At 72.2% G+C, this 55,113-nt stretch carries 58 protein-coding genes and 1 riboswitch; of the genes, 46 read left to right on the top strand and 12 right to left on the bottom strand.

All coding sequences use genetic code 11. From position 1 onward, the window contains the following. Nucleotides 1–31 precede the first annotated feature (31 nt). From pyrF to ACFYL6_RS29910, 12 genes are all read left to right on the top strand, one after another. Complete coding sequence (gene pyrF, locus ACFYL6_RS29965; RefSeq protein ID WP_387176403.1) at nt 32–868, top strand: orotidine-5'-phosphate decarboxylase; 837 nt, start codon at nt 32–34, stop codon at nt 866–868. A 178-nt stretch (nt 869–1,046) separates the two neighbouring features. After that, nucleotides 1,047–1,364 (top strand): integration host factor, actinobacterial type, encoded by a 318-nt coding sequence (gene mihF / locus ACFYL6_RS29960; protein ID WP_030335662.1) that lies wholly within the window; start codon nt 1,047–1,049, stop codon nt 1,362–1,364. 25 nt (nt 1,365–1,389) lie between these two features. Then, nucleotides 1,390–1,923: a guanylate kinase gene (locus tag ACFYL6_RS29955; RefSeq protein ID WP_387176401.1), complete on the top strand. Its 534-nt coding sequence runs from the start codon at nt 1,390–1,392 to the stop codon at nt 1,921–1,923. A gap of 64 nt (nt 1,924–1,987) precedes the next feature. Next, nucleotides 1,988–2,251: a DNA-directed RNA polymerase subunit omega gene (gene rpoZ, locus ACFYL6_RS29950; protein WP_030335666.1), complete on the top strand. Its 264-nt coding sequence runs from the start codon at nt 1,988–1,990 to the stop codon at nt 2,249–2,251. Between the two features lie 14 nt (nt 2,252–2,265). Further along, a complete protein-coding gene (gene coaBC / locus ACFYL6_RS29945) occupies nt 2,266–3,474 on the top strand; it encodes a bifunctional phosphopantothenoylcysteine decarboxylase/phosphopantothenate--cysteine ligase CoaBC (protein WP_387176399.1) in 1,209 nt (402 codons plus the stop codon). A gap of 87 nt (nt 3,475–3,561) precedes the next feature. Beyond that, the gene (gene metK / locus ACFYL6_RS29940; RefSeq protein WP_387176397.1) at nt 3,562–4,755 is read left to right on the top strand and encodes a methionine adenosyltransferase; all 1,194 of its coding nucleotides are present in this window, start codon (nt 3,562–3,564) and stop codon (nt 4,753–4,755) included. Between the two features lie 59 nt (nt 4,756–4,814). Next, entirely contained in the window at nt 4,815–6,725 is a 1,911-nt protein-coding gene (locus ACFYL6_RS29935; RefSeq protein ID WP_387176395.1) for a primosomal protein N', read from the top strand. A gap of 257 nt (nt 6,726–6,982) precedes the next feature. Next, on the top strand, nt 6,983–7,966 hold the full coding sequence (locus ACFYL6_RS29930) for an AAA family ATPase (protein WP_238661187.1): 984 nt from the start codon (nt 6,983–6,985) through the stop codon (nt 7,964–7,966). A 78-nt stretch (nt 7,967–8,044) separates the two neighbouring features. Next, nucleotides 8,045–9,313 (top strand): cytochrome P450, encoded by a 1,269-nt coding sequence (locus tag ACFYL6_RS29925; protein WP_387176393.1) that lies wholly within the window; start codon nt 8,045–8,047, stop codon nt 9,311–9,313. A 45-nt stretch (nt 9,314–9,358) separates the two neighbouring features. Next, nucleotides 9,359–9,916: a peptide deformylase gene (def, locus tag ACFYL6_RS29920; RefSeq protein WP_387176391.1), complete on the top strand. Its 558-nt coding sequence runs from the start codon at nt 9,359–9,361 to the stop codon at nt 9,914–9,916. 5 nt (nt 9,917–9,921) lie between these two features. Beyond that, the gene (fmt, locus tag ACFYL6_RS29915; RefSeq protein ID WP_387176389.1) at nt 9,922–10,848 is read left to right on the top strand and encodes a methionyl-tRNA formyltransferase; all 927 of its coding nucleotides are present in this window, start codon (nt 9,922–9,924) and stop codon (nt 10,846–10,848) included. Next, the gene (locus ACFYL6_RS29910) at nt 10,839–12,281 is read left to right on the top strand and encodes an RsmB/NOP family class I SAM-dependent RNA methyltransferase (RefSeq protein ID WP_387176490.1); all 1,443 of its coding nucleotides are present in this window, start codon (nt 10,839–10,841) and stop codon (nt 12,279–12,281) included. The genes fmt and ACFYL6_RS29910 overlap by 10 nt, the downstream gene beginning before the upstream one ends. Before the next feature lie 50 nt (nt 12,282–12,331). On the opposite strand, the gene ACFYL6_RS29905 is transcribed toward ACFYL6_RS29910, so the two are convergent. Beyond that, nucleotides 12,332–13,222, bottom strand: a complete 891-nt coding sequence (locus ACFYL6_RS29905) for a septum formation family protein (protein ID WP_387176387.1) — start codon at nt 13,220–13,222, stop codon at nt 12,332–12,334. An 82-nt stretch (nt 13,223–13,304) separates the two neighbouring features. Beyond that, complete coding sequence (locus ACFYL6_RS29900; RefSeq protein ID WP_387176385.1) at nt 13,305–14,198, bottom strand: septum formation family protein; 894 nt, start codon at nt 14,196–14,198, stop codon at nt 13,305–13,307. Between the two features lie 254 nt (nt 14,199–14,452). On the opposite strand from ACFYL6_RS29900, the gene rpe reads away from it, so the two are divergent. From rpe to ribH, 7 genes are all read left to right on the top strand, one after another. Beyond that, a complete protein-coding gene (gene rpe, locus ACFYL6_RS29895) occupies nt 14,453–15,133 on the top strand; it encodes a ribulose-phosphate 3-epimerase (RefSeq protein ID WP_030335689.1) in 681 nt (226 codons plus the stop codon). Then, nucleotides 15,018–16,091: a response regulator gene (locus ACFYL6_RS29890; RefSeq protein WP_387176488.1), complete on the top strand. Its 1,074-nt coding sequence runs from the start codon at nt 15,018–15,020 to the stop codon at nt 16,089–16,091. The genes rpe and ACFYL6_RS29890 overlap by 116 nt, the downstream gene beginning before the upstream one ends. A gap of 76 nt (nt 16,092–16,167) precedes the next feature. Beyond that, nucleotides 16,168–16,338: riboswitch (FMN riboswitch) on the top strand. A gap of 166 nt (nt 16,339–16,504) precedes the next feature. Beyond that, nucleotides 16,505–17,566 carry a bifunctional diaminohydroxyphosphoribosylaminopyrimidine deaminase/5-amino-6-(5-phosphoribosylamino)uracil reductase RibD gene (gene ribD, locus ACFYL6_RS29885; RefSeq protein WP_387176383.1) on the top strand — a complete coding sequence of 354 codons (1,062 nt, stop codon included), beginning with the start codon at nt 16,505–16,507 and terminating at the stop codon, nt 17,564–17,566. Nucleotide 17,567: 1 nt separating this feature from the next. Continuing rightward, the gene (locus tag ACFYL6_RS29880) at nt 17,568–18,212 is read left to right on the top strand and encodes a riboflavin synthase (protein ID WP_387176381.1); all 645 of its coding nucleotides are present in this window, start codon (nt 17,568–17,570) and stop codon (nt 18,210–18,212) included. Further along, nucleotides 18,212–18,901 (top strand): nicotinamide riboside transporter PnuC, encoded by a 690-nt coding sequence (gene pnuC / locus ACFYL6_RS29875; protein ID WP_387176379.1) that lies wholly within the window; start codon nt 18,212–18,214, stop codon nt 18,899–18,901. The genes ACFYL6_RS29880 and pnuC overlap by 1 nt, the downstream gene beginning before the upstream one ends. After that, a complete protein-coding gene (locus tag ACFYL6_RS29870) occupies nt 18,898–20,163 on the top strand; it encodes a bifunctional 3,4-dihydroxy-2-butanone-4-phosphate synthase/GTP cyclohydrolase II (protein WP_387176377.1) in 1,266 nt (421 codons plus the stop codon). Before pnuC ends, ACFYL6_RS29870 begins: the two co-directional genes overlap by 4 nt. 2 nt (nt 20,164–20,165) lie before the next feature. After that, complete coding sequence (gene ribH, locus ACFYL6_RS29865) at nt 20,166–20,666, top strand: 6,7-dimethyl-8-ribityllumazine synthase (protein WP_030335701.1); 501 nt, start codon at nt 20,166–20,168, stop codon at nt 20,664–20,666. Between the two features lie 65 nt (nt 20,667–20,731). Here ribH and ACFYL6_RS29860 read toward each other — a convergent pair whose 3' ends face one another. Genes ACFYL6_RS29860 through ACFYL6_RS29850 form a run of 3 tightly spaced genes read right to left on the bottom strand, consistent with a single transcriptional unit; the run spans nt 20,732 to nt 23,184 of the window. Beyond that, the gene (locus ACFYL6_RS29860) at nt 20,732–21,475 is read right to left on the bottom strand and encodes an amino acid ABC transporter ATP-binding protein (protein ID WP_308193710.1); all 744 of its coding nucleotides are present in this window, start codon (nt 21,473–21,475) and stop codon (nt 20,732–20,734) included. A 3-nt stretch (nt 21,476–21,478) separates the two neighbouring features. Continuing rightward, the gene (locus ACFYL6_RS29855; protein ID WP_387176374.1) at nt 21,479–22,324 is read right to left on the bottom strand and encodes an amino acid ABC transporter permease; all 846 of its coding nucleotides are present in this window, start codon (nt 22,322–22,324) and stop codon (nt 21,479–21,481) included. Then, on the bottom strand, nt 22,321–23,184 hold the full coding sequence (locus tag ACFYL6_RS29850) for an ABC transporter substrate-binding protein (protein ID WP_387176372.1): 864 nt from the start codon (nt 23,182–23,184) through the stop codon (nt 22,321–22,323). The genes ACFYL6_RS29855 and ACFYL6_RS29850 overlap by 4 nt, the downstream gene beginning before the upstream one ends. Before the next feature lie 133 nt (nt 23,185–23,317). Between ACFYL6_RS29850 and ACFYL6_RS29845 the strand changes: the two genes are divergently transcribed. From ACFYL6_RS29845 to pheT, 9 genes are all read left to right on the top strand, one after another. Beyond that, a complete protein-coding gene (locus ACFYL6_RS29845) occupies nt 23,318–23,581 on the top strand; it encodes a phosphoribosyl-ATP diphosphatase (protein WP_030335709.1) in 264 nt (87 codons plus the stop codon). 49 nt (nt 23,582–23,630) lie between these two features. Further along, a complete protein-coding gene (gene hisG / locus ACFYL6_RS29840; RefSeq protein ID WP_030488425.1) occupies nt 23,631–24,476 on the top strand; it encodes an ATP phosphoribosyltransferase in 846 nt (281 codons plus the stop codon). A 380-nt stretch (nt 24,477–24,856) separates the two neighbouring features. Beyond that, nucleotides 24,857–25,330 carry a PH domain-containing protein gene (locus tag ACFYL6_RS29835; protein ID WP_387176370.1) on the top strand — a complete coding sequence of 158 codons (474 nt, stop codon included), beginning with the start codon at nt 24,857–24,859 and terminating at the stop codon, nt 25,328–25,330. Nucleotides 25,331–26,037: 707 nt separating this feature from the next. Beyond that, nucleotides 26,038–26,688 carry a translation initiation factor IF-3 gene (gene infC, locus ACFYL6_RS29830; RefSeq protein ID WP_030488427.1) on the top strand — a complete coding sequence of 217 codons (651 nt, stop codon included), beginning with the start codon at nt 26,038–26,040 and terminating at the stop codon, nt 26,686–26,688. A 20-nt stretch (nt 26,689–26,708) separates the two neighbouring features. After that, nucleotides 26,709–26,903: a 50S ribosomal protein L35 gene (gene rpmI, locus ACFYL6_RS29825; protein WP_007458415.1), complete on the top strand. Its 195-nt coding sequence runs from the start codon at nt 26,709–26,711 to the stop codon at nt 26,901–26,903. A gap of 32 nt (nt 26,904–26,935) precedes the next feature. Then, on the top strand, nt 26,936–27,328 hold the full coding sequence (rplT, locus tag ACFYL6_RS29820) for a 50S ribosomal protein L20 (RefSeq protein ID WP_091087503.1): 393 nt from the start codon (nt 26,936–26,938) through the stop codon (nt 27,326–27,328). An 83-nt stretch (nt 27,329–27,411) separates the two neighbouring features. Next, entirely contained in the window at nt 27,412–28,209 is a 798-nt protein-coding gene (locus ACFYL6_RS29815) for a TrmH family RNA methyltransferase (RefSeq protein WP_387176367.1), read from the top strand. Nucleotides 28,210–28,427: 218 nt separating this feature from the next. Further along, nucleotides 28,428–29,495: a phenylalanine--tRNA ligase subunit alpha gene (gene pheS / locus ACFYL6_RS29810; protein WP_387176365.1), complete on the top strand. Its 1,068-nt coding sequence runs from the start codon at nt 28,428–28,430 to the stop codon at nt 29,493–29,495. Between the two features lie 40 nt (nt 29,496–29,535). Further along, the gene (gene pheT / locus ACFYL6_RS29805) at nt 29,536–32,082 is read left to right on the top strand and encodes a phenylalanine--tRNA ligase subunit beta (RefSeq protein WP_387176364.1); all 2,547 of its coding nucleotides are present in this window, start codon (nt 29,536–29,538) and stop codon (nt 32,080–32,082) included. A gap of 271 nt (nt 32,083–32,353) precedes the next feature. Here pheT and ACFYL6_RS29800 read toward each other — a convergent pair whose 3' ends face one another. Together ACFYL6_RS29800 and ACFYL6_RS29795 are read right to left on the bottom strand one after the other, a co-directional pair. Then, nucleotides 32,354–33,064, bottom strand: a complete 711-nt coding sequence (locus ACFYL6_RS29800) for a 5-formyltetrahydrofolate cyclo-ligase (RefSeq protein WP_387176362.1) — start codon at nt 33,062–33,064, stop codon at nt 32,354–32,356. Nucleotides 33,065–33,074: 10 nt separating this feature from the next. Then, on the bottom strand, nt 33,075–34,241 hold the full coding sequence (locus ACFYL6_RS29795; RefSeq protein WP_387176360.1) for a helix-turn-helix transcriptional regulator: 1,167 nt from the start codon (nt 34,239–34,241) through the stop codon (nt 33,075–33,077). A gap of 239 nt (nt 34,242–34,480) precedes the next feature. On the opposite strand from ACFYL6_RS29795, the gene ACFYL6_RS29790 reads away from it, so the two are divergent. The 9 genes from ACFYL6_RS29790 (at nt 34,481) to argH (ending at nt 43,441) form a co-directional block, all read left to right on the top strand. Continuing rightward, the gene (locus ACFYL6_RS29790; RefSeq protein ID WP_238660130.1) at nt 34,481–34,804 is read left to right on the top strand and encodes a hypothetical protein; all 324 of its coding nucleotides are present in this window, start codon (nt 34,481–34,483) and stop codon (nt 34,802–34,804) included. A gap of 113 nt (nt 34,805–34,917) precedes the next feature. Beyond that, a complete protein-coding gene (gene argC, locus ACFYL6_RS29785) occupies nt 34,918–35,919 on the top strand; it encodes an N-acetyl-gamma-glutamyl-phosphate reductase (protein ID WP_387176358.1) in 1,002 nt (333 codons plus the stop codon). Beyond that, nucleotides 35,916–37,088, top strand: a complete 1,173-nt coding sequence (argJ, locus tag ACFYL6_RS29780; RefSeq protein ID WP_387176356.1) for a bifunctional glutamate N-acetyltransferase/amino-acid acetyltransferase ArgJ — start codon at nt 35,916–35,918, stop codon at nt 37,086–37,088. Before argC ends, argJ begins: the two co-directional genes overlap by 4 nt. Beyond that, nucleotides 37,085–37,990, top strand: coding sequence for an acetylglutamate kinase (argB, locus tag ACFYL6_RS29775; RefSeq protein ID WP_387176354.1), 906 nt, complete (start codon nt 37,085–37,087; stop codon nt 37,988–37,990). The genes argJ and argB overlap by 4 nt, the downstream gene beginning before the upstream one ends. Then, nucleotides 37,987–39,216 (top strand): acetylornithine transaminase, encoded by a 1,230-nt coding sequence (locus ACFYL6_RS29770; protein WP_387176352.1) that lies wholly within the window; start codon nt 37,987–37,989, stop codon nt 39,214–39,216. The genes argB and ACFYL6_RS29770 overlap by 4 nt, the downstream gene beginning before the upstream one ends. Beyond that, a complete protein-coding gene (gene argF / locus ACFYL6_RS29765; protein WP_387176350.1) occupies nt 39,213–40,181 on the top strand; it encodes an ornithine carbamoyltransferase in 969 nt (322 codons plus the stop codon). The genes ACFYL6_RS29770 and argF overlap by 4 nt, the downstream gene beginning before the upstream one ends. Next, nucleotides 40,178–40,693: an arginine repressor gene (locus tag ACFYL6_RS29760; protein ID WP_387176348.1), complete on the top strand. Its 516-nt coding sequence runs from the start codon at nt 40,178–40,180 to the stop codon at nt 40,691–40,693. The genes argF and ACFYL6_RS29760 overlap by 4 nt, the downstream gene beginning before the upstream one ends. Next, complete coding sequence (locus ACFYL6_RS29755; RefSeq protein WP_387176346.1) at nt 40,690–41,901, top strand: argininosuccinate synthase; 1,212 nt, start codon at nt 40,690–40,692, stop codon at nt 41,899–41,901. The genes ACFYL6_RS29760 and ACFYL6_RS29755 overlap by 4 nt, the downstream gene beginning before the upstream one ends. Nucleotides 41,902–41,977: 76 nt before the next feature. Next, nucleotides 41,978–43,441: an argininosuccinate lyase gene (gene argH, locus ACFYL6_RS29750; protein ID WP_387176344.1), complete on the top strand. Its 1,464-nt coding sequence runs from the start codon at nt 41,978–41,980 to the stop codon at nt 43,439–43,441. 44 nt (nt 43,442–43,485) lie between these two features. On the opposite strand, the gene ACFYL6_RS29745 is transcribed toward argH, so the two are convergent. From ACFYL6_RS29745 to ACFYL6_RS29735, 3 genes are all read right to left on the bottom strand, one after another. Further along, nucleotides 43,486–43,839, bottom strand: a complete 354-nt coding sequence (locus ACFYL6_RS29745) for an MmcQ/YjbR family DNA-binding protein (RefSeq protein ID WP_387176342.1) — start codon at nt 43,837–43,839, stop codon at nt 43,486–43,488. 92 nt (nt 43,840–43,931) lie between these two features. Continuing rightward, nucleotides 43,932–44,357 (bottom strand): DNA-binding protein, encoded by a 426-nt coding sequence (locus ACFYL6_RS29740; protein WP_387176340.1) that lies wholly within the window; start codon nt 44,355–44,357, stop codon nt 43,932–43,934. A gap of 87 nt (nt 44,358–44,444) precedes the next feature. Continuing rightward, nucleotides 44,445–44,900 carry a hypothetical protein gene (locus ACFYL6_RS29735; RefSeq protein ID WP_387176338.1) on the bottom strand — a complete coding sequence of 152 codons (456 nt, stop codon included), beginning with the start codon at nt 44,898–44,900 and terminating at the stop codon, nt 44,445–44,447. 197 nt (nt 44,901–45,097) lie between these two features. Between ACFYL6_RS29735 and ACFYL6_RS29730 the strand changes: the two genes are divergently transcribed. From ACFYL6_RS29730 to ACFYL6_RS29710, 5 genes are all read left to right on the top strand, one after another. After that, nucleotides 45,098–45,739 (top strand): DNA-3-methyladenine glycosylase, encoded by a 642-nt coding sequence (locus ACFYL6_RS29730; RefSeq protein ID WP_387176336.1) that lies wholly within the window; start codon nt 45,098–45,100, stop codon nt 45,737–45,739. Nucleotides 45,740–45,826: 87 nt separating this feature from the next. Further along, entirely contained in the window at nt 45,827–46,912 is a 1,086-nt protein-coding gene (locus tag ACFYL6_RS29725) for a WD40/YVTN/BNR-like repeat-containing protein (protein WP_387176334.1), read from the top strand. A gap of 2 nt (nt 46,913–46,914) precedes the next feature. After that, on the top strand, nt 46,915–47,190 hold the full coding sequence (locus tag ACFYL6_RS29720) for a ubiquitin-like small modifier protein 1 (protein ID WP_387176332.1): 276 nt from the start codon (nt 46,915–46,917) through the stop codon (nt 47,188–47,190). 161 nt (nt 47,191–47,351) lie between these two features. Continuing rightward, a complete protein-coding gene (locus tag ACFYL6_RS29715; RefSeq protein WP_387176330.1) occupies nt 47,352–48,494 on the top strand; it encodes an LLM class flavin-dependent oxidoreductase in 1,143 nt (380 codons plus the stop codon). Further along, nucleotides 48,491–49,126: an FMN reductase gene (locus tag ACFYL6_RS29710; RefSeq protein WP_387176328.1), complete on the top strand. Its 636-nt coding sequence runs from the start codon at nt 48,491–48,493 to the stop codon at nt 49,124–49,126. Before ACFYL6_RS29715 ends, ACFYL6_RS29710 begins: the two co-directional genes overlap by 4 nt. A 22-nt stretch (nt 49,127–49,148) precedes the next feature. Here ACFYL6_RS29710 and ACFYL6_RS29705 read toward each other — a convergent pair whose 3' ends face one another. After that, nucleotides 49,149–50,021, bottom strand: a complete 873-nt coding sequence (locus ACFYL6_RS29705; RefSeq protein ID WP_387176326.1) for a universal stress protein — start codon at nt 50,019–50,021, stop codon at nt 49,149–49,151. A gap of 132 nt (nt 50,022–50,153) precedes the next feature. On the opposite strand from ACFYL6_RS29705, the gene ACFYL6_RS29700 reads away from it, so the two are divergent. The 3 genes from ACFYL6_RS29700 (at nt 50,154) to ACFYL6_RS29690 (ending at nt 52,769) form a co-directional block, all read left to right on the top strand. Then, nucleotides 50,154–50,654 carry a GNAT family N-acetyltransferase gene (locus ACFYL6_RS29700; RefSeq protein WP_387176324.1) on the top strand — a complete coding sequence of 167 codons (501 nt, stop codon included), beginning with the start codon at nt 50,154–50,156 and terminating at the stop codon, nt 50,652–50,654. A 9-nt stretch (nt 50,655–50,663) separates the two neighbouring features. After that, nucleotides 50,664–51,305 carry a hypothetical protein gene (locus ACFYL6_RS29695; protein ID WP_387176322.1) on the top strand — a complete coding sequence of 214 codons (642 nt, stop codon included), beginning with the start codon at nt 50,664–50,666 and terminating at the stop codon, nt 51,303–51,305. Nucleotides 51,306–51,431: 126 nt separating this feature from the next. Beyond that, nucleotides 51,432–52,769: a hemolysin family protein gene (locus ACFYL6_RS29690; protein WP_387176320.1), complete on the top strand. Its 1,338-nt coding sequence runs from the start codon at nt 51,432–51,434 to the stop codon at nt 52,767–52,769. A gap of 22 nt (nt 52,770–52,791) precedes the next feature. Here ACFYL6_RS29690 and ACFYL6_RS29685 read toward each other — a convergent pair whose 3' ends face one another. Beyond that, on the bottom strand, nt 52,792–53,181 hold the full coding sequence (locus ACFYL6_RS29685) for a PaaI family thioesterase (RefSeq protein ID WP_387176318.1): 390 nt from the start codon (nt 53,179–53,181) through the stop codon (nt 52,792–52,794). A gap of 100 nt (nt 53,182–53,281) precedes the next feature. Here ACFYL6_RS29685 and tyrS point away from each other — a divergent pair, with 100 nt between their 5' ends. Then, nucleotides 53,282–54,574 (top strand): tyrosine--tRNA ligase, encoded by a 1,293-nt coding sequence (gene tyrS, locus ACFYL6_RS29680; protein ID WP_387176486.1) that lies wholly within the window; start codon nt 53,282–53,284, stop codon nt 54,572–54,574. The last annotated feature ends 539 nt before the right edge of the window (nt 54,575–55,113 follow it).

Here is a 55,113-nt window from a genome sequence, read left to right as displayed (position 1 = left end):
GCCGCCCGGACGAGAAGAGGGGAACCTTCCGATGGAGAGCTTCGGTACCCGGCTGCACCGGGCGATCACCGAGCGGGGCCCACTCTGTGTGGGCATCGACCCGCATCCCGGTCTGCTGGCCCAGTGGGGCCTCCCGGACGACGTTCACGGGCTCGACCGGTTCAGCCGGACCGTCGTGGAAGCGCTCGGTGACCGGGTTGCGGTAGTCAAGCCTCAGTCGGCCTTTTTCGAGCGGTTCGGGTCCCGAGGTGTGGCGATTCTTGAGTCAACTATCCGACAGTTACGGGATGCCGGCTCGCTCGTTCTGCTCGACGTCAAGCGTGGCGACATCGGCTCGACGGTGAGCGCGTACGCCTCCGCGTACCTTGATCCATCCAGCCCCGTGTATGTCGACGCGGTCACCGCGAGCCCCTACCTCGGGGTCGGTTCACTGGCGCCGATGTTCGAACTGGCCGCCGAGCACGGTGGCGGGGTGTTCGTGCTGGCCCTCACCTCCAACCCCGAGGGCGCGGCCGTGCAGCGGGCCGTCACGGCCGACGGCCGCACCGTGGCGCAGACCGTGATCGACGAGATTTCCCAGCTCAACAGGGGTGCGACCCCGCTGGGGAGCTTCGGTCTGGTGGTCGGGGCGACCATCGGTGACACCGGTCACGACCTCTCCGGTGTGGGGGGCCCACTGCTCGCTCCGGGGCTCGGCGCACAGGGTGCCGGCGCGGCCGATCTGCGTACCGTCTTCGGTTCGAGCCTCGCCTCGGTGCTCCCGTCGTACTCCCGGGAAGTGCTCTCGGCCGGCCCCGATGTGGCCGCGTTGCGGGCCGCTGCGGACCGCGTGTTGGTCGACTGCCGGGCCGTCCTGCCTGCCCGGTGACTGACTGACGGGTCGGTCACTCTACGGTGATCATGCGGCCCCCACGTTGCCGAAAGCTCCGTTGGCCGCTAGTTTTCCCCGCGCTGGGAACCATGGACCCCTTGGTTCACAGCGACACCACGTTTCACAGATGCGGCGGTGCGCCCCGCCCGCCGCGATAGGGACCTGAGGAGAACTGGTGCCGCTCCCGTCACTGACCCCCGAACAACGCGCTGCCGCGCTCGAGAAGGCCGCGGAGATCCGCAAGGCCCGTGCTCAGCTGAAGGAGCAGCTCAAGCAGGGCAAGACCACCCTCGGTGCCGTCCTCGAGCGGGCCGAGAGCGACGACGTCGTTGGCAAGCTCAAGGTGTCGGCCGTCCTGCAGGCCATGCCGGGCATCGGCAAGATCCGGGCTACCCAGATCATGGAGAAGCTCAAGATCGCCGACAGCCGTCGCCTGCGTGGCCTCGGCGAGCAGCAGCGCAAGGCACTGCTTGGAGAGTTCGCCGCCAACTGAACCTGGCAGCGTGTAGAAACAAGCAGTGAGCACGGATGACGAGGCGCGCCCGGCGGCTCGGCTCACTGTCCTGGCTGGACCTTCGGGTTCCGGCAGGGAGAGTGTCGTCGAGCTCGTCCGGGCGCGTTCTCCGTCCGTGTGGATCCCGGTTGCGGCAACCACCAGGCCGCGCCGGGAGTCGGAGGTCGACGGGGTGGACCGCGTCTTCCTCGCCCCCGCCGAGTTCGATCGCTGGATCGTCGACGGCGAGCTGCTGGAGTGGTCCCGGATCGGTTCACACCGCCGGGGCACCCCGTACCCGCCGCTGCGCGCCCGGCTCGACGCCGGGCAGCCGGTACTGCTCCCGCTCGACCTGCGCGGCGTCCCACTGGTCCGCGCGCGCCTGCCCGATGCCCGGCTGGTGCTGCTGAGCCCACCCGGGTACGCCCCGGCCGCCACGGTGGCCGCCACCGTCGAGCACGCGCTGACCCACGACCACACCGAACGGGTGGTCGACGAGCTGGTAGGCTTACTCGGTTCTTCTTATCCGGATCCGGCCTGGTCGCGCGTGCGTGGCTGACGGTCGGCCGCCGTTGAGACTCAGCACCGCGTCCGCGCGGCTCGAAAGACGCAGAGGTTAATTCGTGGGATCCATTGCCAACCCCGAAGGCATCACCAACCCGCCGATCGACGAGCTCCTCGAGAAGACGACGTCGAAGTACGCGCTGGTCATCTTCGCCGCCAAGCGCGCGCGCCAGGTGAACGCCTACTACAGCCAGCTCGGTGAGGGTCTGCTGGAGTACGTCGGCCCGCTCGTCGAGACCACCCCGCAGGAGAAGCCCCTCTCGATCGCCATGCGCGAGATCAACTCGGGCCTGCTCACCGCCGAGCCGACCGACCAGCCGTAAGCCTCCGCTGGCCGATGTCCGCCTCGATCGTCCTCGGGGTCGGTGGCGGCATCGCCGCCTACAAGGCGTGCGAGCTGCTGCGACTCTTCACCGAATCGGGTCACCGGGTTCGGGTCGTGCCGACCGCGTCGGCGCTCCGCTTCGTGGGAGCGCCGACCTGGGCCGCGCTCTCCGGTCAACCGGTCGCCGACGACGTCTGGACCGACGTCCACGAGGTGCCGCACGTCCGGCTCGGTAAGCAGGCGGACCTGGTGGTGGTCGCGCCGACCACCACGGACCTGCTCGCCAAGGCCGCGCACGGCCTCGCCGACGACCTGCTGACCAACACCCTGCTGACCGCCCGCTGCCCGGTCCTGCTGGCCCCGGCCATGCACACCGAGATGTGGGAGCACCCCGCCACCGTGGCCAACGTCGCCACGCTGCGTTCCCGGGGTGTGCGGGTCATCGAGCCCGCCGTCGGCCGGCTCACCGGCGCCGACACCGGCAAGGGCCGGTTGCCCGACCCGGCGGAGATCTTCGCCGTCGCCGGTCGGCTCCTGGCCCGCGGTGACTCCGCGCCCGCCGACCTGGCCGGCCGCCGGGTGGTCGTCACCGCCGGTGGCACCCGCGAGCCGCTGGACCCGGTCCGCTTCCTGGGCAACCGTTCGTCGGGCAAGCAGGGGTACGCGTTCGCCCGCGCGGCGGTCGCCCGGGGTGCCCGGGTCACCCTGATCGCGGCAAACGTCGGCCTCGCCGACCCGGCCGGCGTCGACCTGGTCCGGGTGGGCACCACCGCCGAGCTGCGCGAGGCGACCGTCAAGGCCGCCGTCGAGGCCGATGCCGTGGTGATGGCGGCGGCTCCGGCCGATTTCCGGCCCGCGACGTACGCGCCTGGCAAAATCAAGAAGTCGGACGACGGTGTCGCGCCCACCATCGAGCTCGTCACGAATCCGGACATCGCGGCGGAGCTCGGCCAGCGCAAACGACCGGAGCAGGTGCTGGTGGTGTTCGCCGCCGAGACCGGCGATGCCGAGGCCAACGGCCGGGCGAAACTCGCCCGGAAGCGGGCCGACCTGATCGTGGTCAACGAGGTCGGCCCGGACCTGGTCTTCGGCGCCGACACCAACACGGTGACGGTCATCGGCGCGGACGGTTCGGTCAGCCGGTTGCCCGAGCAGGCCAAGGAAGCTGTGGCCGACGCCGTCTGGGATCTCGTCGTGGCGCGGCTTCCCGGCCGCTCCTGACGGGTGGAACAGGGCGCGACCGATCCCGACACCGGCCGCAGTGGTGATTAGACTGCCGCGGAACGACCTCACACGCTTAGGAGTGCCGTGACACGCCGTCTCTTCACGTCCGAATCGGTCACGGAAGGCCACCCGGACAAGATCGCTGACCAGATCAGCGATGGCATCCTCGACGCGCTGCTGGCCGAGGACCCCCACAGCCGCGTGGCGGTGGAGACCATGATCACCACCGGTCAGGTGCACATCGCCGGTGAGGTGACCACCAAGGCGTACGCCGACATCCCGACGATCGTCCGCCGGACCATCCTCGACATCGGCTACGACTCGTCGAAGAAGGGCTTCGACGGGGCCTCCTGCGGGGTCAGCGTCTCCATCGGCGCGCAGTCGGAGGACATCGCGCAGGGTGTGGACAACGCCTTCGAGCTGCGCACCGGGGCATCGGAGAGCGCGCTGGACGCGCAGGGCGCCGGCGACCAGGGCATGATGTTCGGCTTCGCCTGCTCGGAGACGCCCGAGCTGATGCCGCTGCCGATCGCGCTCGCCCACCGGCTGGCCCGCCGCCTCTCGGCGGTGCGCAAGGACGGCACGATCCCGTACCTGCGGCCGGACGGCAAGACCCAGGTCACCATCGAGTACGAGGGGCTGCGCCCGGTCCGGCTGAACACCGTTGTCGTGTCCAGCCAGCACGCCGCCGACATCTCGCTGGACTCGCTGCTCACCCCGGACGTGCGCGACCACGTGATCGCCCCGGAGCTGGAGAGCCTCGGTCTGGACACCGAGGGCTACCGGCTGCTGGTCAACCCGACCGGCCGGTTCGAGATCGGTGGCCCGATGGGCGACGCCGGGCTGACCGGCCGCAAGATCATCGTCGACACCTACGGCGGGTACGCCCGCCACGGTGGCGGCGCGTTCTCCGGCAAGGACCCGTCCAAGGTGGACCGCTCGGCCGCGTACGCGATGCGCTGGGTGGCCAAGAACGTGGTCGCCGCCGGTCTCGCCGAGCGGTGCGAGGCGCAGGTCGCCTACGCCATCGGCAAGGCGCACCCGGTGAGCCTGTTCATCGAGACGTTCGGCACCGAGACGGTGCCCGTCTCCTCGATCGAGAAGGCCGTCACCGAGGTCTTCGACCTGCGTCCGGCCGCGATCATCCGGGACCTCAACCTGCTCCGCCCGATCTACCAGCAGACCGCCGCGTACGGCCACTTCGGCCGGGAGCTGCCGGACCTGACCTGGGAGAGCACCGACCGGGCCGCCGACCTCAAGTCGGCCGCGGGAGCCTGACCGCCACCAAGCGCAGCGACCGGCGACCCGCGGACGGGTCGCCGGTCGCGCGCGTCTGCGTGGATGTCCCGTTGGCACACCTGGACCGGCCGTTCGACTACCTGGTGCCGGCCGAGCTGGACGAGGTGGCGGTGCCCGGCACCCGGGTGAAGGTGCGCTTCGCCGGGCAGCTGGTCGACGGGTGGTTGCTGTCGCGCGCCGACGACTCCGGGCACACCGGCCGCCTCGCGTACCTGGAGAAGGTGGTCTCGCCGGAGCCGGTGCTGGCCCCCGAGATCGCCCGGCTGGCCCGGGCGGTCGCCGACCGGTACGCGGGCAGCCTCGCCGACGTGCTCCGGCTCGCCGTGCCACCACGGCACGCGAAGGTGGAGAAGGAACCCCGCGACGACCAGCCCGCCCCGGCGACCCGCACCGAGGCGGTCGACCCGCGCGGCTGGCGCGACTATCCGACCGGCCCGGCCCTGCTGCGGGCGCTCACCGACGGCCGGGCGCCCCGCGCGGTCTGGTCGGCGCTGCCCGGTGAGGACTGGGCGGCCCGCTACGCCGACGCGGTGGCGGCCACCGTCGCCGGTGGGCGCGGCGCGGTGGTCGTGGTGCCCGACGCGCGTGACCTCGACCGCCTCGACGCCGCGCTCACCGACGTGCTCGGGCCGGGGCGACACGTCAGCCTCTCCGCCGCGCTCGGTCCGGCCCGGCGGTACCGGGCCTTCCTCGCCGCCCGTCGTGGACAGGTGCCGGTGGTGATCGGCACCCGGGCGGCGATGTTCGCCCCGGTGCCTCGGCTCGGCCTCGTGGCCGTCTGGGACGACGGTGACGACCTGCACTCCGAGCCCCGGGCGCCCTACCCGCACGCCCGCGACGTGCTGCTCACCCGCGCCCACCTCGCCGAGGCCGGCGCGCTGGTCGGCGGGTACGCCCGCACGGCCGAGGCGCAGCTGCTGGTGGAGACCGGCTGGGCCCCGGAGGTGGTCGCCGACCGGGCCACCGTGCGGGCGCGGATCCCGGCCATCACGCCGACCGGAGACGACCCCCAACTGGCCCGTGATCCCGGGGCCGCCACCGCCCGGCTGCCCAGCCTGGCCTGGACGGCAGCTCGCGACGCGCTCCGGCAGGACCTGCCGGTGCTGGTGCAGGTGCCCCGCCGCGGCTACCTGCCGTCGATCTCCTGCGCCGAGTGCCGCACCCCGGCCCGCTGCGCGCACTGCGCCGGCCCGCTCGCGCTGCCCTCGGCCGGGGGCATACCGGCCTGCCGGTGGTGCGCCCGGGTGGCGGCCGCGTACGCCTGCCCGGAGTGCGGTGGACGGCGGCTGCGGGCGGCGGTCACCGGTGCCCGGCGGACCGCCGAGGAGCTGGGCCGGGCGTTCCCCGGTGTCTCGGTGCGCACCTCGGGGCGCGAGGAGGTGCTGACCGACGTGCCCGGCGGCGCGGCCCTGGTGGTGGCCACCCCGGGCGCCGAGCCGGTCGCCGAGGGCGGCTACGGCGCGGTGCTGCTGCTCGACTCCTGGGCCCTGCTGACCCGGGCCGACCTGCGCGCCGGCGAGGAGGCGCTGCGTCGCTGGCTGGCGGCGGCGGCCCTGGCCCGCCCGGCGCCGGCCGGTCGGGTGGTGGTGGTCGCCGACGGCGCGCTCGCCCCCGTGCAGGCGCTGCTGCGCTGGGACGCCGGCTGGTTCGCCGGACGGGAGCTGGCCGAGCGCCGCGAGCTGGGTTTCCCACCGGCCGTGCGAATGGCGAGCGTCACCGGAGCGGCCGAGGCGGTGGCCGACCTGCTGGCCGCGGCCCGCCTGCCGGACGACGCCGAGGTGCTCGGGCCGGTGCCGGCCGAGGAGGGTCGGGAGCGGATGTTGGTCCGGGTGCCCCGGGCCCGGGCTGCCGCGCTCGCCGAGGCGTTGCACTCGGCCGCCGGCGTTCGGGCCGCCCGCAAGGCCGCCGATCCGGTTCGTCTCCAGGTCGATCCGCTGAGCCTGTTCTGAGGCGTTTCGGCCGGTGCCGGCGGTCGTGGACCCTGCCCGCTGCCGGGGGCCCTCGCACACCGCGTCCGGCAAAGCGGTGGCGGCCGAGTGGTAGCATCGCCCGTCATGCCGAGGCGTACGACGGGCTCCAGGTCGCGAGGGGGCGTCAGCCGCGCCGAGCTGGAGCCGTCGCGGGATGGCGCGACGATGGCGGGAACGCGTCGGTCGGGCGCGAGGTCGATGATGTCAATGAGCCGGTGATCAGGGGTGGACCAGTCGTGACCGTTGGACAATCGATCGTCTTCAACGGCGACCTCGGCAGCGGCAAGAGCACCGTGTCGGTCGAGATCGCCAAGCGGCTCGGCATGCGCCGGGTCAGCGTGGGGGACCTCTACCGGGAGATGGCGCAGCAGCGGCAGATGACCGCGCTGCAGCTCAACCTGCACGCCGAGCTCGACCAGGCCGTCGACGGCTACGTCGACCAGCTCCAGCGGGACATCGCCGCCTCCGGTGAGCGTCTCGTCATGGACTCCCGGCTGGCCTGGCACTTCTTCACCGACGCGCTCAAGGTGCACATGATCACCGAGCCGGGCGAGGCGGCCCGTCGGGTGCTCGCCCGCCCCTCCGGGCCGGCGGAGAGCTACGCCTCCCTGGACGAGGCCAAGGCCAAGCTCCGCGAGCGCAGCGCGAGCGAGCGCAGCCGGTTCATCATCCGTTACGGGGTGGACAAGGCCCGGCTGCGCAACTACGACCTGATCTGCGACACCACCCGGGCGTCCGCCGCCGAGGTGATCGAGCACATCGTGGCCGCGTACGAGGGCACGCTCGGCGCCGAGGTGCTGCGCGACGCGCCGCCGCTGCTGCTGCTGGACCCGGCCCGGGTCTACCCGACCGAGGACATCGCGACCCTGCGGGGGCTGTGGGACACCGACTTCGTCGGTGGGGTGGCCGAGGCCGGCGACGAGGCCCTCGAACCGCTGAAGATCGGGTTCACCGGCGAGTACTTCTTCGTCGTCGACGGTCACCGCCGTCTCAGCGCCGCCCTGCAGAACGGGTTCTCCCTGGTCCCCGCCCAGCTGGTCGCCGAGGTCGACGAGCCGGTGGTGGGTGGGATGACCGCCATCGACTACTTCGCCGCCCAGGTGCGCCCCGGCCTGATCTACGACTGGGAGGCGGCTCACAAGATCCAACTGCCGCTGCCCGAGCCGGCGCTGCTCCGTGGCGACGCGGTGCTCGCCGGGGACCCGGCCGCCAGCGCCTGAGCCCGGCACCGAGGGCTGCCGGATGGCGGCCGTGCCGGGATGATGGAGCCTCCGACGCATCGACGGGGGAGGCCTGCCATGGAGGCTGCCGAAGCGCTGACACTGCTCATGTCACCGCAGGGGCGCGTCGACCCGTACCCGACGTACGAGCGGCTGCGCGCCCACGGGCCGGTGGTGCAGGCGTTGCCGGGCCTGTACGTGGTGACCGGCTACCCGGAGGCCGACGAGCTGCTGCGCGACCCCCGGCTCGGGGTGCTCGACGACGCGTTGCGTGACCAGGTCTGGCCGAACTGGCGGCAGAGCCCCGCGGTGTCGTCGATCGCCCGGTCCATGCTGCGGACCAACCCGCCCGACCACAGTCGGATGCGGCGGCTGGCCGCCGGGGCGTTCAGTCCGCGTCGGATCGCCGGAATGCGCGACGTGGTGCGGGCGCAGGCCGAGGAACTGCTCGACGCGGTGGTCTCCCGTGCCGAGGACGGCGCTCCGGTCGACGTACTGGCCGACTTCGCGTACCCGCTGCCGGTCGGGGTGATCTGCGCGCTGCTCGGCGTACCCGCGGCCGACCGGCCGCAGTTTCGTCGCTGGGCCGGTGACCTGACCGGGGTGCTGGAGCCGGAGATAACCCCCGAGGAGTTGACGGTCGCCGACGCGGGCGCCGCCGAGCTGCGCGACTACTTCGTCGAGCTGATCGTCGCCCGGCGGCGGGCGCCGGCCGACGACCTGACCACCGCGCTGGTCCAGGTGCACGACGCCGACGGCGACCGGCTCACCGGTGCCGAACTGCTGGCGAATCTGGTGGTGCTGCTGGTGGCCGGCTTCGAGACCACCACCAACCTGCTCGGCAACGGTCTCGTCGTGCTGCTGCGCCACCCGGCCGCCGCCGCCGAGCTGCGCGCCGATCCCACGCTCGCCCCGGCGTACGTCGAGGAGCTGCTGCGCTACGACTCGCCGGTGCAGCTGACCACCCGGACCAGCACGGCGCCGGTGCGCTGCGGCGGGCTCGACCTGCCGGCGGGCAGCACGGCGCTGCTGCTGCTCGGCGCGGCGAACCGGGACCCGCGCCGGTTCCCCGACCCGCAGCGTTTCGACCCGACCCGTGGCCCGGCGCACCCGCTGTCCTTCGGCGCCGGCCCGCACTACTGCCTCGGCGCCGGCCTGGCCCGGCTGGAGGCGCAGCTGGCCTTCCCGATGCTGCTGCGCCGCCTGCCCGAGCTGGCTCTGGCCGAGCCGCCCCGGCACCGGACCCGGCTGACCCTGCGGGGCTACGAGAGCCTGCCGGTGACGCTGGGCACACCGGCGGTGGTCGACCGAGGTACGCCGCCCGGCGTCCGGCCGGGCACTCCGTAGACTGGTACGGCACCGCTCGTCCACCCGAAGAAGGAGCCGTCCCGCGTGACCGTCCAGCCCATCCGTCTGTTTGGGGATCCGGTGCTGCGCACGCCGGCCGATCCGGTGGTCGACTTCGACGCCGAGCTACGTCGGCTCGTGGCCGACCTCACCGACACGATGCGTGAGCAGAACGGCGCCGGCCTGGCCGCGCCGCAGCTCGGTGTGAGCCTGCGGGTGTTCACCTTCGACGTCGACGACGTCCTCGGGCACCTGATCAACCCGGTGCTGGAGTTCCCCGACGAGGAGGAGCAGGACGGCCCGGAGGGCTGCCTGTCGATCCCCGGGCTCTACTTCGACACCAAGCGTCGGCAGAACGTCGTCGCCAAGGGCTTCAGCTCGTTCGGCGACCCGATGCAGATCGTCGGCACCGGTCTGATGGCGCGCTGCGTGCAGCACGAGACCGACCACCTCGACGGCGTGCTCTTCCTGGACCGACTGGACCCGGAGGGGCGCAAGGAAGCCATGAAGGCGATCCGCCAGGCCGAGTGGTACGACGCGGCGGCCCCGCCCACCGTCAAGCTCAGCCCGCACCTCAGCGACCCCTTCGGTCTGGGGCGCTGACCCGGATGCGCGTGATCTTCGCCGGTACGCCGGCCGTCGCCGTGCCCGCCCTGGCCGCCGTCGCCGCCTCCCGTCACGAGCTGGTGGCCGTGGTCACCCGGCCCGACGCGCCCGCCGGGCGTGGGCGGGGCCTGTCCCGTTCCCCGGTCGGCGCGTGGGCCGACGAGCACGGCGTCGAGGTGCTCACACCGGCCCGCCCCCGCGACCCGGAGTTCCTCGACCGGCTGCGCGAGCTGGAGCCGGCCTGCGTGCCGGTGGTCGCCTACGGCGCGCTGGTGCCGCCGGCGGCCCTGGAGATCCCCCGGCACGGCTGGATCAACCTGCACTTCTCCCTGCTGCCGGCGTGGCGTGGCGCCGCGCCCGTGCAGCACGCCGTGCTGCACGGTGACGAGCTGACCGGGGCCAGCGTCTTCCAGTTGGAGGAGGGCCTGGACACCGGCCCGGTCTACGGCACGCTGACCGACGAGATCCGCGCCGTCGACACCTCCGGTGACCTGCTGGAGCGGCTCGCCGATTCCGGCGCCGGGTTGCTGGTGGCGGTGCTCGACGCGATCGACGACGGCACCGCCCGCGCCGAGCCGCAGCCGGCCGACGGGGTGTCACTGGCGCCGAAGCTGTCCGTGGACGACGCGCGGGTGCGGTGGAGCGACCCGGCCTTCGCCGTGGACCGGCGGATCCGGGCCTGCACGCCCGCGCCGGGCGGCTGGACCACGTTCCGCGACGAGCGGGTGAAGCTCGGGCCGGTCGTCCCGGTGCCCGACGGCCCCGAGCTGAAGCCGGGGGAGTTGTTGGTGGAGAAGTCCCGGGTGCTGGTTGGCACGGCGACCGTGCCGGTGCGGCTCGGCGAGGTCCGGGCCGCGGGCAAGCGGGCCATGGGCGCGACCGACTGGGCGCGCGGCGTCCGGGTCGGCACTGGAGAGGAATTCGCGTGACGGCACCGGAGGGAACCCGCCCGACGCGCTCCGGCTCGTGGGCCGATCGTGGCGGAGATCGTCGTCCGGCCCGGCCACCGCTGGACCGACCGCGCCGCGCCGCGTACGAGGCGGTGGCGGCGGTGCACCGTGACGACGCGTTCGCCAACCTGGTGCTGCCCATCATCCTGCGGGAGGAGGGGCTGTTCGGTCGGGACGCGGCCTTCGCCACCGAGCTGACCTACGGCACCCTGCGCCACCTGGGCACGTTGGACGCGATCCTGACCGACGCGGCCGGCCGGGACGTGGCCCGGATCGACCCGCCGGTGCGCGACGCGCTGCGGCTCGGGGCGTACCAACTCCTGCACACCCGGGTGCCGGCGCACGCCGCGGTCTCGTCGACGGTGGACCTGGTCCGTTCGGTCGCACCGGGCGCCACCGGCTTCGCCAACGCGGTGCTGCGCGAGGTGTCCACCCGTGACGCCGACGCCTGGGTGGAGAAGCTCGCCCCACCGACGGAGACCGACCCGGTCGGGCACCTCGCGTTGGCGTACAGCCATCCGCAGTGGATCGTGCGGGCCTTCTCCGAGGCGCTCGGCGGCGATCTGGGTGAGACGGAGCGTCTCCTGATCGAGGACAATGAGCGTCCGCCGGTGCACCTGTGTGCCCGGCCCGGGCTGATTGACCCGATCGAGCTGGCCGACCAGGTCGGCGGTGCGCCCGGCGCCTTCTCGCCGTACGCCGTCTATCTGCCCGGCGGGTCGCCGGGTGACATCCCGGCGGTGGTCGACGGCCGTGCCCACGTCCAGGACGAGGGCTCCCAACTGGTGGCCACCGCGCTCGCCGACGCGCCGTTGGACGGCCCGGACGGGCGTTGGCTGGACCTGTGCGCCGGCCCGGGCGGCAAGGCCGGGCTGCTCGGCGCGCTTGCCGCGCAGCGGGGTGCCCGGGTGACCGCGGTGGAGGTGGCCGAGCACCGCGCCCGGCTGGTCTCCCTGGCGACCCGGGACCTGCCGGTGTCCGTGCTGGCCATGGACGGCCGTGAGGTCGGCGGCGACCCGAAGCTGCCGGAGCAGCACTTCGACCGGGTGTTGGTGGACGCGCCGTGCACGGGGCTGGGCTCCCTGCGTCGTCGGCCGGAGTCGCGCTGGCGTCGCCAGCCGTCGGACCTGCCGCCGCTGACCCGGCTGCAACGGGAGTTGCTCGGCGCGGCGCTGCGGGCGGTCCGCCCGGGTGGCCTGGTCGCCTATGTCACCTGCTCGCCGCACACCGTCGAGACGCACGTGACGGTGACCGAGGCGGCCCGCCGCAGCGGGGTTGCTGTGGACTTCGTGGACGCCCGCCCACTGCTGCCGGCCGGTATGCCCGGTCTCGGCGACGGGCCGACCGTGCAGCTCTGGCCGCACCGCCACGGCACCGACGCGATGTTCCTCGCCGTCCTGCGCCGAGGCTGACCCGTTCCACGTGTCCGGCCGGTCACCCGACCGGCCGGACACGGTGGCGCTCAGGTGATCGGGAGGCCCTTGGTGCCGGCGTTCTTCATCGAGCGGGTCAGGTCCCGGTCGGAGATCCAGAGGAAGCACTGCACGCCCCGGTTGCCGTTGCGCCACTCCTCCTCGTACGGCTGGTAGTAGATCGTCCCGGCCCGGAAGTCGAGCTGGGAGTTGTCCGGGACCTTGGCGAACTTCGCGATCACCGTCTGGCAGGCCCGGTGGGTCCGCTTGACGCCGCGGGTGAACTCGGCGTAGCTGGTGTCCGGGGCCTGCCAGACCCCGACGAACTCGGCGTGGTGCTTGGCGGTGCAGGAGACCGGCACCATCTCGTCGATGTCGTCCTTGACCATCTTCGGGTTGAAGCAGCGGTACGCCAACGGGGCCGCGCCGGACAGCGCGCCCCGCAGGCTGCCGGTGCGTAGGTCGACCGCGGTGTCGTCGATGCTGGCGATCTCGGTGACGTCGCAGCGGTACCAGCGGGCCCCGCCCGACCAGGCCTGCGGCGACGGCAGCACGACGGTCAGGCCGAGCCGCCCGGACCGCCAGTCGGCGCCCACCGCCTTGTTGACCGCCGTGTCGCACCCGGCCTGCGCGGCCCGCATGCCGGCCGAGCCGGGCTGTGGGGGCGTGCCGCCCTCGGCGGCCCGGTCGGTGAGGGTGCCGACGTGCATGGTCTCCACCCGGTGCGCCTCGGTGCACGCCGTCGGGTTGTAGCCGGTCAGGAAGCCGACCTGCTGGGAACTCTGGTGGCAGACGTCGGCGGCGGGGACGAACTGCTGCGCCGCGACGGGCGCCGGCCAGTCGTCGACGAGGTCACGGTCGACTCCGGCGGGTGCGCCGCACCCGGCCAGTGCCAGGGCCAGTGCCCCACCCCCGGCGAACGCCGCCAACCACCGTCGCATCCCGACCTCCCGCCGCTGGTGGCCCCCGACCGGACCCAGCCGGTCGGTAGCGCCACGGCGCAGCAGCATACGGCACCGATGTTCAGATCGCGGGCAGTCCCTCGGGGCCGGCGCCGCGCATCGAGCGGGTGAGTTTGCGGTCGTCGCTCCACAGGAAACAGCGCACGCCACGGTCGCCCTCCTCCCACTCTCGCTGTGACGGCGGGTAGTAGATGGACCCGGCCCGGTACGGCAGTTCGCTGTTGTTGGGCACCGCCGCGTACTCGGCGATCAGCGCCATGCAGCGCTGGTGCGCCTGCTCGGCGGACTTGGCGAACTCCGCCCAGCTCATGTCCCGCTCCTCGTAGACGCCCACGAACTCGGCGCGGTGCGGCTCGGTGCAGAGCACCGGCGCCATGTAGTTGAGGTTGTCGCCGATGAGCTTGGGGTCGAAGCAGCGGTGCGTCAGGGGCGTGTCGCCGATCAACGCGCCGCGCAGGCTGCCGGTGCGGTTCACCGGGCGGGTGTTGTCGATGCTGCCGGTCTCGCTGAGGTCGCAGCGGAACCAGCGGGCGCCGCCGGTCCAGGCGGGCGCGGACGGCAGCGCGAGGGACAGCGCGAGTCGGGCCGTGTGCCAGTCGCCGCCGAGCACCTGTCGGGCCCGCTGGTCGCACTCGGCGCGAGCCGTGCGCAGCGCCGACGATCCGGGTTCCGGTCGGGCCTCGGTCAGCGCGTCGGGCCCGACGAACGTGCCGACGTGGATGGTCTCGGCCAGGTGGTTACGCGCGCAGTCCACCGTCTCGTACGTGCTGGCCTGCACGACGGTGGTGACGCGCGGCAGACAGGTGTCGGTGGCGGGGGTGAACGGCTTCGGCACCCGCAGCGTCGGCCAGTCGTCGGTGAGATCACCGTCCGCGCCCCGCGCCGGCGCGCAGCCGGCCAGCAGCAGCATCGTCATGACGCCGGCCAGCGCCAGCGCTGGAAGCCACCGTCGCATCGTCCGCCCTCCCGGGAGCTGGCGGCCGGTCACCGCGCCCCGCGGCGAGACCCCGGCGGGCGTGCAGCCTATGGCACCGTCCCGCTTGGAGTGTCGTCGCGTTTCCGTCGATCGGCCAGCCGCTGATGTCTGTTCGTCCGGATTCGGGGGTCCGGAGCGTCCAATTCTGCACCACTGGTCACTGCCGGGTCACAGCGAGTCCCCGAAGGTGGCGCGATGCGGTTGGCGGGTGGCCACGTTCGTACACTGGCCCCGTGACCGTACCGCCGCCGATCGTCGCGCCGAGCATTCTGGCCGCCGATTTCGCCCGCCTCGCCGAAGAGGTCCGTGCCGTCGAGGACGCCGCGGACTGGTTGCACGTCGATGTGATGGACAACCACTTCGTCCCGAACCTGACCATTGGTCTGCCCGTGGTGCAGAGCCTGCGGGCTGTCACGGCGATGCCCTTCGACGTACACCTGATGATCGAGGACCCGCGCCGGTGGGCCCCCGGGTACGCCGACGCCGGGGCGTACAACGTCACCTTCCACGCGGAGGCGTCCGACGACCCGGTGGCGCTGGCCAAGGACCTGCGCTCGGCCGGCGCGAAGGCGGGCCTGGCCATCGACCGGGACACCCCGATCGAGCCCTACCTGGACCTGCTGCCCAGCTTCGACACCCTGCTGATCATGACGATCAAGGCGGGCTTCGGTGGGCAGCGGTTCATTCCGCAGTTGCTGGAGAAGGTGCGGACGGCCCGGCGGCACGTGTCGGCCGGGCACCTGGAGCTGCGCATCGAGGTGGACGGCGGGATCGCCGCCGACACCATCGAGCAGGCCGCTGCCGCGGGCGCCGACGCGTTCGTGGCCGGCACCGCCGTGTACGGGGCCGCCGACCCGGCGGAGGCGGTACGGCACCTGCGGGCACTGGCGGAACGCGCGGCTCCCGGCGCCTGAGGTGGAGCCCGAGGCCGACCGCAAGGACATCATCCTCGTCGTCGACGACGACGAGGACATCGCTCGTTTCGTCGAGTTCAACCTGCGGCTGCACGGCTTCGAGGTGATCCACGCCAGCGACGGCCAGGAGGCCCTGGAGGTCATCGAGCGCCAGCGGCCGGACCTGGCGGTGGTCGACCTCATGATGCCCCGGATCGACGGGCTGGAGCTGACCCGGCGGCTGCGCGCCGACCCGATGACCTCCGCCCTCCCGGTGATCATGCTGACGGCCAAGGGGATGACCGTCGACAAGGTGCACGGGCTCAGCGCCGGCGCGGACGACTACCTGGTCAAGCCGTTCGACACCGCCGAGCTGGTGGCCCGGGTCTCGTCCACGTTGCGCCGCAACAAGGAGTTCCGGGAGGTCTCCCCGCTGACCGGGCTGCCCGGCAACAGCCGGATCCGTCGGGAGATCAGCGACCGGGTCCGAAACGGCGTGGACTATGCCGTCGGCTACATCGACATCGACCGGTTCAAGAGCGTCAACGACCGGTACGGCTTCGTGCGCGGCGACGACTTCATCTCCGCGCTGGCCCGCAGCCTGCACCGGGCGGTGGTGGAGGTGGGCCTGCCACCGGCCTTCCTCGGCCACGTCGGCGGCGACGACTTCGTCATCGTCTGCGCCCCGGACCAGGTACGCCCGCTGACGTCCCGGGCGGTCGTCGACTTCGAGAAGGCCGCCGACACGCTCTACGACGCGACCGACCGGGAGCGCGGCTTCGTCGAGCTGAAGGACCGACGGGGCAACATCCGACGCGCGGCCCTGGTCACGCTCTCCATCGGGGTGTCCCTCTCCGACGCCGGCAAGCGGTTCACCGACCCCCTCGAGGCGATCGCGGTGGCCTCGGAGATGAAGACGGTCGCCAAGAGCCAACCGGGTTCGTACGTGGCGGTGGACCGGCGGCGCGGCGTCACCTGAGCGTGATACCGCTGTGAAGTAGCTCGCCTAGGTGGCGGCAGAACCGGATCGGCGTGTAAGACTTTCTCTACCCACCACGCGCTGGCGGGACTCGGTGAAATTCCGAACCGGCGGTGATCCACGGTCCAACCGTGGTCAGCCCGCGACCCGGACGGCTCTGCCGTCCGGTGGACCTGGTGAAAATCCGGGGCCGACGGTTGGGGGCGGTTCGTCCGCGCCCAGACAGTCCGGATGGGAGACAGCGCGCGGGACGGACGGGTCCGACCCGGCCGCTGGCTTCAGCGTGCCGTGCCGACCCCCCGGGGCGGCTGTGCCGTTCCCGGAATCCGCCACCGCCTGCCCGTGGCCCCATGGCCACCGCCTCCCTGACCGCCCGCGCGCGGACCGGCGAGTGAGAGGGCAGGGGCAGGGCGATGGCCAGCGTCTCCGTTGATGAGGCGATGCGGCGTGCGATCGAGTTGGCGGCGCGCGGGCTCGGCACCACCAGCCCCAATCCCGTGGTCGGGTGCGTGTTGCTCGACGAGGACGGCGAGGTCGTGGGCGAGGGCTTCCACGCCTACGCCGGGGGCCCGCACGCCGAGATCGTCGCCCTGGCGCAGGCCGGGCGGCGGGCCAAGGGCGGCACCGCGGTCGTCACTCTGGAACCCTGCGACCACACCGGCCGCACCGGCCCCTGCAGTTCCGCGCTCGTCCAGGCGGGGGTGGCCCGGGTGGTCATCGCCGTACCGGACCCGAACCCGGTCGCTTCCGGGGGCGCCGCCACCCTGCGCGCCGCCGGGGTCCGGGTCGATCTGGGGGTACGCGGCGAGGAGGCCGAGGCCGGCAACGTCGCGTGGCTGACCTCGATGCGCCGGGGCTGGCCGTACGTGATCTGGAAGTACGCCGCCACGCTCGACGGGCGCTCCGCCGCGGCCGACGGCACCAGCATGTGGATCACCTCGGAGGCGGCCCGGATCGACGTGCACGCGTTGCGCGGCACCGTCGACGCGGTCATCGCCGGGGTGGGCACCGTGCTCGCCGACGACCCCCGGTTGACCGCCCGCAACCTCCGCGACGGCAGCCTGGCCATCCGCCAGCCGCTGCGGGTGGTGGTGGACAGCTCGGGGCGTACCCCGGCCGACGCCAAGGTCCGCGACGGCGCCGCGCGGACGTGGATCGCGACCGCCGAGGAGGTCGGCGCCGACCCGGACGGCCGGGTCGACCTGCCGGCGCTGCTCGCGGCGCTGCACCAGCGCGGGGTCCGCGCGGTGCTGCTGGAGGGCGGCCCCCGGCTGGCCGGCGCGTTCCTGAGGGCCGGCCTGGTGGACAAGATCGTCGGGTACGTCGCGCCGCGGCTGCTCGGCGCCGGGCCGACCGCTCTGGTCGACGCGGGAGTGACCACCATCGCCGAGGCCATCGATCTGGAGTTCGTCGACGTTACGCAGATCGGTCCGGATCTCCGGATCACCGCTTTGCCCCGTAAACGGGAGGGCTGACATGTTCACTGGCATTATCGAGGAATTGGGCGAGATTGTCCGGGTAGAGCCGACGGCGGGCGATTCGGCGCTGCTCGGCGTCCGCGGCCCGCTGGTCACGTCCGACGCCCGGCACGGCGACTCGATCGCCGTCAACGGTGTCTGCCTGACCGTCGTGGAGGTGGCCGACGGGGTCTTCACCGCCGACGTGATGGGGGAGACGCTGCGCCGCTCCGCGCTGGGCGCGCTGCGGCCCGGCGACCCGGTCAACCTGGAGCGCGCCGCCGCGCTCGGTAGCCGGCTCGGCGGGCACCTGGTGCAGGGCCACGTCGACGGCGTCGGTGAACTGATCTCCCGGGAGCCGGCCGAGCAGTGGGAGACCGTCCGGTTCCGACTGCCCACCGCCCTGTCCCGGTACGTGGTGGAGAAGGGCTCGATCACCATCGACGGTGTCTCGTTGACAGTGGCCGCCGTCGGCGCGGACGAGTTCGCCGTCGGGCTGATCCCGACCACGCTCAAGCTGACCACGCTCGGCGCGAAGGGCGTCGGCGACCCGGTCAACCTGGAGGTGGACGTGTTGGCCAAGTACGTCGAGCGGCTGCTCGGCGACCGGCTCACCGACACCGACGCTCGCGGGGCGAGCGCGAACCCGGGCGGGGTGGCCTGATGGGCCCGCTCAGCTGGCTACTGGACGCCCAGGTGCAGGTCGCCGGCTCGCCGGTGCTGGCCCGGGAGATCGTCGGCAACGCGTTCGGGCTGGTCTCGGCGCTGCTCGGGCTGCGCCGGCTGGTCTGGGCGTGGCCGGTCGGCATGATCGGCAACGCGCTGCTGCTCACCGTCTTCCTCGGCGGGGTGTTCGCCACCCCGCAGGAGCACGACCTGTACGGGCAGGCCGGCCGACAGGTGTTCTTCTTCGCGGTCAGCGTCTACGGCTGGTGGCGCTGGCAGCGCAACCGTCGCGCCGACGCCGGGCAGGCGGCGGTCGTCCCACGCTGGGCCACCGGACGGGAGCGACTGATGCTGCTGGTGGCCGCCGTGGTCGGCACCGCCGCGGCGTACCCGCTGCTCAAGGCGCTGGGCTCGTGGGGCCCGCTGCCCGACGCCTGGATCCTGACCGGCAGCCTGCTGGCCACGTACGGCATGGCCCGCGGCTGGGTGGAGTTCTGGCTGCTCTGGATCGCGGTGGACGCGGTCGGTGTGCCGCTGCTGCTGCGCGGCGGGTTCTATCCGTCGGCCGTCATGTACCTGATCTACGGCGCCCTCTGCGTCTGGGGCTTCGCCGCCTGGTGGCGCACCTCGCGCGCCACCCGACCGGCCGCCGCCCGCACGCCCATCTACACGGAGGCAGTCGCGTGACCAGTTTTGGGGATATCGAGCAGGCGATCGCGGACATCGCGGCCGGGCGGCCGGTCGTCGTGGTCGACGACGCGGACCGGGAGAACGAGGGCGACCTGATCTTCGCGGCCGAGTTGGCCACCCAGGAGCTCATGGCGTTCATGGTCCGCTACACCTCCGGCTACGTCTGCGTGGCGCTGACCGAGAGCGAAGCCGACCGGCTCGACCTGCCGCCGATGCACCACACCAACCAGGACCGGCGCGGTACCGCGTACACGGTGACCGTGGACGCCCGCGAGGGCGTCAGCACCGGCATCTCGGCGGCCGACCGCGCGCACACCAGCCGGCTGCTCGCCGCCGCGGCGACCGACCCGACCGACCTGGCCCGCCCCGGGCACGTGGTGCCGCTGCGCGCCCGCGAGGGCGGGGTGCTGCGCCGGCCGGGGCACACCGAGGCGGGGATCGACCTGACCCGGCTGGCCGGGCTGCGTCCCGCCGGCGTGCTCTGCGAGCTGGTCAACGACGACGGCACCATGATGCGCCTACCGGACCTGGAGAAGTTCTCCGCCGAGCACGGCCTCACGCTGGTCACCATCGCCGACCTGATCGCCTACCGGCGGCGTACCGAGAAGCAGGTGGAGCTGGTCGCCGACGCCCGGATGCCGACGCGGCACGGGGTGTTCCGGGCGCTCGGCTACCGCGCCGAACACGACCCGGCCGAGCACATCGCGATGGTGCTGGGTGACCTCGGTGACGGCCAGGACGTGCTGGTCCGGGTGCACTCCGAGTGCCTGACCGGGGACGTGTTCGGCTCGCTGCGCTGCGACTGTGGGCCGCAGTTGGACGCCGCGCTGGCCCGGGTCGGGCAGGAAGGCCGGGGCGTGGTGCTCTACGTCCGTGGGCACGAGGGGCGCGGCATCGGGCTGCTGCACAAGCTGCAGGCGTACCAGTTGCAGGACCTGGGCCGCGACACGGTCGACGCCAACCTCGACCTGGGTCTGCCGGCCGACGCCCGCGACTACGGCACCGGCGCGCAGATCCTCTACGACCTGGGCGTGCGGTCGATGCGGCTGCTGACCAACAACCCGGCCAAGCGGGCCGGGCTGGAGGGGTACGGGTTGACCATCACCGGCCGCGAGGGGCTGCCGGTCGGCGCACACCCGGAGAACATGCGCTACCTGCGCACCAAGCGGGACCGGATGGGTCACCTGCTGGACGAGTTGGACGAGGTGTCCGAGGCGCCGCTGGGGCGTCCGGTCGCCAACGACGAGATCGGAGCATGACGATGGCGGGTTTCGGTGAGCCGGGAGTCGAGGCGGTCGATGCCGCGGGGCTGACCGTCGGGGTCGTTGCCGCCCGCTGGCACGGCGAGCTGACCGACCACATGCTGGAGCGTGCGGTGGCCGCCGCCGAGGCGTGCGGCGCTCGGTCCGTGGTCGCCCGGGTCGCCGGCTCGGTCGAGCTGCCGGTGGTCGCGCAGGCCCTCGCCCGCCGCTGCGACGTGGTGGTCGCCCTCGGCGTGGTGGTCCGCGGGGCCACCGCCCACTTCGACTACGTCTGCCGCTCGGTCACCGACGGGCTGACCCGGGTGGCGCTGGACGAGGGCAAGCCGGTGGCGCACGGCGTGTTGACAGTGGAGACCATCGAGCAGGCCCGCGACCGCGCCGGTCTGCCCGGCTCGGCGGAGGACAAGGGCTGGGCCGCGACCGTCGCGGCCCTCGACGCGGCGCTGGCCGTGCGGACCGTGGCGGCGGGCAACGCCCAGCGGGTCGGCTTCGGCGGCTGACGCCTCTGCCGCCTCTGCCGCGGCTCGGCCGGCTCTGCCACTCGGCCGGCTCTGAAGGCCCGCCTTCAGAGCCGGCCGGCCTCGATGATCCGGCGCAGGAACTGCCGGGTACGGGGCTGCGTCGGCTCGCCGAGCACCTGCTCGGGCGGGCCGCTCTCGACGACCCGCCCGGCGTCGAGGAAGCACACCTCGTCGGCGACCTCCCGGGCGAAGCCCATCTCGTGGGTGGCCAGCACCATGGTCATGCCGTCGGCCTTCAGGTCGCGGATCATCGCCAGCACCTCACCGACCAGCTCCGGGTCCAGCGCGGAGGTGACCTCGTCGAGCAGCATCAGCCGAGGTGAGTTGGCCAGCGCCCGGACGATCGCCACCCGCTGCTGCTGCCCGCCGGAGAGCCGGTCCGGGTAGGCGTCCGCCTTGGCGCCGAGCCCCACCCGGTCGAGCAACTCCCGGGCCTGCGCCTCGGCCTCCGCCCGGCCCCGCCGGTGTACCCGGCGCGGCGCGAGGGTGATGTTGTCCAGCACGCTCAGGTGCGGAAAGAGGTTGTACGCCTGGAACACCATGCCGATCCGCCGCCGGACCTGGTCCGGGTCCACCCGGGGATCGGAGATGTCCACCCCGTCCAACTCGATGGTGCCGTCGTCGAGTTCGTCGAGCAGGTTGACGCAGCGCAGCAGGGTCGACTTGCCGGACCCGGACGCGCCGATCAGGGCCACCACCTGGTGCTCGGCGACGGTCAGGTCGAGCTGGTCGAGCACGACGTGCCCGCCGAACTCCTTGCGCAGCCCTCGACAGCGCAACAACGCCATGGCTCAGCCCCCTGACTGTCGGCGGGCCGCGCGCAGCGTCGCCCAGTCGGTGACCGCGATCAGCGGGATCGCGAGCAGCACGAAGAGCACCCCCGCCACGACGTACGGCGTGTAGTTGAAGGTCTGGGCGGTGGCGATCTGCGCGGCGCGGACCGCGTCGATCGGCCCGGCCAGCGACACCAGCCCGACGTCCTTCTGCAACGCCACCACGTCGTTGAGCAGGGGTGGCGCCACCCGGCGGACGGCCTGCGGCAGGACCACGTGCCGCATCGTCTGCCGGTAGGTCAGGCCCAACGAGCGGGCCGCGGCGAGTTGGCTGGAGTGCACCGACTCGATGCCGGCCCGGAACACCTCGGCGAGGTAGCCGCCGTAGGTGAGGACCAACGCGATCCCACCCAGCACCAGCACCGGTGGCATGCCCTGCAACCGCAGCCCCGGCACGCCGAGGGTGAGCAGGTACAACACGATGATCAGCGGTAGGCCGCGGAAGGTGTAGGTGTAGCCGGCGGCCAGCGCGCGGACCGGGAAGAAGACCGGCCCGCGTAGCGTCCGCAGCACGGCGATCACCAGCCCGAGCAGCAGCGCGCCGACCGCGCAGCAGACCAGCAGCCGTACGTTGAGCCAGAGCCCGCTCAGCACCGTCGGCAGCGCGTCGCGGGCGATCTCCGGATCCAGGAACGACCGCCGGACCCGGTCCCAGCCCGGCGCCCCGGTCACCGCGATCACCAGCAGCGTGCCGAGCGCCGCCGTCGAGAATGCCGCGACCAGCACGCTGTAGACGGTCTGCCGACGCCGGTACGCCGACCGCCGCAGCTGCGCCTCGGACGGAACATGATCCAGAAGCGTCACCGCAGCTCGGCCGCGCCCGCCACCTGGGCGAGCCACTTCTGCTCCAGCTCCTTCAGCGTGCCCGCCGTGGTGAGCTGACCGACCGCGGCGGTCACGCAGGAGGTCAGTGGGGAGTTCTTGTCCAGCAGCAACCCGAACGCCTCGGGCGTGCCGACCTGCGGCACCTGGCCGACGATCGTCGCGTCGGTGATCTCCGCGCCGGTGATGTAGAAGGCGGTCGGAAGATCCACCACCAGACCGTCCAACTGCCCGTTCTGCAGTGCCTTCTTGGCATCGTCGTTGCTGTTGTAGACCTGCGGCTTGGCGGTTGGCTTGATCACGTCGGTGATCGCCTGGTAGCTGGTGGTGCCCACCTGTGCGCCGAGCCGGGCGTCGCGCAGCTCGGCCAACGACTTCTTACCGGCGATCTTCGACGACTTCAACGCGATGACGGTCTGCCGCACCAGGTAGTACGGCGCGGAGAAGTCCACCGCCCGCTTGCGCTCCTCGGTGATGGAGAACTGGTTGATGTCGAAGTCGAAGTCCTTCGGCCCCGGCGCGATCGCGGTGTCGAACTTGACCCGGGTCCAGGTGACGTCGGCGCGGGCGTAGCCGAGCTTCTCGGCCACCGCGTACGCGACGGCGGATTCGAAGCCCTCGCCGCTGTCCGGCTTGTCGTCGGAGAACCACGGCTCGTACGCGGGCTGGTCGGTGGCGATGGTCAGCTTGCCCGGCGTACGCGTGGGCAGGCTGTCCTTGGCGCAGGACGGCGCCGCGGTGACAGTGGGGGTGGGTTTCTCGTCCTGTGGCGCGCACCCGGCGGTGGCTACGACGGCGGCACCGGCGAGGGTGAGCGCGAGGAGACGTGAGCTGCTGGCCATGGCGGACAGCGTAGAGCTCCACGAGCATCGATCGACAATTGCCCTACCATGGTGGTAGGAAATTGTCCGCTTGCTGGATTCCGGCGGACCCGGACGCGGGGCGCCGCCCGGGTGACTGGAAGAATCGTTCCCCGTGAAGACGTTCGAGGAGTTGTTCGCCGAGCTGCAGGCCAAGGCCGCCGCCGGCACCCCGGGCTCGGGCACCGTCGCCGCGCTGGACAAGGGCGTGCACTTCATCGGCAAGAAGGTCGTCGAGGAGGCGGCCGAGTCGTGGATGGCCGCCGAGCACGAGGGTCCGGAGCGCACCGCCGAGGAGATCTCCCAGCTGCTCTACCAGGTCCAGGTGCTGATGCTCGCCAGTGGTCTCGAACTCAAGGACGTCTACCGACATCTGTGAGTGCCCCCACCCCCGTTGATCGCCATCCGGATCGAAGGAGCGCTCCGTCATGCTGCGTGTCGCCATTCCCAACAAGGGCACCCTGGCCGAACCGGCCGCCCAGATGCTGCGCGAGGCGGGCTACCGCCAGCGCACCGACCCCAAGGACCTCGTCTGCCGGGACGAGGCCAACGACGTCGAATTCTTCTACCTGCGCCCCAAGGACATCGCCACCTACGTCGGCTCCGGTGACCTCGACCTCGGCATCACCGGCCGGGACCTGCTGATCGACTCGGCCGCGCCGGCCGAGGAGGTCGTCGACCTCGCCTTCGGCCGGGCCACCTTCCGCTTCGCCGCGCGCCCCGACGACATCGCCTCCGTCCAGGAGTTGGGCGGTCACCGGATCGCCACCGCGTACCCGGGGCTGGTCGAGCGGCACCTCGGCGAGGTGGGCGTCAAGGCCGACGTGATCCGCCTCGACGGCGCCGTGGAGAACGCCGTACGCCTCGGCGTCGCCGACGTGATCGCGGACGTGGTGGAGACCGGCGCGACCCTGCGCCAGGCGGGCCTGGTGGTCTTCGGTGAGCCGCTGCTGCGCTCGTCGGCGGTGCTGGTCCGGCGCGCCGGCGCGCCCGCTCAACCCCAGGCCGAGCAGTTGCTGCGCCGCCTGCACGGTGTGCTGGTGGCCCGCCGCTACGTGATGCTCGCCTACGACGTGCCGGCCGGCCTGCTGGACCGGGCCAGCGGGCTCACCCCGGGCATCGAGTCGCCCACCGTGTCGCCGCTGCACCGCGAGGGCTGGGTGGCCGTGCAGGCGATGGTGCTCCGCGACGACGTGCACCGCATCATGGACGAGCTGTACGAGCTGGGCGCCCGCGCCATCCTCGTCACCAACATCCACGCCTGCCGCCTCTGACCGTCCCCGTCCCCGTCCCCGTCCCCGTCCCCGTTCGCGCCCGCGTCTGCGGCGCGGCCGGCGCTTGATCAACTCGGGTTCCTTGAAACGGGGGTGTCCGCACGCCCGGGACACCCCCGCTTCCTTGATGTCGAGTGGATCTCGTGTGGGATTGAGGCGCGGCGCGCGGGGCGGCCACACCCAGACCGGCAAGATCGCGCTCGATCATTGAAGTAGTGGCCTCGCGTTCGACGGAGGCCACTAGATCCTGGATCGAGCACGATCTTGAGGTCTCGGGCGTGGACCCCTGCGAACCGGACCCGCGTGTTCGGGGTGGGCTGGGGGTGGTGGCTCGGCGGGTGGTGCGTTTGATGGGCGAGTGCGGGTGGCAGACTGGTGGGGTGAGTGAAACCGAACTGGTCCGCCTGAAGCCCCGCCGCATCCGCGTGGTCTGCTGGTCGGCGGCGGCTGCCCTGGTGGTGGTGTTCGGTCTGGTCGCCACCTCGCTGAGTGGCCCGACCGGCGACGGTTACGGCAGCTTCCAGCGCGGCGACCAGATCGCCATGATCGGCCTGGGCATCTTCGGTGCGCTGGGCTTCCTGCTGTTCACCCGTCCCCGGGTGGAGGCGGACGCACGGAGCATCCGGGTCCGTAACGTCATCAGCTCCTACGAGCTGCCCTGGGAGGTTGTCCGGGGCGTCCGCTTCGACCGGGGCGCGCCGTGGGCCAGCCTGGAGCTGCACGACGACGACCTGCTGCCGATGGTCGCGTTGCAGGCCGCCGACAAGGAGTTGGCCGTCGACGGGGTCCGCGCGCTGCGCCGGCTGCACGAGGCGCACCAGGCCCACCTCGCCGAACGCGCCGTCGGCCGCTGACCCGGCCGCACCGCCCGATCGCGCCAATCGCGGGCTCGCGGGGCGCCGCCCATCGCCGCCTCGCGGCTAAGTGTGCCCCCGGGCGGCACTGCCCCCCGACGGTCTACGGCCGTCAAGTCGCCCACCGGCCGTCCCGCAGCGGCACTGCCCCCGGTGCCCCGCGTCGTCGCCCACCCGGCCGCGCCGACTCGTCAAGATCCGGACAACTTCCCTGAAGTTGCTGCCTCCCACCAGCCTGAGGCAGCAACTTCAGGGAAAGTGCGCGGATCTTGGCGACACAACGCGGCGGCCGGCGCACCGGCGCACCGGCGGCCGGCGCACCGGCGCCGAGGCCGGCGCTTCGGCCCGGTGCCGCAGCGGCGTCTCGGCTGGTGCCAGGCCGCAGGTCGTGCCCGGTTTGGGGGTGGCCGGGGCGCCGGTGTAGTGTTATCGAGTCGACCAGGCTGTCTCCGCGTGCGAGCAGACAGCCTTGAAAGCGGAGCGCCTGCTCCCACCCGAGTCGCCGCTACGGTGGCCGGGTCCGGTCACCGGTTCCGGGCATGTCCCGGAGCCGGGTGCGCGATCCTTGTGATCGTGCTGACCGGTCGAGCGGGCCCTGGCATGCGCCGGGGCCTTCTGCTTTTCGGGTCGGTTCCCTCCTGGGAGCCGCAGGGGTCGGCGACAGAGCAGAAACGACTCGAGGAGGCCCCATCAGCGTCGAACCACGCGTGAACGAGCAGATCCGGGCACGTGAGGTCCGACTGGTCGGCCCAGAGGGTGAGCAGGTGGGCATCGTCCCGCTGGAGCGCGCTCTTCAGCTGGCCGCGGACGTCGATCTGGACCTGGTCGAGGTTGCGCCGATGGCGCGCCCGCCGGTGTGCAAGCTCATGGACTTCGGCAAGTTCAAGTACGAGAGCGCACTCAAGGCGCGCGAAGCGCGGCGTAACCAGCAGCAGACCGTCATCAAGGAAATGAAGCTTCGGCCGAAGATCGACCCGCACGACTACGAGACCAAGAAGGGTCACGTGGTGCGGTTCCTCAAGGCGGGCGACAAGGTCAAGGTGACGATCATGTTCCGCGGTCGCGAGCAGAGCCGCCCGGAGCTGGGTTACCGGCTCCTGCGCCGGCTCGAGTCCGAGATCACGGAACTGGGATACGTCGAGGCCGCTCCGAAGCAGGACGGCCGGAACATGATCATGGTTCTCGCCCCGCATCGGGCCGTCAAGGCCTCCGCGGTCGCCGCTACGGCGTCTCGCGGCGGACCTCGGGACCGGGCAGCGGACGAGTCCGCCGCTCCGGAAGCCGATGAGACCGCGGCGGTCAGCGAGACCGCAGCAGCCGGTGACACCGGCCTCGCCGCCGACACCAGCAGCGAGTAACAGGGGAGAAGACGTTCCACATGCCGAAGATGAAGAGCCACACGGGTATGGGTAAGCGGGTCAAGGTGACCGGCAAGGGCAAGATCGTTGCCCAGCAGGCCGGCCTCCGCCACAACCTGGAGAAGAAGCCCTCCACCCAGACCCGCCGGCTGACCGGCACGGTCGTGCTGGCCAAGGCCGACGTCAAGCGCATCAAGAAGCTGCTCGGCCGCTGACGCGCGCCACCTTTACGTAATAAGGAGTTGAGATGGCACGCGTCAAGCGGGCTGTAAACGCCCAGAAGAAGCGTCGTACCCTGCTGGAGACCGCGAGCGGTTACCGTGGTCAGCGCTCCCGCCTGTACCGCAAGGCCAAGGAGCAGGTGCTGCACTCGATGCAGTACGCCTACCGGGACCGTCGCGACCGCAAGGGCGACTTCCGGCAGCTGTGGATTCAGCGGATCAACGCGGGCGCCCGGGCCAACGGGATGACCTACAACCGTCTGATCCAGGGCCTGCGTCTGGCCGGCATCGAGGTCGACCGCAAGATCCTGGCCGACATGGCTGTCAACGACGCCGCCTCTTTCGCGGCGATCGTCGAGCTGGCCCGGGCCGCGGTCGCGGCCGAGGGCACCGGCGGCGCGGCGGCTCAGGCCGCCTGATCCCCACGCACCAGAGCGAGGCGTCTCCCGTGTCGGCACCGCCGTCCGGGGGGCGCCTCAATCGTGTCGGAGGAACGCACACCATGGCCTTCACCCCGCGTACCCCCAGGGTTGTCGCCGCCCGTCGCCTGCAACGCCGCCGGGACCGCGACGCCACAGGCCGTTTCCTGGCCGAGGGCCCACAGGCGGTCCGCGAGGCCCTCGCGCGGCCGGGGGTGGTCACCGAACTCTTCGGTACGACCACCGCGCTCGACAGGTATCCGGAGCTGGCCGCCACGGCGGCCCGCGCCGACGTGCCGGTCTCCGAGGTGACCGACGACGCCCTCGCGGCGCTGGCCGAGACCGTCGCCCCGCAGGGGCTGGTGGCCGTCTGCCGGCACCTGGACGTGTCGCTGGAGCAGGCGCTCGCGGGTGCGCCCCGGCTGGTGGCGGTGCTCGCCGAGATCCGCGACCCGGGCAACGCCGGCACGGTGTTGCGCACCGCCGACGCGGCCGGTGCGGGTGCGGTGGTCTTCGCCGGGGACGCCGTCGACCCGTACAACGGCAAGTGTGTGCGGGCCTCGGCCGGCAGCCTCTTCCACGTCGACGTGGTGCGCGCCACCGACCCGGTCGCGGTGGTCGACGCGCTGCGCGCCGCCGGGCTGTCGATCTTCGCCACCACGGGGTACGGCGACAGCGACCTGGACGACCTGACCGACTACGGGCGGCTCGTCGGGCCCACCGCCTGGTTGTTCGGCTCCGAGGCGCACGGCCTGCCCGAGGAGTTGACCGCCGCCGCCGACGCCCGGGTGCGGGTGCCGCTGTACGGGCGCGCGGAGAGCCTCAACCTGGCTGCCGCCGCCGCGGTCTGCCTGTACGCTTCAGCGAGAGCACAGCGCTGAGGTGATTGCCTCCGGCGCGACCGACAGCAGGGGAGAGCGTCCGTCCATGAACGCGACACGGCGTTCGTTTAGCCAGCCCGCCGGTGTCGGCGGGCGGCGGGCCTGACCTGCTCCCTGCACAACTCCTACCGGCGGGCTGCGGCACAGCCGCGCGTCCGTAGACTCGCTTAGCCGCCCCGGTGAGGGCTGGCGCCGCCGTGAGGGAGTGCCCGTACGCCATGAGCTACCGCAACGATCCGTACGACCCGAAGCAGGTCGCCCTGCTCGACCCCGCCGCCCTGGACGAGGCCGTCGCGGACGCCACGAAGGCGTTCACGGCGGCCGCCGACCCGGACGCGCTGACCGCGCTGCGCTCGGTGCACCTGGGTGACCGGTCACCGGTCTCCCTCGCGCGCCGGGAGATCGGCGCACTGCCGCCGGCCGCGAAGTCCGACGCCGGCAAGCGGGTCAACGAGGCCCGCCGCGCGATCGAGACCGCGTACACCGACCGCGCCGAAGTGCTGGAGCGTGAGCAGGCCCAGCGGGTGCTGGTCGAGGAGCGGGTGGACGTCACCCTGCCCTACGACCGGCGTCCCCGGGGCGCCCGGCACCCGTTGAGCACCCTGATGGAGTCGATCAGCGACCTCTTCGTGGGGATGGGCTACGAGGTGGCCGAGGGGCCCGAGGTCGACCTGGAGTGGGTCAACTTCGACGCGTTGAACATCCCCGCCGACCACCCGGCGCGCGGGTTGATGGACACCTTCCACATCGCACCGGAGGGCTCCGGCCTCGTTCTCCGCACGCACACGTCCACGGTGCAGACCCGTACGATGCTCAGCCGCAAGCCGCCGATCTACGTGATCGTGCCGGGCCGCGTCTACCGCACCGACGAGATCGACGCCACCCACAGTCCGGTGTTCCACCAGGCCGAGGGCCTGGTGGTCGACAAGGGCATCACGATGGCGCACCTGCGGGGCACGCTGGACCACTTCGCCCGGGCGATGTTCGGCCCGGAGGCGAAGACCCGGTGGCGGCCGCACTACTTCCCGTTCACCGAGCCGTCGGCGGAGTTCGACGTGTGGTTCCCGGAGCACCGCGACGGCCCGCAGTGGGTCGAGTGGGGTGGCTGCGGCATGGTCAACCCGCGGGTGCTGCGCGCCTGCGGCGTCGACCCGGAGGTCTACTCCGGATTCGCCTTCGGCATGGGCATCGACCGGACCCTGATGGTCCGGCACGGGGTCAGCGACATCCGCCATCTCTTCGAGGGCGACGTGCGGTTCAGCCGCGCGCTCGGGACCGGGGCGTAGGCGATGCGGGTACGAGACACGGGAACGGTGGTCTGAAGTCATGCGAGTTTCTGTCAGTTGGCTGCGGGAGTACGTCGACCTCCCCGCCGACCTGCCCACCAGTGACCTGGAGCAGGCCCTGGTCGACCTCGGCATCGAGGTCGATTCCGTGGTGGACCTGGCCGAGACGGTCACCGGCCAGTTGGTCGTGGGTGAGGTCCGCGAGATCGAGGAGCTCACCGGCTTCAAGAAGCCGATCCGGTTCTGCCGGGTCGACGTGGGTGCCGCCAACGGCACCGGCGAACCGCAGGAGATCGTGTGCGGGGCCCGCAACTTCGCCCCGGGCGACCGGGTGGTGGTGATCCTGCCCGGCGGCGTGCTGCCCGGCGGCTTCGCCATCGGCGCCCGCAAGACGTACGGGCACAACTCGGCGGGCATGATCTGCTCGGCCAAGGAGCTGGGCCTGGGCGACGACCACTCCGGCATCATCGTGCTGGGGCCGGACGTGACGGCCAAGCCCGGCGACGACGCGCGCCCGGTGGTCGGCCTCGACGACGTCGTGCTCGACCTGGAGATCACCCCCGACCGGGGGTACGCGCTGAGCCTGCGCGGCCTGGCCCGGGAGCTGTCGCACGCGTTCGACGTGCCGCTGCGTGACCCGGCCCTGGCGCCGGCTCCGGGCGGCACCGAGACGCCGGCGTACCCGGTGGAGGTCCGCGACACGGTCGGCTGCGACCGGTTCACGGCCCGCCTGGTGCGCGGGGTCGACCCGACCGCGCCCACGCCGTCCTGGATGCAGCAGCGGCTCGTCACCGCCGGCATCCGCAGCATCTCGCTGCCCGTCGACATCACCAACTACGTGATGTTGGAGCTGGGCCAGCCGATGCACGCCTTCGACGCCGACCGGATCGTCGGGCCGCTGGTGGTTCGCCGCGCCGAGGCGGGGGAGAAGCTGACCACCCTGGACGGCGTCAACCGGGTGCTCACCGCCGACGACATGGTGATCTGCGATGACACCGGGCCGATCTCCCTCGCCGCGGTGATGGGCGGCGAGACCAGCGAGGTCGTCGCCGAAACCACCACAGTGCTCTTCGAGGCGGCGCACTGGGACCCGGCGATGGTCGGGCGCACGGCCCGCCGGCACAAGCTGTTCAGCGAGGCCGCGAAGCGCTGGGAGCGGGGCGTCGACCCGGCCGTGGCGCTGGTCGCGTTGGAGCGTGCCGTGCGGCTGCTCACCGAGCACGGCGGGGGCACGCCGAGCGCGGAGATCCTGGACATCGACCACGTTCGCCCGCGTACCCCGATCAGCCTTCCGGCGGACCTGCCGACCCGGCGGGTCGGCGTCGAGTACCCGCCGGCGCGGGTGGTCGCCCTGCTGGAGCGGGTCGGCTGCACTGTCGCGCAGGGCGCGGACCGGTTGTCCGAGGACCCGGGCGCGGTCGGCGTGGCCAGCGGCGTCGGGACGGTGCTGAGCGTCACCCCACCGACCTGGCGGCCCGACCTGACCGATCCGGCCGACCTGGTCGAGGAGGTGGTCCGCCTCGACGGGTACGACCGGGTGCCGTCGGTGCTGCCCACCGCGCCTCCGGGCCGCGGTCTGACCCCGCGGCAGCGCCGCCGCCGGGCCGTCGCCGGGTCGCTGGCCGAGCGGGGGTACGTGGAGGTGCTCGCGCACCCGTTCGTGTCGCCGGAACTCGCCGACCAGCTCGGCCTGCCGGCCGACGACACGCGTCGACCCGCGGTGCGGCTGGCCAACCCACTGTCCGAGGAGGAGCCGCTGCTGCGCACCACGCTGCTCGGTCCGCTGCTCGGCATCCTCAAGCGCAACCTCGGCCGGGGTCACCGCGACCTCGCCCTCTACGAGATCGGTGCGGTCTTCCACCCGCGCATCGGTGCCGGCAGCCCGCCGGCGATGGGCGTGGACCGGCGCCCCACCGACGAGGAGTTCGCCGCCGCCGACGCGGTGGTGCCGGCGCAGCCGGTGCACGTCGCGGTGGTGCTCACCGGCGACCTGGACCCCGCCGGCTGGTGGGGGCCGGGTCGACCGGCCGGGTGGGCGGACGCGATCGAGGCGGCCCGTGACGTGCTGGCCGCCGCCGGGATCCCCGGCGAGCGGGTCGAGGTGCGCGCCGCCGAGTACGCCCCGTGGCACCCGGGTCGCTGCGCCGAGCTGCGGGTCGACGGCTCGGTCGTCGGACACGCCGGTGAGCTGCACCCGGTGGTGGTCGCGACGTTGGAGTTGCCCCGCCGCACCAGCGCGATGGAGCTGAACCTCGACGCGCTGCCGGCGACCCCGGTGACGCCCGCGCCGACGGTCTCCGGCTTCCCGCCGGCGCTGATCGACGTGGCGCTGGTCGTGGACGAGTCGGTGCCGGCCGAGCAGGTGCGCCGGGCCCTGGAGGCGGGCGCCGGTGAGCTGCTGGAGGACGTGCGACTGTTCGACGTGTACTCCGGCGCTCAGCTCGGCGCCGGCCGCCGGTCGCTGGCGTACAAGCTCACCTTCCGGGCACCGGACCGGACGCTGACCGTCGAGGAGGCGGTCGCGGCACGGGACGCGGCGGTCGCCGTCGCGGCCGAGCGCCTCGGCGCCACCCTGCGCGGCGCCTGACGGGGGTCGGCGCGGCCCGGTCCGCGATCTCTCTGATCCGCGGGTTCGGGGGTCGGAGTCGCTGGCGGCGCACCTGCAATCAGGGCTCTGGCCAGGTGATTCGTCACCTGGCCAGAGTCTTTTCGGTGGATTGAATACGACACCCCCGGAGGGAGGTCCTTGTGGGTAGCTATTCAATGGATGAACGTGAAGCGTTCCAGTTTCGTGGCACCGTCAGATGGTGCCGTGACTGAGTAGCTTTGACTAGGGCGAGCCAGGTGTCCTGCCGTCTTCAGGCGCGCAGTATAGGAATACTGTCGAGCTGATCCTGACGAAGATTTGATCTGATAATGCCGGACGGCCGTCCCCGGTCGGGTCTGCAAGCCACTACCTCGTTCGGCGTGATCGCGAAGTCGACGCTGAAGTCATGCTCCGCGTCGGGCAGATCATCCTCGAGTAGTTGGGTCTGGTGGATCGTGGTGGCGATAACGGTCTCGGTGGTGACGAGGCCGGCATCGGTGAGGAGGGCGATCTCCAGGTCGGAGTAGCCGGCGCCCTTGCCGACCCGCACGCCGCTGCGGCGGCTGACAGCGACGCTGCCACAGACAATGAGGTCCACCGGATGCATCTCGTCGGGTCCGACGGTGGGAGCGACCTGCGGCGCACCGCTGCTCGTCACTGCGGTCTCGATCGGTGCGGTGAGGCTGACGGGGTCGAGCAGATAGAAGGGCTTGGGTGTAGCGAGTCTCGGGACCGCCATGTAGAGCAGCTTGCCTTCCTGCAGGGCTCGCACGCGGACGGGAAGCTGCGCTCGGTCCGGGTTGCACTTGATAACTCGTGCGTTCTTCCACTCTTCCAACTCCGCGAGACGGGCCGCGGCTTCTTCCTTGCCGACGAAGTCAGGGATGTGACCGTGCACGCCCAGTGGGGCAGCGCCGTCACGTTCGAGGAGGTCCCATACCTCTTGCCGAACGGCGTGTTTGGCGCGGTCGATGTCGGTCACGATGGTGCTCCTACGGGCTCATGAGGGTGAGGAGTCGGTCGTTCACGTCCTGGACCGAGGGCTCGTCGCGCCAGGGGCGTAGCTGTCGGGCGGCGGCAAAGGCGAGGTTCAGTCCACCCCCGGCGCGGGTCCGCTCGATGACGTCGATGGCCTGCAGCAGGTAGGACGTTGCGGCGTCGACGTCGCGTTGAAGGATGCTGGCGAGGGCGAGATTGCCGAGTATGACGGCGGTGGATTTGCGGCGTGCGGCGATCAGTTGCCGGGCGTTCTCGAGCGCTGAGACGGCTTTGTCCGGCTTGTTGAGGGAGAGCCAGCAGGAGCCCGCCAGTCTCGCGTAATGGCTGGGGCAGAAGATGTCGGTGGCTGGATCTCGGGCATCGACGGCGGCGAAGTGAGTTTCAGCGGTACCGAGAGCGTCGGAGCAATCCCCGGCCTGACCGAGCATCGCGTGTGCCTCAGCCCGATGTAGTTGGGCGAGACCGGCAATGACGTGACTGTCGCTGTGGCTGACCGCGGCGGCGCGGGTGGTCAGAGTAAGACCGGTGTTGGGTTGCCTGCTGCCGTAGAGGGCGAGGTAGCTCTTGCGGAGCAACGCGTTGGCCTCGGTGACCGAGTCGCACGTTTCCTGGGCTGCGCCGATCGCTTGGTCGAAGTAGGCGGCGCTGGCGACATGGTCGCGCCGCTGCGAGGCGTCCCAGACGAGTTGACCCATCAACGTCGCGGACTCGGCGACCGCTGCCGCCAACTCGCGTTGAACCGGCCCGTTGCTGGCGTGCTGGCGAAGGAAGATTGCCTGACCGTGGAGTTGCCCGGCCTCGGCGAGCAGGAGCGTCGAGGGCGTCTGGTCGTAGCGCTCGTCGAGGCGTCGTACGCGCTCCCTCAGGTACGCCACGGCGATCAGGTCGACGCGGGCGGGGTGGCGCAGCACGTAGCCGAGACGCTCGTCGGGCGGTGACGGTGCCTGGCCGACGTCGGCCAGGAGGTCAGCCAGTTCCTCGATCGACAGCTTGAGGGCCGCAGCGAGACGCGGTCGGTGCCAGGGCTGCGGGTCAGTCTCCGCCCGTTCCCACCGCACGATGGTGGAGCGGTCGACGCCGAGGGCTTCGGCGAGGCGTTCCTGGCTCAGGCCGATCGTCTTGCGGCGCTGGGCAAGTCGGTGCCGACGCCGGTCCGCCACCTACCGACTCCCTTCGTCGCTATCCGTCACGGTCCATTCATCCAGCTCACACCGCGTGACGCAATGGGGATGCATCAGTTCTGCGCCGTTGCCGCGCTGGGCACCAGCGACCGTCGGGGCTTGTGTAGACGCACGGCCGAACGGGTGAGAGCAGAAGCCGCTGTGCAAGGCGTGGCGACTACGTGGGCTCTCGCCCGTTCCGCTGACATTCCAAGCCCGACCAACTGAGTGGGGAAAAAGTGAGCGCCCAGGAGCGAGACCGGCCCAGAGAGCACACCCCGCTGCGCCCGATCTGGCTCTGCCGTGCCTGCGGCCAACCCTGGCCCTGTGGGCGGGCGAAGCTCGCTCTCGTCACCGAGTACGACGGCAACCCGGTCAGCCTGTTCCTCTACCTGGCCAGCCTGCTCCATGACGCCATCGACGACCTGCACAAGCTCAACCCCACCACCACCGGGTGCGCCAGTGACATGTTCGACCGGTTCCTTGGCTGGCCCGCGCGCCACACCCGCTCCTACCGGAGGACTGAGATCGGCTCTCCGCAGCCCGAGGAGCCGGAAGCATGAAAGGCTCTCGCTCGCCCGGGCTTGGGAGTACATCATCATGCAGGGCAGTGTATTAACTTGCAGTCCTGTGTCGTCCTTGTTAATCTTCGCTGCATAGTCATGCGGAGGTGAGTATGGGGATCCGAGTCGCGGTCGCCGGAGCGAGCGGGTACGCCGGGGGTGAGCTGCTGCGCCTGGTCGCCGGGCACCCGGAGTTCGACCTGGTCGCCGCCACCGCGCACAGCCAGGCCGGGCACCGCGTGGACGTGGTGCACCCGCAGCTCACCGGGCTCGACCTGGTGCTCGGCGAGACCGACCCGACGGCCCTGGCCGACGCGGACCTGGTCTTCCTGGCCCTGCCGCATGGCCAGTCGGCCGCCCTCGCGGCCCACCTTCCGGCCGAGGTGCGGATCGTCGACCTGGGTGCGGACCACCGGCTGGCCGACCCGTACGCCTGGGCGCAGTACTACGGCGGCACGCACGCCGGGCAGTGGACCTACGGCCTGCCCGAGCTGCCCGGCCAGCGGGAGTTGATCGCCGGTTCCACCCGGGTGGCGAACACCGGCTGCTACGCCGCCGCGATCACCCTGGCGCTCGCGCCGCTGATCGCCGACGGCGCGGCCAGCCCCGCCGACGTGGTGGTGGTCGCCGCCTCCGGCACCTCCGGCGCCGGCCGGGCGGCGAAGCCGCACCTGTTGGCCAGCGAGGTGATGGGCGACCTGTCGCCGTACCGGGTGGGCACCCACCAGCACGTCCCGGAGATCAAGCAGGCCACCGGCGCGACAGGCCTGTCGTTCACCCCGGTCCTGGCGCCGATGCCGCGCGGCATCCTGGCCACGGTCACCGCGGTGCCGGCGCGCGGCGTCGACCCGCAGGACGTGCTGGCGCGGGCGTACGCGGACGCGCCGTTCGTGCACGTCCTGCCGGAGGGCCGCTGGCCGCACACCGCGGCCACCCTGGGCTCCAACTCGTGTCACCTGCAGGCCACCGTCGACGTCGACTCGGGTCGTCTGATCGTGCTCAGCGCGTTGGACAACCTGGGCAAGGGCGCGGCTGGTCAGGCCGTACAGAACGCCAATTTGATGCTCGGCCTGCCGGAGACGACGGGCCTGTCGATCTGGGGGACCGCGCCATGAGTGTCACCACCCCTCGGGGGTTCCGGGCGGCCGGCGTGGCCGCCGGGCTCAAGGCCAGCGGCGGCCCGGACGTCGCCCTCGTGGTCAACGACGGCCCGGACGCCGGTGTCGCCGGTGTCTTCACCACCAATCGGGTCAAGGCCGCGCCGGTGCGCTGGAGCCAGCAGGTCGTGCAGGGCGGTGTGGTCCGCGCCGTGGTGCTCAACTCCGGCGGCGCCAACGCCTGCACCGGCCCGGGTGGCTTCCAGGACACGCACGCCACGGCCGAGCACACCGCCGCCGCGCTGACCGCGGTCAGCCCACGGCTGATCCTCGGTGCCGGTGACGTCGCGGTCTGCTCGACCGGCCTGATCGGTGAGCGGCTGCCGATGCCGAAGCTGCTGCCGGGGGTCCGCTCGGCGATCCGCGGGCTGTCCCGTGATGGCGGCCTCGTCGCCGCCGAGGCGATCATGACCACGGACACCCGGCCGAAGACCACCGTGACCCGAGGCAGCGGCTGGACCGTCGGCGGCATGGCCAAGGGCTCCGGAATGCTCGCGCCGGGGATGGCCACCATGCTCTGCGTGCTGACCACCGACGCGGTGGCCGGTCCGGCGACGCTGGACGAGGCGTTGCGGGCGGCCACCCGGGTCACCTTCGACCGGGTCGACTCCGACGGCTGCATGTCCACGAACGACACGGTGTTGCTGCTGTCCAGCGGCGCGAGCGGCATCGAGCCGACGCCCACCGAGCTGGCCGCCGCCGTCACCGCGGCCTGCCACGACCTGGCCCAGCAGTTGGTGGCCGACGCCGAGGGCGCCACCAAGCAGGTCGCCATCGACGTGGTCGGCGCGGCGGACGAGGACGAGGCGGTCGAGGTGGGCCGTACGGTGGCCCGCAACAACCTGGTCAAGACGGCGCTGTTCGGCAACGACCCCAACTGGGGTCGGATCCTCGCGGCCGTCGGCACGACCGCCGCCGCGTTCGAGCCGGACGAGGTGGACGTGGCGGTCAACGGGGTGTGGGTGTGCCGGGGCGGCGCCGCCGCCGAGGACCGCTCGAAGGTCGACCTGACCGGGCGGGACGTGACCATCCGGATCGACCTGCACGCGGGTACGTCGGCCGCCACGATCTGGACCAACGATCTCTCCCACGCGTACGTGCACGAGAACTCGGCGTATTCGACATGAGTCTCAGCAGCGATTTGGCTCGCGCCCAGGTCAAGGCGGAGACGCTGATCGAGGCGCTGCCCTGGTTGGCGCGCTTCTCCGGCTCCACCGTCGTGGTCAAGTACGGCGGCAACGCGATGACCGATCCGGAGTTGCAGCGGGCGTTCGCGGCCGACATGGTCTTCCTGCGCTACGCGGGTCTGAAGCCCGTGGTGGTGCACGGTGGGGGTCCGCAGATCTCGGCGATGCTGGGTCGCCTCGGCATCGCCAGCGAGTTCCGGGGTGGTCTGCGGGTGACCACCGCCGAGGCGATGGACGTCGTCCGGATGGTGCTGGTCGGTCAGGTGGGCCGGGAGCTGGTGGGTTTGATCAACTCGCACGGTCCGTACGCCGTCGGCCTCTCCGGTGAGGACGCCCGGCTGTTCACCGCGGTGCGCCGTCCGGCGTACGTGGACGGGATGCCGGTCGACGTCGGCCAGGTCGGGGACGTCGAGTCGGTCGACGTGTCCGCGGTGACCGACCTGATCGCTGCCGGTCGGATTCCGGTGATCTCCACGGTGGCGCCGGACGTGGACGGGGTGCTGCACAACCTCAACGCGGACACCGCCGCCGCGGCGTTGGCCATCGCGTTGCGGGCCCGGAAGCTCGTGGTGCTCACCGACGTGGCCGGTCTGTACGCCGACTGGCCGGACACCACCAGCCTGGTCTCCGAGATCGTCGCGGACGACCTGGCCAAGCTGCTGCCCCGCCTGGAGTCGGGGATGGTGCCGAAGATGGAGGCCTGCCTGCGGGCGGTCCGTGGGGGAGTGCCCGCCGCGCACGTCGTCGACGGTCGGGTGGCGCACTCGACGTTGCTCGAGGTGTTCACCTCGGAAGGGTTCGGAACGATGGTGGTGCCGGGAGACGGGACGGACGCGACATGAGCACGTTGGCGCAGCGGTGGAAGCAGTCCATGATGGACAACTACGGCACACCGCCGTTGGCGTTGGTCTCCGGCGCCGGTGCCGTGGTGGTCGACGACGCCGGCCGGGAGTACCTGGACCTGGTGGGCGGCATCGCGGTCAACGCCCTCGGGCACGCCCACCCGGCCGTGGTGGCGGCGGTGTCGAAGCAGGTCGCGACCCTCGGGCACGTCTCCAACCTCTACGTGGCCGAGCCGCCGGTCGCCCTCGCCGAGCTGCTGTTGGCGCTCGCCGGTCGACCGGGCCGGGTCTTCTTCGCCAACTCGGGCGCGGAGGCGAACGAGGCGGCGTTCAAGCTCTCCCGGCGCACCGGCCGTACCCACGTGGTGGCCACCAGGGGCGGCTTCCACGGGCGCACCATGGGCGCGCTCGCGCTGACCGGCCAACCGGCCAAGGCCGACCCGTTCCGGCCGCTGCCCGGCGAGGTGACCCACGTCGACTACGGCGACGTCGCCGCCCTCGACGCGGCTGTCTCCGACGCCACCGCCATGGTGATCCTGGAACCCGTCCAGGGTGAGAACGGTGTGCTCGTCCCGCCGGCCGGCTACCTCGCCGCGGCCCGGCGGATCACCGCCCGGCACGGCGCGCTGCTGGTCCTCGACGAGGTGCAGACCGGCGTCGGGCGTACCGGGCACTGGTTCGCGCACCAGGCCGAGGGCGTGGAGCCGGACGTGGTCACCCTGGCCAAGGGGCTGGGGGGCGGGCTGCCCATCGGCGCGACGCTGGCCTTCGGCCCCGCCGCGGACCTGCTCACCCCCGGCTCGCACGGCACCACGTTCGGCGGCAACCCGGTCAGCTGCGCGGCGGCGCTCGCCGTGGTGGCGACCATCGCCAACGAGGGCCTGCTCGACAACGTCAAGCGGGTCGGTGAGCGGCTGCGTCGCGGCATCGAGGCGCTGGGCCACCCGCTGATCGCCGGCGTACGCGGTGCCGGTCTGCTGCTCGGCGTGGCGCTCACCGCGCCGGTGGCGTCGGTGTTGGCCGACGCCCTGCGGGAAGCCGGCTTCTTGGTCAACCCGGTGCAGCCGGGCGTGATCCGGCTGGCGCCACCGCTGATCCTCACCGCCGCCCAGGCGGACACGTTCCTCGCGGCGCTGCCCGCCGCACTGGACGCGACCGCCCCGGCCGCCGCCGGCGCGCAGACCGCACCCTCCACCCTGACCACCACGACGGGGACGACTCGATGACCCGGCACTTCCTGCGCGACGACGACCTCTCACCGGCCGAACAGTCCACGGTCCTCGACCTGGCGGCGCGGATGAAGGCGGACCGGTTCGGCCACCGGCCGCTGGTCGGCCCCCGGTCGGTGGCGGTGCTCTTCGACAAGCAGAGCCTGCGGACCAGGATCTCGTTCGACGCCGGGATCGCCGAGCTGGGCGGGCACCCCCTCGTTGTGGACACCCAGGTCACCCACTTCGGTCGCGGTGAGGCGCTCGCCGACGCGGGGCGGGTGCTGTCCCGCTACGTCGCGGCGATCGTGCTGCGGACTCACGGTGACGAGCGGATCGCCGAGGTGGCGGCGGGCGCCACCGTGCCGGTGGTCAACGCGCTCACCGACGGTTTCCACCCGTGCCAGCTGCTGGCCGACCTGCTCACCGTCCGCGAGCGGTGCGGTGGCACGGCCGGCCTAACCCTGGCGTACGTGGGGGACGGCGCGAACAACATGGCGCAGTCGTACCTGCTGGCCGGGGCGACGGCCGGGATGCACGTGCGGATCGCCGGCCCGGCCGGGTTCGCACCGGACCCGGACGTGGTGCGACGGGCCGCCCAGATCGCGGCGGAGACCGGCGGGTCGGTGCGGGTGCTGACCGACCCGGCCCAGGCGGTACGCGACGCCGACGTGCTGGCCACCGACACCTGGACGTCGATGGGGCAGGAGTCCGACGGGTTGGACCGGATCACCCCGTTCCTGCCGTACCAGGTCAACAAGGAGTTGCTCGGTCAGGCCGCGCCGGACGCGATCGTGCTGCACTGCCTGCCCGCGCACCGAGGCGAGGAGATCACCGACGAGGTGCTCGACGGCCCGCAGAGCGCGGTCTTCGACCAGGCCGAGAATCGGCTGCACGTGCAGAAGGCGCTGCTGACGTTCCTGCTGGGAACCGCGACGGACGGCGCCGCGATTGGCGACACCGCCGCCGGTGGCCCGCGATGACCGCGCCGCTGACCCGCGCGGCCCGGCACGCCCGGATCGTGGAGCTGATCCGCGACCGGGCGATCCGGTCGCAGACCGAACTGGCCGACCTGCTCGCCGCCGACGGTGTCGGCGTCACCCAGGCCACCCTCTCGCGGGACCTGGAGGAGTTGGGCGCGGTCAAGGTGCGCGGCGGCGACGGCCCGGCCGTCTACCTGATCCCCGAGGACGGGCAGCGACCGTTGCGCGACGCCGAGGCCGCGCCGGCCCGGCTGGTACGGCTGCTGCGCGAACTGCTCAACGGGGTCGACTCCAGCGGCAACATCGCCGTGCTGCGTACACCGCCGGGCGCAGCCCAGTACCTGGCCAGCGCGTTGGACCGGGCGGGCCTGCCCGAGATCGTCGGCACCATCGCCGGCGACGACACCATCCTCGTCGTGGCGCGTGACGCCGTCGGAGGGGCCGCACTCGGGGACAAGCTCGCCGGCTGGGCCCGCCGGGACGACACCGTTGAAGGGAACACCACGCCATGACCGAGCGGGTCGTGCTCGCGTACTCCGGTGGGTTGGACACCTCCGTCGCCATTCCGTACCTGTCCGAGCAGACCGGCGCCGAGGTGATCGCGGTCGCGGTCGACGTCGGGCAGGGCGGCGAGGACCTGGACGCCATCCGCCAGCGTGCCCTGGACTGCGGCGCGGCCGAGTCCGAGGTGGTGGACGCGCGCGACGAGTTCGCCGCCGACTACTGCCTGCCGGCCATCCGGGCCAACGCCCTCTACATGGACCGCTATCCCCTGGTGTCGGCGCTGTCCCGGCCGCTGATCGTCAGGCACCTGGTGGCGGCGGCGCGCAAGCACGGCGGCACGATCGTGTCGCACGGCTGCACCGGCAAGGGCAACGACCAGGTCCGGTTCGAGGTGGGCCTGAACGCGCTCGCCCCCGACCTGAAGATCATCGCGCCGGCCCGGGACTTCGCCTGGACCCGGGACAAGGCGATCGCCTTCGCCGAGGAGAAGGGGCTGCCGATCGACGTGTCGGCCAAGTCGCCGTACTCCATCGACCAGAACCTGTGGGGTCGCGCGGTGGAGACCGGCTTCCTGGAGGACATCTGGAACGCCCCCGTGGAGGACCTCTACTCGTACACCTCCGACCCGACCCAGGAGCGCGACCCCGACGAGGTCGTGCTGACCTTCGACGGCGGTGTGCCGGTGGCGATCGACGGTGAGACGGTCACCCCGTACCAGGCGATCCTGGAGCTCAACCGGCGCGCCGGCGCTCAGGGCGTGGGCCGGCTCGACATGGTCGAGGACCGCCTGGTCGGCATCAAGAGCCGAGAGGTGTACGAGGCGCCCGGCGCGATCGCGCTGATCACCGCCCACCAGGAGTTGGAGGCGGTGACCGTCGAGCGGGACCTGGCCCGGTTCAAGAAGGGCGTCGACCAGCGCTGGGGCGAACTCGTCTACGACGGGCTGTGGTTCTCGCCGCTGAAGGCGTCGCTGGACGCGTTCATCGACGACGCGCAGCGGCACGTGAGCGGCGAGGTGCGGATGATCCTGCACGGTGGCCGGGCCACGGTGACCGGCCGGCGCTCCGAGGCGAGCCTCTACGACTTCGGGATGGCGACCTACGACACCGGCGACACCTTCGACCAGTCTTTGGCCAAGGGCTTCGTGCAGCTGTGGGGGCTGCCGAGTCGGATGGCCGCCGCTCGGGACGCCCGGCTGGGCGGTGGCGGACAGTGACACGTGTGAGCGCGAAGACTGAGCAAGCGCGGCGAGCGGGCCCCGCAGTCGCGAGTGAGAGGCAACCAACGCAATGATGGGCGACGTGGACGACAAGAGCCTGACCGAGAACAGCGCCGCCACCAACCGGACGAGCCTCTGGGGTGGCCGGTTCGCGGGCGGCCCCGCCGAGGCGCTCGCCCGACTGTCGGTGAGCGTGCAGTTCGACTGGCGCCTGGCCCCGTACGACATCGCCGGTTCCCGGGCGCACGCCCGGGTCCTCGCCGGCGCCGGCCTGCTCGACCCGGAGGAGCTGGGTCGGATGCTGGCCGCGCTGGACGACCTGGAGGCCGCCTGCGCCTCCGGAACGTTCCGCCCCACCATCGACGACGAGGACGTGCACACCGCGCTGGAGCGCGGTCTGCTGGAGCGCCTCGGCAGCCTCGGTGGCAAGCTGCGCGCCGGCCGGTCCCGCAACGACCAGGTCGCCACCGACCTGCGGCTCTACCTGCGCGACCACGCCCGGGGCGTGGCCAGCCGCCTGGTGGAGCTGGCGGAGGCGCTGGTCGAGCAGGCCGAGCGGCACATCGACACGGCCGCGCCGGGCATGACCCACCTCCAGCACGCCCAGCCGGTCACCTTCGGGCACTGGCTGCTCGCCCACGTGCAGCCGCTGCTGCGTGATCTGGAGCGGCTGCGCGACTGGGACCATCGGGCGGCGATCAGCCCGCTCGGCGCGGGCGCCCTGGCCGGTTCCGGGCTCCCACTGGACCCGATGGCCGTGGCCAAGGAGCTGGGCTTCCGTACGTCGTTCGCCAACTCGATGGACGCCGTGGCCGACCGGGACTTCGTGGCCGAGTTCCTCTTCACCACCGCCCTGATCGGGGTGCACCTGTCCCGCCTCGGCGAGGAGGTGGTGCTCTGGACCTCGCACGAGTTCGGCTGGGTGGAGCTGGACGACTCGTTCGCCACCGGCTCGTCGATCATGCCGCAGAAGAAGAACGCGGACATCGCCGAGCTGGCCCGGGGCAAGTCCGGGCGTCTGGTCGGCGGCCTGATGACAGTGCTCACCATGCTCAAGGGCCTGCCGATGACCTACGACCGGGACATGCAGGAGGACAAGGAGCCGGCCTTCGACGCGGTCGACACCCTGGAGCTGCTGCTTCCGGCCCTGGCGGGAATGATCTCCACGATGACGGTCCGGGTGGACCGCCTCGTCGCCGCCGCCCCGGTGGGCTTCTCCCTCGCCACCGAGGTCGCCGACTGGTTGGTCCGACGCAACGTGCCGTTCCGCGACGCGCACGAGATCACCGGCCAGCTGGTGGCGCTCTGCGCGGCTCGGGAGTGCGAGCTGAACGACGTCTCCGACGAGGACCTGGCCGCGATCAGCGGGCACCTCGACCCGTCGGTGCGCGACGTGCTCTCGGTCCGGTCGGCTCTCGCCGCCCGGACCACCCCCGGTTCCACCGGGCCCGGGCCGGTCGCCGACCAGCTCGCCGCCGCAGCGGACCGGCTGGCGAGCTGGCGGGAGTGGGCCGCCGAGCGGGTCGTCCCGCGCTGACCGTGCGCCGTGGCGTCGGCGCTGGCCGCCGGCGCCGCGGCGGTTCAGGCCGTCGGGCGCTCCCGCTTCGGGAGCTTGGCCACCACCATGTCGTACGACGAGTCGACCGCCTCGGTCAGCTCCTCGTCGTCGATCCCGCCGTCCAGGCGCAGGGTGTTCCACCCGGACCGGCCGATGTAGGCCATCACGCTGGCGTCGTCGGGGTGCCGGTGCAACCACTCGTCGGCCACCTCCCGGGTCGGCCCGCACTTGATGCCGACCGTCGGCTTGCCCCCGTCGCTGCCGAGGAACGCGAAGATCCGGCTGCCCACCTTCACCACCTCGTCGCCCTCCCACGGCCGGTCCAGCCACGCTCCCGGCTTGGCCAGGCAGTACGCCAGCATCTCCGCGCGCTCCATGGGTGCCTCCTCGTCGTGCGCACAGTGTGCCCGCCCGACCGCCGTCGCGGGCGCGGCGTGCCGATCCGGGCGTCGGCTCGGGACGCGCCGGATCAGGGGGTCTGCTCGGACGAGCGGGCGGCGACCCGCTCGTAGCGCTGGCGGGCCGCCTGCGCGCTGCCCAGCCCCAGCCCGTACGCGATCGCCTGCCAGGTCAGCCCCCGGTCGCGGGCCAGCGTCAACAGGCCGGCCTCCAGGGCGTCCAGTTCGGCGCGGACGTGGGGCAGCAGGGTCAGCGCGGCGGTGAGGTCGGCGGCGTCGACCGGCTCCTCGGCGGGCTCGCGCTCGGCCCCGCCGGCGGCCAGCGCGGTGACCAGGGCCACCGCCTCCCACGGGTCCAGCACGTACGGGTGCGCCCAACGGCCCCGCCGGGTGTCGGTGCCGGCGTGCCGCTCGCTGATCCGCTGCAACGCCTCGTGGGTGCGGTGGGCGCGGGCCCGGCCCGGGTCCGGCGCGGTGAAGATGTCCTCGGTCGTCATACCCCGAGCACACCCCATGAACGCCCGGTTGTCAACAGAACGTTGAAGCCTGGCGGCACGGGCGGTGCCGTGCCGCCAGGCGACGCCTCAGAGCGCCAGGTCGAGCTGACGCTCGTCGTTGATGGGTGTGCAGTACGGGTCACAGGGGCTCGCGCTCACCACGCCGAACGCGACACCCGCCGCGAACGGACGCTCGACCGGGATCACCGCGATCCGCACCTGCTGGGTGCCCTCCGCGCAGGTGACCCTCCGAACCGTCGTGCCCGCGCGCATCGTCTGGCCGACCGCCTGCGCGACCTTGACCGTGACGTCGAACTCGAGGGCCTTCGAGCAGGTCACCGTGACCGGCACGATCGCCGCCGCGCCCTTCGCCTCGATCTTGCCGGTCGCGCCGAGTGCGATCGTGGGCAGCGCCGCGTTGTCGGCCTGCGCCGCGGCCCGCAGCGGGACGCTCGCGCTCGCCGCCGGGGTGAAGGCCAGCGTCGCGGCTGCCGCGACCAGGCCGGTGGCGATCAGTGGTCGCCGAATGCTCCGTACGGTCATGGTGACTCCTCCCGTTGTGTCGTCGCTCCGTGCGACGACATCGGGAACACTCCCGAGCCGGTGGTCGGGTTTCACTGTCCGGCCGACTGTCTGATGTGCGACGTGAGCCCTGTTCGGGTCGGCGCGGAGAGGTCGGCGGGGAGAGGTCGCCGCGCCCGGCCGGGTGCCGGGGTCGCGGGATGGGTACCGTCGGGGACATGGCCCTGTCGTCCGGCGACCCCACCACCGACGCCGACCTCGCGGCGCTGGCGGACCTGCTCGCCGGTCCGGTGCTGCCGGCGGCGCGCGGACTGCTGGGCTGCCGGCTGCACGCCGGCGGGGTCACCGTCCGGATCACCGAGGTCGAGGCGTACGCGGGAAGTGGCGGCGATCCCGCCTCGCACGCCCACCGGGGCCGCACCCCGCGCAACGCCGTGATGTTCGGCCCCGCCGGGTACGCCTACGTCTACTTCACCTACGGGATGCACTGGTGCGTCAACGTGGTCACCGGGGTCGAGGGGGAGGCCTCCGCCGTGCTGCTGCGCGCCGGTGAGGTGGTCGACGGGCTGGACACGGCACGGGAGCGCCGGCCGGCCATCCGGCGGGACGTGGACCTGGCCCGCGGGCCCGCCCGGCTCTGCTCCGCGCTCGGCATCGACCGCGAGGCGTACGGGGCGTACCTGCTCGGCGACGGCCCGGTCCGCCTGCGGCCCCCGGCCCGGCCGGTGCCGCCGGAGACGGTGGTGGCGGGTCCCCGGGTCGGCGTGACCGGCGCGCACGACCTGCCCTGGCGGTTCTGGCTGGACGCCGATCCCACGGTCAGCGCGTACCGCCGGCACGTGCCCCGCATCCGGCGCTGAGCGCGCCGTCCGGCGTGGGCGGCGGAGCCTGTCGGGGGATGTGGCCATAATCACCGGGCCTGCTCACCGACGGTTTTGGAGGACGTCATGGCAACACTGCTCGCGATCGGCACAGCCAAGGGATTGTTTCTCGCCACCAGCACCGACGACCGGCGCAGTTGGGAGATCACCGGTCCGCACTTCCCGATGACCGGTGTCTACGCGGTGGCTGTCGACACCCGTCGTTCCACCCCGCGGCTGCTCGCCGGCATGACCAGCTCACACTTCGGCCCCAGCGTCGCCACCAGCGACGACCTCGGCGCTTCCTGGGACGAGCCCGACCAGGCGCCGGTCGCGTTCCCGGCCGACACCGGCGTCTCCCTCGGGCGGGTCTGGCAGTTGATGCCGGCCGGCCCCGACGAGCCGGACGTCTTCTGGGCCGGCACCGAGCCCTCGGCGTTGTTCAAGTCCACCGACGGGGGCCGCAGCTTCGAGCTGGTCCGGTCCCTCTGGGACCACCCGCACCGGCCGCAGTGGGAGGCCGGCTTCGGTGGTCAGGCCGTGCACACCGTGCTGCCCCACCCGCGTGACCCGGCTCGGCTGCTGGTCGCCATGTCCACCGGTGGGGTCTACCGCTCGGAGGACGCCGGGGCGAGTTGGGCGCCGGGCAACACCGGCATCCGCGCCTACTTCATGCCCGACGAGTGGCCCGAGTTCGGCCAGTGCGTGCACAAGGTCGCCCGGGACGCCGGTAACCCCGAGCGGCTGTACGCGCAGAACCACCACGGTGTCTACCGCTCCGACGACGACGGCCGCACCTGGTCCTCGATCGCCGAGGGGCTACCCAGCGACTTCGGTTTCCCGATGGTGGCCCACCCGGGGCGCGGCGGCATGGTCTGGACCTTCCCGTTGGTGGCCGATGGCGAGCGGTTCCCGACCGACCACCGCTGCCGGGTGTTCCGGTCCGCCGACGCCGGCGGCAAGTGGGAGCCGCTGTCGGTCGGGCTGCCCGAGGGGCCGTTCTATCCGGCGGTGCTGCGGGACGCGATGTGCGCGGACGGCGCCAGCCCCGGTGGGGTCTACTTCGGCACCCGCTCCGGCTCGGTCTTCGCGAGCCGCGACGAGGGCGACTCCTGGTCGTCGGTCGCGGCGCACCTGCCCGACGTGCTCTGCGTTCGCGCCGCGGAGGTCTGAGCGTGGTCACCGTGCTGCTACCCGGCCCACTGCGCGGCGAGGCCGGGGGTGCGAGTCGGCTGGACGTCACCGCCGCCGGGACGCTGCGGGCGGTCCTCGACGAGATGGCCGTCGCGCATCCCCGGCTGGCCCGACGCATCCGCGACGAGCGCGGCGAGCTGCGCCGCTACGTCAACGTCTTCGTCGACGGGGAAGACTGCCGGCACTCCGGCGGGCTTGCCACCCCGGTCAAGGACGGCGCGGAAGTGCAGGTGTTGCCCTCGGTGGCGGGCGGCTGAGCGGGCCGACACCGGGGGAGTTCCCGACCGGTTGTCGCGTTGCGGGAGTGACCGCCGCCACTGCCAGGTGTCCCGCCGACGGAATAGTTGCGTCGTCAAATAAGTTGTGAGCTGCGTCCGGGTACCACGACGGCACCCGGTTGACACGCGAGGAGCTGGTCATGCAGTTCGGAGTCTTCACCGTCGGTGACGTCACGGTCGATCCGACCACCGGTCGGGAGCCGACCGAGCATGAGCGGATCAAGGCGATGGTCGCGATCGCGTTGAAGGCCGAGGAGGTCGGTCTGGACGTCTTCGCCACCGGCGAGCACCACAACCCGCCGTTCGTGCCGTCGTCACCGACCACGATGCTCGGCTACATCGCGGCGCGTACCGAGCGGCTGCTGCTGTCCACCGCCACCACGCTGATCACCACCAACGACCCGGTGAAGATCGCCGAGGACTACGCGATGCTCCAGCACCTGTCCGACGGCCGGGTGGACCTCATGATGGGCCGTGGCAACACCGGCCCGGTCTACCCGTGGTTCGGCAAGGACATCCGCGCCGGCATTCCCCTGGCCATCGAGAACTACGACCTGCTGCACCGGCTGTGGCGCGAGGACGTGGTCGACTGGAAGGGCAAGTACCGCACCCCGTTGCAGTCGTTCACCTCGACGCCGCGCCCGCTCGACGGCGTGCCCCCGTTCGTCTGGCACGGCTCGATCCGCAGCCCGGAGATCGCCGAGCAGGCCGCGTACTACGGCGACGGCTTCTTCGCCAACCACATCTTCTGGCCCAAGGAGCACACCCAGCGGATGATCGCGCTCTACCGCCAGCGGTACGCGCACTACGGCCACGGCTCCGCCGACCAGGCGATCGTCGGCCTCGGCGGGCAGGTGTTCATGCGCCGCAACTCGCAGGACGCCGTCCGCGAGTTCCGGCCCTACTTCGACAACGCCCCGGTCTACGGGCACGGGCCGTCGCTGGAGGAGTTCACCCGGGAGACCCCGCTGACCGTGGGCAGCCCGCAGCAGGTCATCGACCGCACGCTCGGCTTCCGGGAGTACGTCGGTGACTACCAGCGGCAGCTGTTCCTGATGGACCACGCCGGGTTGCCGCTGAAGACCGTGCTGGAGCAGCTCGACCTGCTCGGCGAGGAGGTCGTCCCGGTGCTGCGCAAGGAGTTCGACGCTCTGCGTCCGGCGCACGTGCCGGCGGCGCCGACGCACGCCTCGCTGGTCGCCGCGGCGGGCGGCGCCAAGGACAGCACCGTGCACGCCGTCGACGACGTGACGGGCAAGGCGCCGGAGGGGGCGACCCGATGACCCGCCGCACCCTGGCCGTCGTCTCGGCGGGGCTGAGCCAGCCCTCGTCGACCCGGCTGCTCGCCGACCAGCTCGCCGCGGCCACCCGCGACGAGTTGGTCCGGCGCGGCTCCGAGGTGGAGCTGCACGTCGTCGACCTGCGCGAGTACGCCCACGACGTGGTGAACAACATGCTCACCGGGTTCGCGCCGGCAGCGCTGCGCGAGGTCATCGACACGGTGACCGGGGCCGACGGGATCATCGCCGTCACCCCGATCTTCAGCGCGTCGTACAACGGGCTGTTCAAGTCCTTCTTCGACGTGTTGGATTCCGAGTCGCTGGTCGACCGGCCGGTGCTGATCGGCGCCACCGGCGGCACCGCCCGGCACTCGCTGGCACTGGAGCACGCCGTCCGCCCGATGTTCGCCTACCTTCGGTCGGTGGTGGTTCCGACCGCGGTCTTCGCCGCCCCGGAGGACTGGGCCGACGGCACCGCCGATGGCGCGTTGCGCGGTCGGATCCGGCGCGCCGCCGGGGAGTTGGCCGACCAGATCGAGCGCCGGCCACCGGCCACCGGGCCGGCCGACCCGTTCGCCCTCACCACCGACTTCCTGCAGATGCTCGGCCGAGGTGACGACGCGGCGGTCAGCTGACCGGGTGGGCGACCAGCGCCGGTCAGCTGACCGGGTGGGCGACCAGCACCGGGCAGTGCGCGTGGTGGATCGCCGCCTGACTGACCGACCCGAGCAGCAGGCCGGCGAACCCGGCCCGGCCCCGGGTGCCCACGACCAGCAGCGACGCCGTGCCGCTGGCCTCGATCAGCCCCTGGGCCGCGCCGGCCGCCCGGACCGGGTGCTCGCGTACCACCACGTCGGGGTGTTCGGCGCGTACCACGGCGGAGGCGTCGGCCAGGAGTCGCACCGCCTCGGCCTGGTACGCGGCCTGCGACTCCTCGATCTCCTCCGGCACCGTCCGGTCCCCGTCCAACGGGCCGACGTGCACCAGCACCAGGGGCACGTCCCGCAGCGCCGCCTCGTCGGCGCCGACGCCGACGGCGAGTCGGGACGACTCGGAGCCGTCGACGCCGACCAGCACCGGGCCGTCCACCGGGATCGGCTGCTCGTCCGGGCGGACCACCAGCACCGGGCAGTGCGCGTGCGCGGCCACCTGCGCGCCGACCGAGCCGAGCAGCAGCCCGGCGAACCCGCCCAGCCCACGGCTGCCCACCACGACCAGCTCGGCCCGGCGGGACTCCTCGATCATGGTGACCCCCGGGCCGCCGGCGACCTGACGGACCTCGACGACGAGGCCGGGCCACCGGCCGGTCAGCTCGGCCGCCGTGCGCTCCAACATCTTCTGCGCCTCCTCGGAGGGCACCGGCACCCCGACGTCGTACGGGTTGAGCGGCACGCCGTAGCCGGACGGATGCAGGTAGCCGTGCACCAGGAGCAGCGGCCGGGACCGGAGTAGCGCGGCCCGCGCCGCGTGTTCGGCGGCGACGAGGCTGGACGGCGATCCGTCCACGCCCGCCACGACAGGTCGGTTCATCGGCGCTCCCTGGGTCGGTCAGGTCATTGTCAGCCGCGCGGCGGTACCCGCGGGTCCGGACGCGCCGGCCCCGGCACTTCCGGCTGAATCCGCGCCTGCCTCCCTGTCACCCCTGTTGCGTACCCTCATCCGATGACTTCTGAGCTGCGGCTGCGTCCGGTCCTGGAGGACGACCTCGTCGAGTTCTTCCTGCACCAGCAGGACCCGGAGGCCAACCGGATGGCCGCGTTCGGCCCGAAGGACCCGTCCGACCACCGGGAGTTCGCCGCACACTGGGCCCGAGTCCTCACCAACCCGGCGAACCTGGTCCGCACCGTCGATGTCGACGGCGAGGTGGTCGGCTACGTGAGCGCCTTCCCGGCCGAGGGGCAGACCGAGGTCAGCTACTGGATCGACCCGGCGCGCTGGGGCCGGGGTCACGCCACGGCGGCGCTGGCCGCCCTGCTGCGCGAGCTGCCCCGGCCGGTGCACGCCCGCGCCGCCAAGGACAACGCCGCCTCCCTCGCGGTGCTCCGCAAGTGCGGGTTCGTGGTGGTCGGTGAAGACTCGGGGTACGCCAACGGCCGCGGCGAAGACGTCGAGGAGTGGCTGCTGGAGCTGCCCGCCGACGGCCCTGACCTGGGCGGGCACTAGTCTCGCGGCGTGAACTGGTTGGATCTCGTCGGCTGGGCCGGCTCCGCGGTGCTGGTCTGGTCGCTGCTGCAGTCGCGCGTCCTGCGGTTGCGGGCGCTCAACCTCGTCGGCAGCGTCGTGCTGATCGGCTACAACGCCGCGATCGAGGTCTGGCCCATGGTCGGGCTCAACGTCGTGCTCGCGGCGATCAACATCTGGTACCTGCGCGGGATGCTCGTCACCCGGCACGACGAGAAGACCTACCAGGTGGTGGAGGTCGGTGTCGACGACCAGTTCCTCGCGCACACGCTGCGGGTGCACGCCGCCGACATCGCCCGGTTCAACCCCGGCTTCCACTGGGCCCCGGACGCGTCGGGGCGCTCGGCGTTCCTCGTGGTCACTGCCGACGAGGTGGTCGGGGTGGTGCTGTCGCACGCCGAGGCGCCCGGCGTCGCCCAGATCGACCTGGACTACGTGACCCCGAAGTTCCGTGACTTCACCCCGGGCGAGTTCGTCTACCGGCGCAGCCACCTGTTCACCGAACGCGGCTTCCACCGGGTGGTCAGCCCACCGCGAATGATCGCCCCCTACTACCACCGGCTCGGCTTCCGCCCGGAGGGCGACTCGTACGTCCTCGACCTGCCCGTCCCGGTGACCACCGATTCGGCGTAGCGTCGCCGTCGCAGGATTCGGCCGGCGCCGGACGGGGCAAAGACAGGCCTACGCCGGGCGGGCTCGCCGACCGGCGGGTGCCGCGCGTAGCGGCCGGTGCCACCACCACGAGGGAGCGAACCGGGCGTGCAGAGCTACGGGAGCCAACTGGCCCTGGTCGGAGTCCTGGTCGTGATCAACGCGCTCTTCGCGGGCAGCGAGATGGCGTTGGTGTCGCTGCGAGACAGTCAGATCCAGCGGTTGGAGCGGACCAGCCGGGCCGGGCGGGTGCTGGCCCGACTGGCCAAGGACCCGAACCGCTTCCTGGCCACCATCCAGATCGGTATCACCCTCGCCGGTTTCCTGGCCTCCGCCGCGGCGGCGGTCTCGCTGGCCAAACCCCTGGTGCCGCTGCTCGGCATGTTCGGCGGCGCCGCCGAGACGGTGGCCATCGTGGCGGTCACCCTCGCGCTGACCTTCGTCACCCTGGTCTTCGGCGAGCTGGCACCGAAGCGGATCGCCATGCAGTCCGCCGAGCGGTGGGCGCTGCTGGTGGCCCGCCCACTCGACCTGCTCGCCAGCCTCACCCGGCCGGCCGTCTGGGCGCTCGGTGCCACCAGCGACGTGGTGGTCCGCCTGGTCGGGCTCAACCCCAAACACCAGCCGGAGGAGATCGGCCCGGACGAGCTGCGCGACATCGTCGCCGGCAACCACGGCTTCACCAAGGAACAGCGCATCATCATCGCGGGCGCCGTGGAGATCGCCGACCGGCGGTTGCGGGCTGTCCTCGTACCCCGGTTGCAGGTCTTCACGCTCGACAGCGGGACCACCGCGGAGGCCGCGCGGCTCGTGCTGGCCGCCACCGGGCACTCCCGGGCGCCGGTCGTGCGCCACGGCGGCCTGGACGACACGGCCGGAGTGATCCACCTGCGTGACCTGGTGGGCGTGCCCGACGACCGACCGGTCGACGAGATCGCCCGACCGCCGATGCTGTTGCCCGACTCGCTACCGGTGGTGGACGCGCTGCGCCAGTTCAAGGCCGAGCGTCAGCACATCGCGCTCGTCGTGGACGAGCGCGGCGCCGTCGACGGCATCGTGACGCTGGAGGACATCCTGGAGGAGATCGTCGGCGAGATCTACGACGAGACCGACCGGGATGTGCGCTCGGTGCGCCGCGACCCCGACGGCGCGCTGCTGCTGCCCGGCACCTTCCCGGTACACGACCTGCCGGACATCGGCGTGGAGCTGCCGTCGCGCCCGGCCGGTGACTACACCACCGTCGCAGGGTTGGTGCTGGCCCGGCTCGGGCACATCCCCACCGTCGCCGGGGAGGACGTCACGCTGGACGGCTGGGTGCTGGTGGTGGCCGGCATCGACCACCGGGCGATCACCGAGGTACGGGTCAGCCGCGTACCCGACGAAGCCGACAGCGACGCCGACACCGACGAGGCCGCCGAACCGGTGCTGGACGAGGCCCGCAGTTGACCCGTGCGGCGGACGCCGTCGCTCAGTCGCGCGACAGGTTCTGCAGCCGGACCTGACCACGGGCGACCAGCCGCTCGTCGCCGTCGGTGATCTCCACCTGCCAGAGCTGCTGGCTGCGGCCCCGGTGCACCGGCGTGCCGACCGCGGTCAGCTCGCCGTCCCGGACGGCCCGCAGGAAGTCGGTCTGGTTCGACACCCCGACCACCGTGCCCCGGTCGGCCAGCCAGAGGGCGCCACCCACGCTGGCCGCGGTCTCCACGACCGAGCAGTACACCCCGCCGTGCTGGATGCCGACCGGCTGGTGCAGCTCCGGCCGGACCTGCCAGCTGATGACCACCCGGTCGGCGCTGGCCTCCTCGAACTTGAGGCCGAGCAGGGCGACGAAACCGCCCGTCAGATCCGGAATCTCCATGACAAAGCCCTCCTCGATCAACGGGGCGCAAGCCTAGCCGGGGAGGGTTGCGGCAAACCCGGTACGGGTAGGTGCCGGCGATGGGGGAGAATCGGTGACCGTGACCGACAGCAGCCCTCCGCCGCCCGGGCGGGACTCCCTGACCGACGACCTGCTCTGGCGTGGCCTGATACAGGACTCGACCGGCCTCGACGAGCTGCGCGAGCTGCTCGACGGTGGGAAGTCCGCCACGTACTACGTGGGGTTCGACCCCACCGCCCCGAGCCTGCACGTCGGCAACCTCATGCAGGTCCTCATGGCCCGCCGGCTGCAACTCGCCGGCCACCGCCCGTTGCTGCTGGTCGGCGGGGCCACCGGGCAGATCGGTGACCCGAAGGAGAGCGCCGAACGGACACTCAACCCGCCCGACGTGATCGCCGGCTGGGTCGAGCGCATCCGCGAGCAGCTGGCGCCGTTCGTGTCGTACACCGGCGAGAACGCGGCCCAGTTGGTCAACAACCTGGAGTGGACCGGCGAGATGTCGGTGGTCGAGTTCCTCCGCGACGTGGGCAAGCACTTCCCGGTGAACAAGATGCTGGCGCGGGAGGTGGTGCGGGCCCGCCTGGAGACCGGCATCAGCTTCACCGAGTTCAGCTACCAGTTGCTGCAGGCCAACGACTTCTTCGAGCTGCACCGCCGGCACGGCTGTCAGCTCCAGTTCGGCGGGTCCGACCAGTGGGGCAACATCACCGCCGGCGTCGACTACGTCCGCCGGCGTGGGGCGGGGCCGGTGCAGGCGTTCACCACGCCGCTGGTCACCAAGGCCGACGGCACGAAGTTCGGCAAGAGCGAGGGCGGCTCCGTCTGGCTCGACCCCACGATGACCAGCCCGTACGCCTTCTACCAGTTCTGGCTCAACGTCGAGGACCAGGAGGTCGACCGCTACCTGCGGTACTTCAGCTTCCGCACCCGCGACGAGTTGGAGGAGCTGGCGAAGGCCACCGCCGAGCGGCCGGCGGCCCGTCTGGCGCAGCGGGCGCTCGCGGAGGAGCTGACCACCCTGGTGCACGGCGCCGACGAGGCTCGGCAGGCGGTCGCCGCCAGTCAGGCGCTCTTCGGCCGTGGGTCGCTGGACGAGCTGGCCCCGGAGACGCTACGCGCGGCGTTGACCGAGGCCGGCCTGGTGCGTCTGTCCGGCGAACTGCCGGATGTGGCGGGCCTGTTGCGGGACTCCGGGCTGGTGGGCGGCCTGAAGGAGGCCCGTCGGGTGATCGCCGAGGGTGGTGCCTACGTCAACAACAACCGGGTGACCGAGGTGGACGCCACGGTGTCGCCGGCGGATCTGCTGCATGGGCGATACCTGGTCCTGCGTCGGGGAAAGCGCTCGTTCGCAGGCGTTGAGCTGGGTGAATAGCCGCCCGTCGACGATGTGACCGGGGACGCGTCCGGCGGATTTGACGATCATCCCGCCGGACGCGTAACTTTCTCTCTGTCAGCGCGGAACGGACGAAACAGGCGAAAGCCTGAGGCGGCCGGAGCGCGGGAATGACCGCCGGGTCAGAGGGGTTGTACCTCTCGGGACCGGTGCCGGGTGGTGCCCCCAAGGTTCGCCGCGAGGCGGATTTGGAGCGGCGGAACCGACCGGGTAAGGTTAACGACCGGCAGGGCACCGGGCGAGCTTGCGGGAAACCGCAGCGGCCGGCCTGCCAAATCCGTGACGAGAGCGGCGCGAGCCGGTCGAGACATGGTGCCCGCAATATTCGGGTGAAGCACGACGAACCGCGAAATATCGGTTTGACACGGCGGAAACGAGCGGGTAACGTAGTAAAAGTGCCTGGCGCTGGAAAGCGTTGGGGATGCGGTTCGGATAGCCCCGGTTGGGGTTCCACTGTGGTGGGGCTTCTGGTCGGTGTGTGGTTGTTCTTTGAGAACTCAACAGGGTGCTTGTAAAGC

It is taken from the genome of Micromonospora sp. NPDC007208 (assembly GCF_042869175.1).
Classification (GTDB): Bacteria; Actinomycetota; Actinomycetes; order Mycobacteriales; family Micromonosporaceae; genus Micromonospora; species Micromonospora foliorum.
Note: the sequence above shows the minus strand (reverse complement) of the source record. Positions and strands in the feature narration are given on the sequence as shown.

Excerpts from the sequence above, each read along its gene's own strand:
- ACFYL6_RS29745 (WP_387176342.1), bottom strand. The coding sequence starts at position 43,839 with ATGGAGCGCGCGGAGATGCTGGCGTACTGCCTGGCCAAGCCGGGAGCG.
- pheS (WP_387176365.1), top strand. The coding sequence starts at position 28,428 with ATGAGCTACCGCAACGATCCGTACGACCCGAAGCAGGTCGCCCTGCTC.
- coaBC (WP_387176399.1), top strand. The coding sequence starts at position 2,266 with ATGTCCGCCTCGATCGTCCTCGGGGTCGGTGGCGGCATCGCCGCCTAC.
- argF (WP_387176350.1), top strand. The coding sequence starts at position 39,213 with ATGACCCGGCACTTCCTGCGCGACGACGACCTCTCACCGGCCGAACAG.
- ACFYL6_RS29730 (WP_387176336.1), top strand. The coding sequence starts at position 45,098 with ATGGCCCTGTCGTCCGGCGACCCCACCACCGACGCCGACCTCGCGGCG.
- ACFYL6_RS29880 (WP_387176381.1), top strand. The coding sequence starts at position 17,568 with ATGTTCACTGGCATTATCGAGGAATTGGGCGAGATTGTCCGGGTAGAG.
- ACFYL6_RS29685 (WP_387176318.1), bottom strand. The coding sequence starts at position 53,181 with ATGGAGATTCCGGATCTGACGGGCGGTTTCGTCGCCCTGCTCGGCCTC.
- pheT (WP_387176364.1), top strand. The coding sequence starts at position 29,536 with ATGCGAGTTTCTGTCAGTTGGCTGCGGGAGTACGTCGACCTCCCCGCC.
- rplT (WP_091087503.1), top strand. The coding sequence starts at position 26,936 with ATGGCACGCGTCAAGCGGGCTGTAAACGCCCAGAAGAAGCGTCGTACC.
- pnuC (WP_387176379.1), top strand. The coding sequence starts at position 18,212 with ATGGGCCCGCTCAGCTGGCTACTGGACGCCCAGGTGCAGGTCGCCGGC.
- ACFYL6_RS29735 (WP_387176338.1), bottom strand. The coding sequence starts at position 44,900 with ATGACCGTACGGAGCATTCGGCGACCACTGATCGCCACCGGCCTGGTC.
- ACFYL6_RS29740 (WP_387176340.1), bottom strand. The coding sequence starts at position 44,357 with ATGACGACCGAGGACATCTTCACCGCGCCGGACCCGGGCCGGGCCCGC.
- ACFYL6_RS29725 (WP_387176334.1), top strand. The coding sequence starts at position 45,827 with ATGGCAACACTGCTCGCGATCGGCACAGCCAAGGGATTGTTTCTCGCC.
- ribH (WP_030335701.1), top strand. The coding sequence starts at position 20,166 with ATGGCGGGTTTCGGTGAGCCGGGAGTCGAGGCGGTCGATGCCGCGGGG.
- ACFYL6_RS29925 (WP_387176393.1), top strand. The coding sequence starts at position 8,045 with ATGGAGGCTGCCGAAGCGCTGACACTGCTCATGTCACCGCAGGGGCGC.
- ACFYL6_RS29710 (WP_387176328.1), top strand. The coding sequence starts at position 48,491 with ATGACCCGCCGCACCCTGGCCGTCGTCTCGGCGGGGCTGAGCCAGCCC.
- ACFYL6_RS29770 (WP_387176352.1), top strand. The coding sequence starts at position 37,987 with ATGAGCACGTTGGCGCAGCGGTGGAAGCAGTCCATGATGGACAACTAC.
- ACFYL6_RS29715 (WP_387176330.1), top strand. The coding sequence starts at position 47,352 with ATGCAGTTCGGAGTCTTCACCGTCGGTGACGTCACGGTCGATCCGACC.
- ACFYL6_RS29760 (WP_387176348.1), top strand. The coding sequence starts at position 40,178 with ATGACCGCGCCGCTGACCCGCGCGGCCCGGCACGCCCGGATCGTGGAG.
- argH (WP_387176344.1), top strand. The coding sequence starts at position 41,978 with ATGGGCGACGTGGACGACAAGAGCCTGACCGAGAACAGCGCCGCCACC.
- hisG (WP_030488425.1), top strand. The coding sequence starts at position 23,631 with ATGCTGCGTGTCGCCATTCCCAACAAGGGCACCCTGGCCGAACCGGCC.
- ACFYL6_RS29705 (WP_387176326.1), bottom strand. The coding sequence starts at position 50,021 with ATGAACCGACCTGTCGTGGCGGGCGTGGACGGATCGCCGTCCAGCCTC.
- pyrF (WP_387176403.1), top strand. The coding sequence starts at position 32 with ATGGAGAGCTTCGGTACCCGGCTGCACCGGGCGATCACCGAGCGGGGC.
- ACFYL6_RS29755 (WP_387176346.1), top strand. The coding sequence starts at position 40,690 with ATGACCGAGCGGGTCGTGCTCGCGTACTCCGGTGGGTTGGACACCTCC.
- ACFYL6_RS29850 (WP_387176372.1), bottom strand. The coding sequence starts at position 23,184 with ATGGCCAGCAGCTCACGTCTCCTCGCGCTCACCCTCGCCGGTGCCGCC.
- argB (WP_387176354.1), top strand. The coding sequence starts at position 37,085 with ATGAGTCTCAGCAGCGATTTGGCTCGCGCCCAGGTCAAGGCGGAGACG.
- ACFYL6_RS29900 (WP_387176385.1), bottom strand. The coding sequence starts at position 14,198 with ATGCGACGGTGGCTTCCAGCGCTGGCGCTGGCCGGCGTCATGACGATG.
- argC (WP_387176358.1), top strand. The coding sequence starts at position 34,918 with ATGGGGATCCGAGTCGCGGTCGCCGGAGCGAGCGGGTACGCCGGGGGT.
- rpmI (WP_007458415.1), top strand. The coding sequence starts at position 26,709 with ATGCCGAAGATGAAGAGCCACACGGGTATGGGTAAGCGGGTCAAGGTG.
- ACFYL6_RS29860 (WP_308193710.1), bottom strand. The coding sequence starts at position 21,475 with ATGGCGTTGTTGCGCTGTCGAGGGCTGCGCAAGGAGTTCGGCGGGCAC.
- argJ (WP_387176356.1), top strand. The coding sequence starts at position 35,916 with ATGAGTGTCACCACCCCTCGGGGGTTCCGGGCGGCCGGCGTGGCCGCC.
- ribD (WP_387176383.1), top strand. The coding sequence starts at position 16,505 with ATGGCCAGCGTCTCCGTTGATGAGGCGATGCGGCGTGCGATCGAGTTG.
- ACFYL6_RS29700 (WP_387176324.1), top strand. The coding sequence starts at position 50,154 with ATGACTTCTGAGCTGCGGCTGCGTCCGGTCCTGGAGGACGACCTCGTC.
- ACFYL6_RS29905 (WP_387176387.1), bottom strand. The coding sequence starts at position 13,222 with ATGCGACGGTGGTTGGCGGCGTTCGCCGGGGGTGGGGCACTGGCCCTG.
- fmt (WP_387176389.1), top strand. The coding sequence starts at position 9,922 with ATGCGCGTGATCTTCGCCGGTACGCCGGCCGTCGCCGTGCCCGCCCTG.
- ACFYL6_RS29815 (WP_387176367.1), top strand. The coding sequence starts at position 27,412 with ATGGCCTTCACCCCGCGTACCCCCAGGGTTGTCGCCGCCCGTCGCCTG.